Source organism: Nocardioides bruguierae, assembly GCF_023554635.1.
GTDB lineage: Bacteria > Actinomycetota > Actinomycetes > Propionibacteriales > Nocardioidaceae > Nocardioides > Nocardioides bruguierae.
Genome location: NZ_JAMJPH010000034.1, coordinates 57672 through 113617, shown reverse-complemented (window position 1 = coordinate 113617; position 55946 = coordinate 57672). Strand labels below are relative to the sequence as shown.

The 55946-nt window shown below is 72.8% G+C and carries 50 protein-coding genes and 6 tRNA genes (2 of these 56 cut by a window edge); 19 read left to right on the top strand and 37 right to left on the bottom strand.

The annotated features are described in order from the left end of the window. From M8316_RS18395 to thrS, 11 genes are all read right to left on the bottom strand, one after another. Window positions 1-584 carry the 5' portion of a SipW-dependent-type signal peptide-containing protein gene (locus M8316_RS18395; RefSeq protein WP_250057092.1) on the bottom strand. It extends 37 nt beyond the left edge of the window, so only the first 584 of its 621 coding nucleotides appear in the window; its start codon is at window positions 582-584; its stop codon lies off the left edge, out of view. Beyond that, window positions 577-1248: a signal peptidase I gene (locus M8316_RS18390; protein ID WP_250057090.1), complete on the bottom strand. Its 672-nt coding sequence runs from the start codon at window positions 1246-1248 to the stop codon at window positions 577-579. Before M8316_RS18390 ends, M8316_RS18395 begins: the two co-directional genes overlap by 8 nt. Further along, window positions 1248-1829 (bottom strand): alternate-type signal peptide domain-containing protein, encoded by a 582-nt coding sequence (locus M8316_RS18385; protein ID WP_250057088.1) that lies wholly within the window; start codon window positions 1827-1829, stop codon window positions 1248-1250. The genes M8316_RS18390 and M8316_RS18385 overlap by 1 nt, the downstream gene beginning before the upstream one ends. Before the next feature lie 131 nt (window positions 1830-1960). Continuing rightward, the gene (gene pdxS / locus M8316_RS18380; protein WP_250057086.1) at window positions 1961-2872 is read right to left on the bottom strand and encodes a pyridoxal 5'-phosphate synthase lyase subunit PdxS; all 912 of its coding nucleotides are present in this window, start codon (window positions 2870-2872) and stop codon (window positions 1961-1963) included. Window positions 2873-2929: 57 nt separating this feature from the next. After that, window positions 2930-3550 (bottom strand): phosphatidylinositol phosphate synthase, encoded by a 621-nt coding sequence (gene pgsA / locus M8316_RS18375; protein WP_250057084.1) that lies wholly within the window; start codon window positions 3548-3550, stop codon window positions 2930-2932. Between the two features lie 13 nt (window positions 3551-3563). Then, a complete protein-coding gene (locus M8316_RS18370) occupies window positions 3564-4397 on the bottom strand; it encodes an inositol monophosphatase family protein (protein WP_250057082.1) in 834 nt (277 codons plus the stop codon). Next, a complete protein-coding gene (locus M8316_RS18365; RefSeq protein WP_250057081.1) occupies window positions 4397-4951 on the bottom strand; it encodes an HIT family protein in 555 nt (184 codons plus the stop codon). Before M8316_RS18365 ends, M8316_RS18370 begins: the two co-directional genes overlap by 1 nt. Then, the gene (locus M8316_RS18360) at window positions 4948-5718 is read right to left on the bottom strand and encodes a TetR/AcrR family transcriptional regulator (RefSeq protein WP_250057079.1); all 771 of its coding nucleotides are present in this window, start codon (window positions 5716-5718) and stop codon (window positions 4948-4950) included. Before M8316_RS18360 ends, M8316_RS18365 begins: the two co-directional genes overlap by 4 nt. A 50-nt stretch (window positions 5719-5768) precedes the next feature. Next, window positions 5769-7553 carry an FAD-dependent oxidoreductase gene (locus tag M8316_RS18355; RefSeq protein ID WP_250057077.1) on the bottom strand — a complete coding sequence of 595 codons (1785 nt, stop codon included), beginning with the start codon at window positions 7551-7553 and terminating at the stop codon, window positions 5769-5771. A 38-nt stretch (window positions 7554-7591) separates the two neighbouring features. Then, complete coding sequence (locus tag M8316_RS18350; protein ID WP_250057068.1) at window positions 7592-8626, bottom strand: AurF N-oxygenase family protein; 1035 nt, start codon at window positions 8624-8626, stop codon at window positions 7592-7594. 271 nt (window positions 8627-8897) lie between these two features. Beyond that, a complete protein-coding gene (thrS, locus tag M8316_RS18345; RefSeq protein ID WP_250057066.1) occupies window positions 8898-10883 on the bottom strand; it encodes a threonine--tRNA ligase in 1986 nt (661 codons plus the stop codon). A 195-nt stretch (window positions 10884-11078) separates the two neighbouring features. Here thrS and asnB point away from each other — a divergent pair, with 195 nt between their 5' ends. Together asnB and M8316_RS18335 are read left to right on the top strand one after the other, a co-directional pair. After that, window positions 11079-12656 carry an asparagine synthase (glutamine-hydrolyzing) gene (gene asnB / locus M8316_RS18340; protein WP_250057064.1) on the top strand — a complete coding sequence of 526 codons (1578 nt, stop codon included), beginning with the start codon at window positions 11079-11081 and terminating at the stop codon, window positions 12654-12656. 83 nt (window positions 12657-12739) lie between these two features. Next, on the top strand, window positions 12740-14209 hold the full coding sequence (locus M8316_RS18335) for an amidase (protein ID WP_250057062.1): 1470 nt from the start codon (window positions 12740-12742) through the stop codon (window positions 14207-14209). A 5-nt stretch (window positions 14210-14214) separates the two neighbouring features. Here M8316_RS18335 and M8316_RS18330 read toward each other — a convergent pair whose 3' ends face one another. Continuing rightward, window positions 14215-14787: a mycothiol transferase gene (locus M8316_RS18330; RefSeq protein ID WP_250057060.1), complete on the bottom strand. Its 573-nt coding sequence runs from the start codon at window positions 14785-14787 to the stop codon at window positions 14215-14217. Window positions 14788-14857: 70 nt separating this feature from the next. Between M8316_RS18330 and M8316_RS18325 the strand changes: the two genes are divergently transcribed. Then, on the top strand, window positions 14858-15514 hold the full coding sequence (locus M8316_RS18325) for a class I SAM-dependent methyltransferase (protein ID WP_250057058.1): 657 nt from the start codon (window positions 14858-14860) through the stop codon (window positions 15512-15514). Here M8316_RS18325 and M8316_RS18320 read toward each other — a convergent pair. The 3 genes from M8316_RS18320 to M8316_RS18310 all read right to left on the bottom strand — a co-directional run bounded on the left by M8316_RS18320 (window position 15508) and on the right by M8316_RS18310 (window position 19090). Beyond that, window positions 15508-16968 (bottom strand): signal peptidase I, encoded by a 1461-nt coding sequence (locus M8316_RS18320; RefSeq protein WP_250057057.1) that lies wholly within the window; start codon window positions 16966-16968, stop codon window positions 15508-15510. The genes M8316_RS18325 and M8316_RS18320 overlap by 7 nt on opposite strands. Further along, the gene (locus M8316_RS18315) at window positions 16947-17555 is read right to left on the bottom strand and encodes a hypothetical protein (protein ID WP_250057047.1); all 609 of its coding nucleotides are present in this window, start codon (window positions 17553-17555) and stop codon (window positions 16947-16949) included. Before M8316_RS18315 ends, M8316_RS18320 begins: the two co-directional genes overlap by 22 nt. A 110-nt stretch (window positions 17556-17665) precedes the next feature. Next, window positions 17666-19090, bottom strand: a complete 1425-nt coding sequence (locus M8316_RS18310) for an FAD-binding oxidoreductase (protein ID WP_250057045.1) — start codon at window positions 19088-19090, stop codon at window positions 17666-17668. A gap of 272 nt (window positions 19091-19362) precedes the next feature. Here M8316_RS18310 and M8316_RS18305 point away from each other — a divergent pair, with 272 nt between their 5' ends. After that, window positions 19363-21033, top strand: coding sequence for a hypothetical protein (locus M8316_RS18305; protein WP_250057036.1), 1671 nt, complete (start codon window positions 19363-19365; stop codon window positions 21031-21033). 81 nt (window positions 21034-21114) lie between these two features. Here the strand turns inward: M8316_RS18305 and M8316_RS18300 are convergent. The 3 genes from M8316_RS18300 to M8316_RS18290 form a co-directional block, all read right to left on the bottom strand. Beyond that, a tRNA-Val gene (locus tag M8316_RS18300) sits at window positions 21115-21189 on the bottom strand. Between the two features lie 448 nt (window positions 21190-21637). Then, complete coding sequence (locus M8316_RS18295; protein ID WP_250057034.1) at window positions 21638-22090, bottom strand: GNAT family N-acetyltransferase; 453 nt, start codon at window positions 22088-22090, stop codon at window positions 21638-21640. Between the two features lie 987 nt (window positions 22091-23077). Further along, complete coding sequence (locus M8316_RS18290; protein WP_250057032.1) at window positions 23078-24925, bottom strand: DUF7380 domain-containing protein; 1848 nt, start codon at window positions 24923-24925, stop codon at window positions 23078-23080. Between the two features lie 125 nt (window positions 24926-25050). On the opposite strand from M8316_RS18290, the gene M8316_RS18285 reads away from it, so the two are divergent. Beyond that, entirely contained in the window at window positions 25051-28593 is a 3543-nt protein-coding gene (locus M8316_RS18285; RefSeq protein ID WP_250057030.1) for a DUF4020 domain-containing protein, read from the top strand. Window positions 28594-28725: 132 nt separating this feature from the next. Then, on the top strand, window positions 28726-29478 hold the full coding sequence (locus M8316_RS18280; RefSeq protein WP_250057028.1) for a site-specific integrase: 753 nt from the start codon (window positions 28726-28728) through the stop codon (window positions 29476-29478). A gap of 196 nt (window positions 29479-29674) precedes the next feature. On the opposite strand, the gene M8316_RS18275 is transcribed toward M8316_RS18280, so the two are convergent. Next, a tRNA-Val gene (locus tag M8316_RS18275) sits at window positions 29675-29746 on the bottom strand. Between the two features lie 362 nt (window positions 29747-30108). Between M8316_RS18275 and M8316_RS18270 the strand changes: the two genes are divergently transcribed. The 4 genes from M8316_RS18270 (at window position 30109) to M8316_RS18255 (ending at window position 30666) form a co-directional block, all read left to right on the top strand. After that, window positions 30109-30181, top strand: a tRNA-Gly gene (locus tag M8316_RS18270). Between the two features lie 31 nt (window positions 30182-30212). Continuing rightward, window positions 30213-30283 (top strand) — tRNA-Cys (locus tag M8316_RS18265). 25 nt (window positions 30284-30308) lie between these two features. Then, window positions 30309-30380 (top strand) — tRNA-Val (locus M8316_RS18260). A 213-nt stretch (window positions 30381-30593) separates the two neighbouring features. Further along, window positions 30594-30666: transfer RNA gene (locus M8316_RS18255), tRNA-Gly, on the top strand. 65 nt (window positions 30667-30731) lie between these two features. Here the strand turns inward: M8316_RS18255 and M8316_RS18250 are convergent. The 4 genes from M8316_RS18250 to M8316_RS18235 form a co-directional block, all read right to left on the bottom strand. Further along, window positions 30732-31412 (bottom strand): LuxR C-terminal-related transcriptional regulator, encoded by a 681-nt coding sequence (locus M8316_RS18250; protein ID WP_250057027.1) that lies wholly within the window; start codon window positions 31410-31412, stop codon window positions 30732-30734. A gap of 10 nt (window positions 31413-31422) precedes the next feature. Continuing rightward, entirely contained in the window at window positions 31423-31989 is a 567-nt protein-coding gene (locus M8316_RS18245; RefSeq protein WP_250057025.1) for a universal stress protein, read from the bottom strand. Window positions 31990-32257: 268 nt separating this feature from the next. Continuing rightward, a complete protein-coding gene (locus M8316_RS18240) occupies window positions 32258-32479 on the bottom strand; it encodes a hypothetical protein (RefSeq protein ID WP_250057023.1) in 222 nt (73 codons plus the stop codon). A gap of 594 nt (window positions 32480-33073) precedes the next feature. Continuing rightward, entirely contained in the window at window positions 33074-33274 is a 201-nt protein-coding gene (locus tag M8316_RS18235; protein ID WP_250057021.1) for a hypothetical protein, read from the bottom strand. 208 nt (window positions 33275-33482) lie between these two features. On the opposite strand from M8316_RS18235, the gene M8316_RS18230 reads away from it, so the two are divergent. Further along, window positions 33483-35159: an acyl-CoA dehydrogenase family protein gene (locus M8316_RS18230; protein WP_250057019.1), complete on the top strand. Its 1677-nt coding sequence runs from the start codon at window positions 33483-33485 to the stop codon at window positions 35157-35159. 89 nt (window positions 35160-35248) lie between these two features. Here the strand turns inward: M8316_RS18230 and M8316_RS18225 are convergent, their stop codons facing one another. Then, window positions 35249-36631, bottom strand: a complete 1383-nt coding sequence (locus M8316_RS18225; RefSeq protein ID WP_250057017.1) for a cation:dicarboxylate symporter family transporter — start codon at window positions 36629-36631, stop codon at window positions 35249-35251. A 176-nt stretch (window positions 36632-36807) separates the two neighbouring features. Here M8316_RS18225 and M8316_RS18220 point away from each other — a divergent pair, with 176 nt between their 5' ends. After that, window positions 36808-38448 (top strand): sensor histidine kinase, encoded by a 1641-nt coding sequence (locus M8316_RS18220; protein ID WP_250057015.1) that lies wholly within the window; start codon window positions 36808-36810, stop codon window positions 38446-38448. After that, the gene (locus tag M8316_RS18215; protein ID WP_250057013.1) at window positions 38445-39188 is read left to right on the top strand and encodes a response regulator; all 744 of its coding nucleotides are present in this window, start codon (window positions 38445-38447) and stop codon (window positions 39186-39188) included. Before M8316_RS18220 ends, M8316_RS18215 begins: the two co-directional genes overlap by 4 nt. A 67-nt stretch (window positions 39189-39255) precedes the next feature. Here M8316_RS18215 and M8316_RS18210 read toward each other — a convergent pair whose 3' ends face one another. Together M8316_RS18210 and M8316_RS18205 are read right to left on the bottom strand one after the other, a co-directional pair. Continuing rightward, complete coding sequence (locus tag M8316_RS18210; RefSeq protein WP_250057011.1) at window positions 39256-39777, bottom strand: GNAT family N-acetyltransferase; 522 nt, start codon at window positions 39775-39777, stop codon at window positions 39256-39258. A 23-nt stretch (window positions 39778-39800) separates the two neighbouring features. Then, a complete protein-coding gene (locus tag M8316_RS18205; RefSeq protein WP_250057009.1) occupies window positions 39801-41243 on the bottom strand; it encodes a glycine hydroxymethyltransferase in 1443 nt (480 codons plus the stop codon). Between the two features lie 350 nt (window positions 41244-41593). Between M8316_RS18205 and M8316_RS18200 the strand changes: the two genes are divergently transcribed. The 4 genes from M8316_RS18200 (at window position 41594) to M8316_RS18185 (ending at window position 45098) form a co-directional block, all read left to right on the top strand. Next, window positions 41594-43342 carry a nitrite/sulfite reductase gene (locus M8316_RS18200; protein ID WP_250057007.1) on the top strand — a complete coding sequence of 583 codons (1749 nt, stop codon included), beginning with the start codon at window positions 41594-41596 and terminating at the stop codon, window positions 43340-43342. After that, a complete protein-coding gene (locus M8316_RS18195) occupies window positions 43339-43524 on the top strand; it encodes a hypothetical protein (protein ID WP_250057005.1) in 186 nt (61 codons plus the stop codon). Before M8316_RS18200 ends, M8316_RS18195 begins: the two co-directional genes overlap by 4 nt. Continuing rightward, window positions 43521-44267 (top strand): phosphoadenylyl-sulfate reductase, encoded by a 747-nt coding sequence (locus M8316_RS18190; protein WP_250057003.1) that lies wholly within the window; start codon window positions 43521-43523, stop codon window positions 44265-44267. The genes M8316_RS18195 and M8316_RS18190 overlap by 4 nt, the downstream gene beginning before the upstream one ends. A 78-nt stretch (window positions 44268-44345) precedes the next feature. Then, window positions 44346-45098 (top strand): sirohydrochlorin chelatase, encoded by a 753-nt coding sequence (locus M8316_RS18185; RefSeq protein ID WP_250057001.1) that lies wholly within the window; start codon window positions 44346-44348, stop codon window positions 45096-45098. A 34-nt stretch (window positions 45099-45132) separates the two neighbouring features. On the opposite strand, the gene M8316_RS18180 is transcribed toward M8316_RS18185, so the two are convergent. Next, the gene (locus M8316_RS18180) at window positions 45133-45516 is read right to left on the bottom strand and encodes a DUF3037 domain-containing protein (protein WP_250056999.1); all 384 of its coding nucleotides are present in this window, start codon (window positions 45514-45516) and stop codon (window positions 45133-45135) included. After that, window positions 45513-46313, bottom strand: coding sequence for a HipA family kinase (locus tag M8316_RS18175; RefSeq protein ID WP_250056989.1), 801 nt, complete (start codon window positions 46311-46313; stop codon window positions 45513-45515). Before M8316_RS18175 ends, M8316_RS18180 begins: the two co-directional genes overlap by 4 nt. A gap of 109 nt (window positions 46314-46422) precedes the next feature. Between M8316_RS18175 and M8316_RS18170 the strand changes: the two genes are divergently transcribed. Then, the gene (locus M8316_RS18170; RefSeq protein WP_250056987.1) at window positions 46423-47157 is read left to right on the top strand and encodes a hypothetical protein; all 735 of its coding nucleotides are present in this window, start codon (window positions 46423-46425) and stop codon (window positions 47155-47157) included. Between the two features lie 34 nt (window positions 47158-47191). Here M8316_RS18170 and M8316_RS18165 read toward each other — a convergent pair whose 3' ends face one another. The 8 genes from M8316_RS18165 to M8316_RS18130 form a co-directional block, all read right to left on the bottom strand. Then, window positions 47192-47674 carry a phosphoribosyltransferase gene (locus M8316_RS18165; protein WP_250056985.1) on the bottom strand — a complete coding sequence of 161 codons (483 nt, stop codon included), beginning with the start codon at window positions 47672-47674 and terminating at the stop codon, window positions 47192-47194. Window positions 47675-47681: 7 nt separating this feature from the next. Next, window positions 47682-48461 carry a regulatory protein RecX gene (locus tag M8316_RS18160; RefSeq protein ID WP_250056983.1) on the bottom strand — a complete coding sequence of 260 codons (780 nt, stop codon included), beginning with the start codon at window positions 48459-48461 and terminating at the stop codon, window positions 47682-47684. Window positions 48462-48475: 14 nt separating this feature from the next. After that, window positions 48476-49537 (bottom strand): recombinase RecA, encoded by a 1062-nt coding sequence (gene recA / locus M8316_RS18155; protein ID WP_250056981.1) that lies wholly within the window; start codon window positions 49535-49537, stop codon window positions 48476-48478. Between the two features lie 238 nt (window positions 49538-49775). Then, window positions 49776-50237: a hypothetical protein gene (locus M8316_RS18150; RefSeq protein ID WP_250056979.1), complete on the bottom strand. Its 462-nt coding sequence runs from the start codon at window positions 50235-50237 to the stop codon at window positions 49776-49778. After that, window positions 50234-51448 carry a molybdopterin-dependent oxidoreductase gene (locus M8316_RS18145; protein ID WP_250056977.1) on the bottom strand — a complete coding sequence of 405 codons (1215 nt, stop codon included), beginning with the start codon at window positions 51446-51448 and terminating at the stop codon, window positions 50234-50236. The genes M8316_RS18150 and M8316_RS18145 overlap by 4 nt, the downstream gene beginning before the upstream one ends. Continuing rightward, entirely contained in the window at window positions 51445-52146 is a 702-nt protein-coding gene (locus M8316_RS18140; protein WP_250056976.1) for a class I SAM-dependent methyltransferase, read from the bottom strand. Before M8316_RS18140 ends, M8316_RS18145 begins: the two co-directional genes overlap by 4 nt. Next, window positions 52143-52820: a TIGR04282 family arsenosugar biosynthesis glycosyltransferase gene (locus tag M8316_RS18135; RefSeq protein WP_250056974.1), complete on the bottom strand. Its 678-nt coding sequence runs from the start codon at window positions 52818-52820 to the stop codon at window positions 52143-52145. Before M8316_RS18135 ends, M8316_RS18140 begins: the two co-directional genes overlap by 4 nt. After that, window positions 52817-53485, bottom strand: a complete 669-nt coding sequence (locus M8316_RS18130; RefSeq protein ID WP_250056972.1) for a glycosyltransferase family 2 protein — start codon at window positions 53483-53485, stop codon at window positions 52817-52819. The genes M8316_RS18135 and M8316_RS18130 overlap by 4 nt, the downstream gene beginning before the upstream one ends. A gap of 146 nt (window positions 53486-53631) precedes the next feature. Between M8316_RS18130 and M8316_RS18125 the strand changes: the two genes are divergently transcribed. Beyond that, a complete protein-coding gene (locus tag M8316_RS18125) occupies window positions 53632-55068 on the top strand; it encodes a hypothetical protein (RefSeq protein WP_250056970.1) in 1437 nt (478 codons plus the stop codon). A 19-nt stretch (window positions 55069-55087) separates the two neighbouring features. On the opposite strand, the gene M8316_RS18120 is transcribed toward M8316_RS18125, so the two are convergent. After that, a protein-coding gene (locus M8316_RS18120; RefSeq protein ID WP_250056968.1) for an NAD-dependent epimerase/dehydratase family protein crosses the window boundary here: on the bottom strand, window positions 55088-55946 show its 3' portion. The gene runs 185 nt beyond the window's last position; only the last 859 of its 1044 coding nucleotides appear in the window; the start codon falls outside the window, past its right edge — the gene reads right to left on this strand; it ends in the stop codon at window positions 55088-55090.

Below are 55946 nucleotides of genomic sequence, written 5' to 3'. Positions count from 1 at the left end.
ACGGAGGCCGTGGCCCCCATGAGGGTCGAGGGCGCCGCCGCGTCCAGCGTGACCTGGACGCACACGGACGTGGACCCGCCGGCGGCCAGCGGGCCCTGCGCGGTGACCAGCGAGGTGCTGGTCGTGCCCAGGGCGACGCTCGAGGCCAGGGCGGTGCCGCCACTGCACGTGGCCGCGGAGCCGCTGCCGGAGACGGTGGCGCCGGAGCGCACGGTGACCGTGAGGGCCGAGGCGGAGGCGTACGCGGAGGCGCCGGTGCCGGACAGCGACCCGGAGAACGTCCAGGTGAGCTTGGCCGTGCCGTTGTTCTGCACCGAGACCAGCTCCGCCGAGGAGCTGCCGGGCACCATGACGGGCATCGAGAGCGTGGTCGTGGCCCGGGAGTCCGCGCCGTCCAGCCGCAGGTCCAGGGTGCCTGCGGTGACGGTGGTGCCGGTCAGCTGGGCCGAGTCGGTCCAGGCCGCCCAGGTGGGGCGCACGACGAGCAGCGCGACGAGGGCCAGCCCCAGCAGCCACGCGGCCCGGCGCAGGTGCGTGCGGCCGCTGCTGCGGGCCCGGTGCGCGGGGGCGGCCCGCCTAGGCACGGTGCACCCCCGTGTGGAGGTGCAGCCTCCTCCGCGCGGCTGCACGGGCCTCCTCGCGGCAGGAGACCGACGGCGAGCGCAGCGCCCGCACCGTCGTCAGGAGGGCGTAGCCGAACAGCCACAGCGCGGCGGCCAGGGAGAGCCACCGACGCTGGTCGTGGTCGAGCAGCAGCGAGACCCGACCCAGGTGCGGGACGGAGTACCAGACCCGGCCGCGGACCTGCTCGGGCCGCACCCACTCGACGTCGGGGGTCGCGTTGGCGTCGCCCTGGGTCTGCAGCCAGGTGCGACCGTCCGGCCCCTGGGCCCGGGCCACCACGCGGTGGGTGATGACCTCCGGGCGGTCCGAGGCGACCTGGTAGGTGACGACGTCGCCGACGCGGACCTCCTCGACGGGCAGCGGCTTGACCACGACCAGGGAGCCTGGCAGGACGGTGGGGCTCATCGAGCCGGTGAGCACCGTGAACGGCTGGGCGCCGAACAGCGCGGGCACGCCGATGCCCAGCACGAGGGCGGCCGCGGCCACCAGGCTGGTCAGGAACGCCACGCCCGTGACCACCGACCGCGCGACGCGGCGCACGCCGCCGAGCACCGAGGACCCGCGGCGGTGCGGGTCGGTCGACGCGCCGCGCCGCAGCGCGGGGGTGGTGGTCACGGCGGCCATCAGTCGTGCACCTGCGTGAGGGAGACCGTGTAGCCGCCGATGTCGGCGGTGTCGAGCTGGGTGGTGTTGTCGGCGGTGCCGTTGTAGGTGATCGACAGGGTCGCGGCGATGGTCTCGCCGTCGTTGGCCTCGGTCACCTCGGTGATGCCGGCGCCACCGACGGTGAAGGCACCCCCGACCACGAGCTCGGCCGCCAGGTCGCCGGTGGTGGTGGGCGAGGTGGTGGCCAGCGTGGCCCGCAGGTGCTCGCCGGTGGCGTCCAGGGTGAACGTGCAGCTCTTGGTGAGCACGTCCCCGGGCACCAGGGCCATGGTGACGGGGTCGAAGGTGATGCCGGGCGCCGCCTCGGCGGAGTCGATCGTCCAGCCGGCGGCGGCGCAGGTGCCGGCCGTCGTGTCCGTGAGCGCCAGGCTGCCGGCTGCGAGTCCGGTGACGCCGCCGACGCCGATGCTGTCGGACCACGATGCCAGCGTGCCCCGGATCTCCAGGAGGAGCAGCACGGCCACGACGACGGCCACGGCACTGCGCACGTAGGCGTAGCGGCGGGATCGACCGCGGTGCGAGACGGACGGGGCGGGCATGGCGACTCCTGGGGAGAGGGAGGGTTCCTCTCCCCCATCGGTCCCTGCCCGGGGTTCCTGCGAGGTCGACGCAGGTTTTTACCCGACCGGCCGCACCGGGGGCAGGCGTCGCCCCTGGTGCGGCCGGTGGGTCACCAGCCGCGCTCGGCGAACTGGATGGAGCGCGCGGGCTCGTCGACGTTGAGGCCCACCATGGCCTCGCCCAGGCCGCGGGAGACCTTGGCGACCATGTCGGGGTCGTCGTGGAAGGTCGTGGCCTTCACGATCGCGGCGGCCCGCTGCTCGGGGTTGCCGGACTTGAAGATGCCCGAGCCCACGAACACGCCGTCAGCGCCGAGCTGCATCATCATCGCGGCGTCGGCGGGGGTGGCGATGCCGCCGGCGGTGAAGAGGACGACGGGGAGCGTGCCGGTCCGGGCGATCTCGGCGACCAGCGCGTAGGGCGCCTGGAGCTCCTTGGCGGCCACGTACAGCTCGTCGGCGGGCAGCGTGGTCAGGCGCTTGATCTCGGCGCGGATGGTGCGCATGTGGGTGACCGCGTTGGAGACGTCACCGGTGCCGGCCTCGCCCTTGGATCGGATCATCGCGGCGCCCTCGGTGATGCGGCGCAGCGCCTCGCCCAGGTTGGTGGCACCGCAGACGAACGGCACGGTGAACTGCCACTTGTCGATGTGGTGGGAGAAGTCCGCCGGGCTGAGCACCTCGGACTCGTCGATGTAGTCCACGCCGAGGCTCTGGAGCACCTGCGCCTCGACGAAGTGGCCGATGCGGGCCTTGGCCATCACGGGGATGGAGACGGCCTCGACGATGCCGTCGATCATGTCGGGGTCGCTCATCCGGGAGATGCCGCCCTGGGCGCGGATGTCGGCGGGCACGCGCTCGAGGGCCATGACGGCGACGGCGCCGGCGTCCTCGGCGATCTTGGCCTGCTCGGGGGTGACCACGTCCATGATCACGCCGCCCTTGAGCATCTCGGCCATGCCGCGCTTCACGCGGTCGGTGCCGGTCTCGGGGGCGGTCACGCTGTGCTGGGTCTCGCTCATGGCCGCATGCTACGGCCAGCCCCGCGCGGGCCCGCGACCAGTCCGGCCGCGTCAGGCTCAGCCCGGCAGCGGACGGCCCTTGGCCTGGCCGTAGACCTTCCGGATGCGGAAGACCACCGTGTAGGAGTTCGCGAACGCGAGGATCCACAGCGCGGCGAACATCAGCCACGGCAGCCCGAAGATCGCGCCCAGGCCGGTGGCCACCAGGATCAGCACGAGGCGGTCGGCGCGCTCGGCGAGGCCGCCCTTCGCGTCCAGGCCCAGCGACTCCGCCTTGGCCCGGGCGTAGGAGGTGACCGCCCCCATGACGAGGCAGTACAGGCTCAGGCACAGGTAGAGGTAGTTGTCGCCGGGGCCCGCGAAGTACAGCGCGAGGCCGCCGAAGACGGCGCCGTCGCCGATGCGGTCGAGCGTGGAGTCCCAGAAGGACCCGAAGAGGGACGACTTGCCGGTGCTGCGCGCCATCTGGCCGTCGATGAGGTCGGAGAAGACGAAGCAGGTGATGAACACCGTCCCGGCCAGCAGGTGGCCCGTGGGGTAGAAGATCAGCGCTCCCGCGGCCACGCCGAGGGTGCCGACCAGCGTCACGGTGTCCGGGCTGACCCCCATCCGCACCAGGAGTCGCACGAACGGCGCGAGGATGACGCCCTGCCAGAAGCCCTTGAACCTGTCCAACATCTCGAGCCAGACCCTACTGGTCCTGGGCGAGGAGCAGTGCCTCGACCTCGGCCACGGCGCGCGGGGCACCGGTGATGTTCCAGGTGCGGCCGCCGGCCTCCACCAGGGCGGCGGCTCCGCCGAGGCCCAGCACCAGCGCGGCGCCGGGCAGGCGGTCCCAGTCGGGGAGGCTGTGCTGGAACTGGCAGCCCAGGCGCCCCTCGGCCACGGCCGTGGAGTCCATCGAGGACGAGCCGAGCGCCCGGATCGTCGCCACCCCGGAGACCGCCCGCCGCCACGCGTCGCCCACGGGCCCGTGCTGGAAGGTGGGGTGCAGGTACGTGGCGACCCCGCTCGAGGCAAGGTCGACGTCGGCCAGCGGGGGCAGGGGCTCCCCGTTGACGGTCGTGGGCACGCCCGGCCCGCCGACGAAGGTGCGCCCCTGCGCCGGGTCGTGCACAGCGCCCAGCAGCACGTCGGTGGCACCGGTGGTGCCGACGGTGCGCAGCGCCAGCGCCGAGCACCACCACGGGATGCCGGCGACGAAGTTCCAGGTGCCGTCCACGGGGTCGATGACCCACTCCCGGCCGGAGGCGGAGGCACTGGTCGCGCCCTCCTCGCCGAGCACGCCGTCGTCCGGGCGCTCCTGGGCCAGCCGCTCCAGGACGTGGGCCTCGGCGGCCTTGTCGGCGGCGGTGACCACGTCGGAGACGCTGGTCTTGGTGTCGGTGGCGATGCTGCCGCCGGCCTCGGCGCGCATCCGGGCGGCCAGGCCCGCGGCCTCGCGGACGAGGTCGCCCGCGAGCCGGACGTCGTCGGGGGTGACGGTGAGGCCCGCGGCGGGGGTGTTGCTGGTCGGGGCGCCCATCAGGCGGTCCACCTCTCGGCGAGGAGCGCCCGGGTGTCGCCGAGCAGCTCGGGCAGGGTCTTGGTGCGGCCGATGATCGGCATGAAGTTCTGGTCCCCCGGCCAGCGGGGCACGACGTGCTGGTGCAGGTGCGCGGCGATCCCGGCACCGGCCACGGCGCCCTGGTTCATCCCGATGTTGAAGCCCTCGGCCCGCGAGACGGTGCCGAGCGTCCTCATCGCCTGCTTGGTCAGCACGGCCATCTCCGCCGCCTCCTCCTCCGTCGTCTCGGAGTAGAGGCTGACGTGGCGGTAGGGGCAGACCATCAGGTGCCCCGGCGCGTAGGGGTAGAGGTTGAGGATGACGAAGGCCAGCTCGCCGCGCAGCACCACGAGGCCGTCCTCGTCGGTGAGGCCGGGCGCCCGGCAGAACGGGCACTGGCCGGCGGAGGCGTCCGCGGGCTTGTTCTCGCCGCGGATGTAGGCCATCCGGTGCGGGGTCCAGAGCCGGTCCAGGTCGTCGGGCTCGCCGACGCCGTCCTGCACCAGCGGGCCCTCGGGGTGCTCGTCGCTCACGTCGTCGATCCTGCCCCATCCGCGGCCGGGGCGGTCGGCGGGGCGGGGTCCTCGAACAGGTCGGCGAGGGGCTGGTCACGGTCGAGCTCGACGCCGAGGGCCCGGGCGTGCCCGTCGAGGAGGTACCAGACGGAGTCGGTGACGGTCTCGGCCAGGAGGACGGCGTCCGGCCGTCGCTCCGGCAGCGCCAGCCAGCGTCGGACCGCGGCGACGACCGCCCCGACGAGGCCGTGGGTGAGCGGGTCGAGCACCGCGGCGTCGTCCTCGGTGATCTCCGCGCCCAGCAGCTGGAGGGCGGCGACGATGAGGGCCAGCACCTGCCCGGCGACCACCTCGGTGCCCTGGGTGACCGCTCCCCCGCCGGGCCCGAGGTCGGACTCGATCATCCGGTGCAGCGAGGGGTGGGCGGCCGACCACGCGACGTAGGTGGCGACGATCCGCTCGATGATGTCGCCGATGCTGCCCTCGAGCGTCACGGCCGGCAGCAGCTCGTCGAAGAGCTGCTGGACGATGTGCGCCTGGACGGCGGTGTCCAGGTCGGCCCGGTCGGCGAAATGGCGGTAGAGCACCGTGCGCGAGAGCCCCGCGCGGGCCGCGATCGCGCTGACCGGCACCTCGGCGCCGGCCTCGCTCTCCTCGATCACCGCGACGGCGGCCGCCAGCACGTGCTCGCGGCGCTCGGCCTTGTGGGCGTCCCAGCGGTCGCGTCGCCCGTCGCGACGCGCGGCGGGGCGACCGGGCGGCGTGCTCGCCGTCGTCCCGCTCATGCTCCGCCTCCTGCGCCTCGTCGGCGCCCGCGGCGGGACGTCCCGCCTGCTCAGCCCGTAGGGACGGACCGGCGCCGCCTGCGAGCGTACCGGCCCAGGAGTCCCTCGCGGTGGGCAGGTGCGGAGGCGGCCCGGCGGGCCAGCCGCAGCATCTCCTCGGGCTCGACCACCTTGCAGCGGGCACGGCCTGCGGCCTGCCCGCGGCGGCGCTCCTCGGCGTCGATCGCGCGCCAGCCGGCGAGGTCCACGACCTCCACGCCACGGTCGGCGAGCAGGTCGTCGAGGCCCGCGGCACCGGCACCGGCGACGCGGTGGGTGACCGCGTCCAGGCGGTCCAGCAACGAGGACACCGTCTCCTGGGCGCACGCCTTGTTCGCGCCGATGGTGCCGCGGGGGCCACGCTTGGCCCACCCCACGACGAAGTCCTGGGGGCGTGCCGCGACGCTGCCGTCCTCGTGGACGACGGCGCCGGTCTCCTCGTCGTGCGGGAGGTCCGCCACGGGGCGGCCGAACCAGCCGACGGCCCGTACCAGCAGGCGGGCGGGCAGCAGTGAGACCTCGCCGGTGGGCAGCGGACGACCGTCGGCTGCGGGCCGGGTGGTCTCGACCTCGACGGCGCGCACCCGCTCCTCGCCCAGGACGGCGACGGGCACCGCTCCGGTGCGCAGCACGACCCGGCGCCGCGGTCGGCCGTCCGGCAGCGGGCCGCGTGGCCGGGCGGCCGCCAGGCGGGCCAGGGCCCGACCGCGCGGGGTGTCGGCGGCCGGCAGCGGCCACGCACCGGTCTCGAGGAGGACGTCGATCCCGTCCTCGGGCGCGGCGAGAACCTCCAGCCCGAGGATCTCCGGAAGGGAGAAGGCGGCCTCGGCGGGTCCGCGGCGGCCCAGCACGACCACCTCGGTGACCGTGGAGGACGCGAGCTCGGCCCACGCAAGACCGGCCACGTCGGTGGCGCGCAGGCGAGCGGGGTCGGCGGTCAGCACGCGGGCCACGTCCAGGGCGACGTTGCCGGTGCCCACGACGACCGCGCGGCTGCCGCCGTCGTCCGGCTCCTCCCCCGGGCCGCCCCGCGGCGACGCCAGGTCGACGGGCAGGTCGACCAGGTCGGGGTGGCCGTTGTACCAACCGACCAGCTCCGTCGCGGAGACGCTGCCGTCGAGATCCTCGCCGGGGATGCCCAGGCGCTTGTCGGAGGCGGCCCCCACGGCCCAGACCACGGCGTCGTAGTGCTCGCGCAGCTCGGCGGCGCTCACGTCGGCGCGCTCGGCCGCCACGTCCTCGTCGGTGCCGACGCTCACCCCGAGCAGGTAGCGGAACCCCGGCTGGGACTCGATGCGCTCGAACAGCCGCTGCACCCGCTTGGTGTCGGGGTGGTCGGGCGCGACGCCCGCGCGCACCAGCCCGTGCGGGGTGGGCAGCCGGTCGAGCACGTCGACGCTGACCTCGGGGTGCCGCAGCAGGTCGTCGGCGGCGTAGAGGCCGGCGGGGCCGGCCCCCACCACGGCCACGCGGACGGGGCGGCCGCTGCGCAACCGGCGCTGCTCGGGCACCCGCGCCACCGGGGTGCGGTCGGGGTGCGGGTTGGTCTCGAAGTAGGCGGCGTTGGCCTCGAGGAACGGCATCTCGGCCAGGCTCAGCTGGGTGTGCGGCTTGATCGCGTCGACCGGGCAGGCCGTGGCGCACGCGCCGCACCCCACGCAGGCGTCGGGGTCGACGTGCAGCATCTCGGCCTCGGCGAAGCCGGGCTCGCCCGGGGCCGGGTGGAGACAGTTGACCGGGCAGGCCACGACGCAGGAGGCGTCGGCGCAGCAGGCGCGGGTGACGACGTAGGGCACGGCGGTGTACCTCGGGTCTCGGGATCTGCTCGGTCGCGTCAGGCCGCGGCCGAGGCCGGCTCGCTGCGGAACCGGGAGGGGCGGCCGTCGATGCCGAGCAGGCGCCAGATGCGGCGGGCCAGCGGGTTCATGATCCCGGTGGACTCCGCGAGCATGCGGACGTCGGCGAAGAGGTCGCGCAGGAACTTCCTCGACGCCGGCTGGCGCCAGTAGACCTGCTTCATCACGTCGGCCGGGATGCCCATGTCGCGCTGCGCCTTCTTGCTCGGCACGACGATCTCGTTGCACAGCCAGCGCATCAGCACCGGCACCAGCAGCGACATGACGAAGCGCTCGCCACGGCCCAGCTTCGCGGAGGTGTGCTCCAGGTACTGGTGGGCGAAGCCGATGTGGCGGGCCTCCTCCGCCACGTGGATCTGCATGATCCGACGCAGCAGCGGGTGGGTGTTCTCCCCGGCGCGCAGCACGGCCTTCTGCGCGTGGTCGATCGGCTCCTCGCCGGCGAGCACGCCCCAGAAGAAGATGGCGGGGTACTTGCGGGCCACCAGCGGCAGCAGCATCGCGGTGGCGCGGAAGAAGCGGGTGCCGCCGTCCACGTCCGCGCCCGTGCGGTTCACGAGCTGCTGGAACATCTGTGTGTGGTGGCACTCCTCCGTCGCCTCGTGCGTGGAGTAGCGGAACTCCGGGCTGCCGTTGGGCAGGGCGAAGGTGAAGTTCATGATGCCGCTGATGAGCAGCTGCTCGAACTGGAGGCCCACCTTGGCCACGCAGGCCTGGCGGTAGAGGCCGATGCGGATCTGCTCGGCCTCGGGCAGCGAGCGGTACCAGTCGGTGCCGCCGAGCACGTCGGCCTCGGGCAGCTTCCAGCGCGGGTCGTCGTCACGGACGGCCAGGGCCGGGTCGTCCCAGTCGATGTCGGTGAAGGCGTCGAAGTGGTGGTCGACCGAGGCCTCCGACAGCGTCATCAGGCGCTGCTCGTAGCCCAGCTTCTCCAGCGCGCGCTCGTCCAGCGCGCCGTGCTCGTCGAAGAGGGGGGTCTCGGGACCGGTCGGTCGCAGGGGGGTGGTGGTCATCGCGGGTCACCTCGGGACGTTCGGGTTGCTGAGGGAGCGGAACTGACACGACGACGTTAATGCGACACGGTGTCGCTTGTAAATGGTTGGGTGCGACAGCGTGTCGCATTCAGTCCGTATCGACCCGGCCGCTGTGCAGGTGCGGCGATCTCGAGGCTCGGCCGTGGCCGGCCTCGCACCTCGATCACCGGGGGCCGGACGCAGCAGCGCCCCGGACCGAGTGGTCCGGGGCGCTGCTGGTGGTGGCGCGGGTGTTGCGAGGTGGTGCGGGTCAGACCTGCACGCGGCCGGCGACGGCGTCGAGGACGCGCTGGATCGCCTCGTCCACCGGCACGCCGTTGTCCTGGCGGCCGTCGCGGTAGCGGAAGGAGACGGCGCCGGCCTCGATGTCGGCGTCGCCGGCGATCATCATGAACGGCACCTTCTGCAGCTGCGCGTTGCGGATCTTCTTCTGCATGCGGTCGTCGGAGTCGTCCACCTCGACGCGCAGGCCCTGCTTGGTCATGCGCGCGGCGATCTCGGTGAGGTACTCGTTGTGCCGCTCGGCGATCGGGATCGCCTCGACCTGCACCGGGGCGAGCCACGGAGGGAACGCGCCGGCGTAGTGCTCGGTGAGCACGCCGAGGAACCGCTCGATGGAGCCGAACTTGGCCGAGTGGATCATCACCGGCTGCTGACGGGTGCCGTCGGCGGCCTGGTACTCCAGCCCGAAGCGCTCGGGCTGGTTGAAGTCGTACTGGATCGTCGACATCTGCCAGGTGCGGCCGATGGCGTCGCGGGCCTGCACGGAGATCTTCGGGCCGTAGAACGCGGCGCCGCCCGGGTCGGGCACGAGCTCGAGGCCGGACTCGACCGCCACCTGCTCGAGGATCGAGGTCGCGGTCTCCCACTGCTCGTCGGAGCCGATGAACTTCGCGTTGTCCGCGTCGCGGGTGGACAGCTCGAGGTAGAAGTCGTCGAGCCCGAAGTCCTTCAGCACGCCGAGGACGAAGTCGAGCAGGTGCTTGATCTCGCCCGGGGCCTGCTCCGGGGTCACGTAGGAGTGGGAGTCGTCCTGGGTCAGGCCGCGCACGCGGGTCAGGCCGTGGACGACGCCGGACTTCTCGTACCGGTAGACGGTGCCGAACTCGAACAGCCGCAGCGGCAGCTCGCGGTAGGAGCGGCCGCGCGAGGAGAAGATCAGGTTGTGCATCGGGCAGCTCATGGCCTTGAGCTGGTACTTCGCGCCCTCGAGCTCCATCGGCGGGAACATCGTGTCGGCGTAGTACGGCAGGTGGCCGGAGGTGTGGAACAGCCCGTCCTTGGAGATGTGCGGGGTGCCCACGTAGGAGAAGCCCTCCTCCACGTGGCGCCGGCGCACGTAGTCCTCCATCTCCCGCTTCACCACGCCGCCCTTGGGGTGGAAGACGGGCAGGCCGGAGCCGAGCTCGTCGGGGAAGGAGAAGAGGTCCAGCTCGCGGCCCAGCTTGCGGTGGTCGCGGCGCTCGGCCTCCTCCAGGCGCTCGAGGTAGCCGGCCAGCTCCTCCTTGGAGGGCCATGCGGTGCCGTAGATGCGCTGGAGCTGCTTGTTCTTCTCGTCGCCGCGCCAGTAGGCGGCCGCCGAGCGCATCAGCTTGAAGGCGGGGATGCGCTTGGTGGTGGGCAGGTGCGGGCCACGGCACAGGTCGCCCCAGGCGGCCTCGCCCTTGCGGTTGATGTTGTCGTAGATCGTCAGCTCGCCGGCGCCGACCTCGACGGCCGCACCCTCGGCGGCGTCCTCCGCGTTGCCGGAGCCCTTCAGGCCGATCAGCTCGATCTTGTACGGCTCGTCCTTGAGCTCGGCGATGGCGTCGTGGTCGGAGACGGGCCGGCGCTCGAAGCGCTGGTTCTCCTTCACGATCTTGCGCATCGCCGACTCGATCTTGACCAGGTCCTCGGGCACGAACGGGGTCTCGACGTCGAAGTCGTAGTAGAAGCCGTCGGTCACCGGCGGGCCGATGCCGAGCTTGGCCTCGGGGAAGATCTGCTGCACGGCCTGGGCCATGACGTGCGCGGTGGAGTGGCGCAGGATGTCGAGGCCGTCGGGGCTGGAGATCTCCACGCCCTCGACCTCGTCGCCGTCGGCCAGCTCGTAGGAGAGGTCCTTCAGCGCACCGGCGACACGGGCGGCGATCACGTCCGGGCTCTCGGTGAAGAGCTCCCAGGCCTTCGTGCCGGTCGTGACGGTCCGTTCCTCACGCGCGTCGGCGTTCACGAGGACGATCGTCAGGTCGGACACGAGGTGCTCCTTGGTTCGGGTGCGGTGATCACGGGACGGCGGCGGCGCCGGCCCGCAGGACAGGCTATCCGGGCCCGTGGGGTGCGGCGCACGCGGATATCCGCAGGTGCGACCCGGCGGCCCGGGTGTGCCCCCGCGCCCGGCCCGGGTCTAGCGTCGACGGCCGCCACCCGTCCCCGACCGAGGAGCCCTCGCATGTGCGGCATCGCCGCTGTCCACGACCGTCGTCCGACCCCGGAGAGGCTGGAGGAGGGACGAGCGATCGGCCGGCGGATGCTGGACGCGCTCCACCACCGCGGCCCCGACGGCCGCGACGACCGGCAGGTCGGACCGACCTGGCTGGGGCACACCCGTCTCTCGATCGTCGACCTGGCCGGCGGCCGCCAGCCGCTGACCTGCGAAGCGGTCTCCGGGAGCCGCTGGGTGGCCGCCAACGGCGAGATCTACAACCACGCCGACCTGCGCGCCCGGTTCGCCGCCGAGGACGGCGTGGCCGAGGACGCCCTCTTCGCCACCCACAGCGACTCCGAGATCGTCCTGCACGTGCTCGACCGGCTCGGCACCGACGGCCTGCACCGGCTCAAGGGCATGTGGGCCGCCGCCGTCGCCGACGAGGACGGCGGCCTCGTGCTGGGTCGCGACCCGCTGGGCGTGAAGCCGCTGTACTGGGCCGAGCACGACGACCGGCTGCTGGTCGCCTCCGAGATCCAGGCCTTCCCCGCCGAGGCACGCCCCCGCGTGGAGGAGTTCCCGCCCGGTCACCACTGGAGCAGCACCGACGGGCTCGTCTCCTTCGCCGACCTGCGGCACGACCCGCTGGGCGACGGGGCCGGCATCGGCCCCTCGTTCACCACCCGCGAGGAGGCGCACGAGGCGATCAGGGAGTCCGTGGTCGAGTCCGTCCGGGCGCGGATGATGGCCGACGTCCCCGTGGGCGTGCTCCTCTCCGGCGGGCTGGACTCCAGCATCGTCGCCGCGGTGATGGTGCGACTGGCCGAGCCGGGCCAGGTGATCCGGTCGTTCGCAGCCGGGACCCCCGGCTCCCCCGACCTGGTCGCCGCCCGCGAGGTGGCCGCGTACCTGGGCACCGAGCACCACGAGCGGGTCTACGACGACGCCGACGTGCTCGAGGCGCTGCCCGAGGTCGTCCGGACGATCGAGTCCTACGAGCCGACCCTGGTGCGCAGCGCTGTGCCCAACCACCTGCTCTCCGAGCTCGCCGCGCAGCACGTGAAGGTGGTGCTCACCGGCGAGGGCGCCGACGAGCTGTTCGCCGGCTACCACCACCTGCGCGACCTGGAGCCCGAGGCGCTGGCCGACGCGCTGGTCGAGGGCATCGAGGTGCTCCACCACCTCAACCTCCAGCGCGCCGACCGCACCTCCATGGCGCACGGCCTGGAGGCGCGGGTGCCGTTCCTGTCCCGCGAGCTGCTCGAGACCGCGCAACGGGTGCCGCTGGCGTGGAAGAGCCTCGGGCAGGACCACCAGGCCCGCGCCCAGGAGAAGGCGATCCTGCGCGAGGCCTTCGAGGGCTGGCTGCCCGAGCACGTGCTGTGGCGGCGCAAGGAGCAGTTCGGGGACGGCTCCGGCACCGGCGCGGTGATGGCCCGCCAGGCGGCGGCGTTCGTGCCCGAGGAGGAGTGGGGCGACGTCCGCTTCGAGGGGCTGCCGCCGGCCCGCTCCCGCGAGGAGCTGGGCTACCAGCGGGTGTTCGCCGAGCACCCCGGCGGCACCCGGGCCGAGCAGGTGCTGGGGCGTTTCGCCACGGTCTGACCGGGCTGCACTCCGCCGGTGGCGCCACACGGGCGCAACACGGGCGGAACGCGTCTGTGCGCTGGCTGAGTCATCATCTCCGCATGACCCTGGCTCCTCCTGACGCAGGTCGGCGCGGCACCGCGGCCCCGCCGCCCCTGCGTCCGCGCCCGGACACCGTGGTCGGCCCGCACGACGGCCCGGCCGGCTGGCCCGCCGCACGCGTGGCCACCGCCGTGCGCGAGGGCGTGGTGACGGCGACCTCCGTGCTGGAGGCGCACCTGGCCCGCACGGCCGTGCACGACCCCGTGCTGCACGCGTTCGTGCACCTGGACGTCGAGCGCGCCCGGGCGCAGGCCCGGGACGTGGACGACGCGGTGGCCCGGGGCGTCGACCCGGGCCCGCTGGCGGGCGTGGTGTTCGCGGTCAAGGACAACGTGGACGTCGCCGGCGAGGTGACCGCCTGCGGCTCGCTGGCGCACACGGGCCGCCCGGCGGCCCGCGACGCCGCCGCCGTCGCCCGCCTGCGCGCCGCCGGCGCGGTGCTGCTGGGGCGGACGACGATGGACGAGCTGGCCATGGGCGCCTCCACCGTGACCGCGGCGACCGGCCCGGCGCACAACCCGTGGGACCCGCAGCGCTCCCCCGGCGGCAGCTCGGGCGGCAGCGCCGTGGCCGTGGCGGCCGGGCTGGTCTCGTTCGCCCTGGGCACCGACACCGGCGGCTCCGTGCGCGAGCCCGCCGCGCAGTGCGGGATCGTCGGCCTCGCGCCGACCCCCGGCCTGGTGAGCGCCGCCGGCGTGGTGCCCTACGCCCGTGGGTTCGACCGGGTCGGCCCGCTGACCCGGGACGCAGCCACGGCCACCCTCGTCCTCGCGGTGCTGGCCGGGCACGGCGACGACGAGCACCGCGCGGACGTCGAGCAGCGCCTCGGCCTGGGCTCGCCGGTCCTCGACGGGCTGCGCCTGGGCGTCGTCCGCGAGCTCGGCGAGCTGCCGAACTCCGCGGGGGTGCGCGAGCGCGTCGCCGCCCTGCTGGCGCGCGCCGAGGAGGCCGGCGCCGAGCTGGTGCCGGTCTCGGTGCCCCAGGCCCGCGAGGCGCTCGAGGCCTACCTGGTCGTGACGTCGGTGCTCGTGGCGCCCGTGGTGGCGCCGTGGGTGGCCACCGGACGCGCCGGCGCCCACGTGGTGCGGCGGCACCGCGACGGCCGCACGCTGGCGGCCGGCAGCCCGACGCTCGAGCGGGCCCGCCTCGTCCGACGTCGGCTGCGGCTGGCGCTCGAGCGGGCGCTGGAGGACGTCGACCTGCTCGTCTCCCCCACGATGCCCACGACCGCTCCGCTGCTCTCGGCGCTGTCCACCCCCGGCGGCGCCGAGGGGATCACCGACCCGGCCCTGGCCCCCTACACCGACTGCTGGACGGTCGTGGCGAACATGGCCGGGCTGCCCGCCCTGTCGCTGCCGGCCGGCCACAGCCACGAGGACGGTCTGCCCGTCGGCGCGATGCTCACCGGACGACGCGGTGGCGACGCCCTCCTGCTGGCCGCGGCCGAGGCGCTCGCCGAGACCGACTGACGCGCTCAGCCCTCGTCGGGGGCGTCCAGCACCAGCCGCTGGTGGCCGTCGGCGAGCTCGCGGACGGCGTCGAGGTGGCCCGCGTGGGTGGCGGTCTCCACCAGCACGTGCAGCAGCACCTCGTGCACGCTGGCGTAGGGCACGCCGGTGGGTCGCGCGGGCGGGTCGTCGAGGTCGAGGGTGCGGACGACCTCGTCGCTGTGCACGCAGGCGTGGTCGTAGGCCGCCAGCAGGGCCACGTCGTCGGCGTCCTCGGCCACCTCCCAGCCGGCGTGCCCGACCGGGAGGTCGACGTCCTCCCCGGCCAGCGCGTGCGCGAACCAGTACGTCTCCACGTCCCGCGTCAGGTGCTGGACGAGGCCCAGCGGCGTCCAGCCCGACGGCAGCCGTGCCGCACGCCGGTCGTGCGGGGTCATCTCCGCCACCTGGGCGCGCACGTGCCGTCGCTTGGAGCCCAGCCAGGCCAGCAGGAGGTCGCGCGTCGGGTCCGGTGCCGTGGCCTCCCGCTCGGGGTCGACGAGGGGGTCGACCCGGGAGCCGAGCCGGGAGTCGATGCGGGCGCCGGTGGTCTCGTCCATGCCCACCACCCTCCCGCGCGGCGCCGGCGGGCGCCAGCCGGTGGCCTCGACGGACGGGGATGATGGGGCGGTGGAACCGACCCGGCAGCGCGCCGCCGTCCGCGCGCACTACGACGCCCGCGCCGACACCTACGACGAGAGCGCCATGCACCACGACCTCGTCGCCGCGGTGGCCTCGCTGGTGCGGTCACGACGACCGGAGCCGCGGCCCGGCCGGGTCGTGCTCGACGTCGCCACCGGGACGGGCCTGGCGCTGCGGGCGCTGCAGGTGCCGGGGGCGGGGGCCGACGACCGGCTCGTGGGGGTGGACCTCTCCCCCGCCATGCTGGCCGTGGCACGGGCCCACCTGCCGACCGCCGGGCTGCTGCGCGGTGACGCCTCGCGGCTGCCCGTGGCCGGCGGCGTCGTCGACGTCCTCACGTGCGTGACCGCACCGCACCTCCTGCCGGAGCCGGAGGCGGCCGTGCGGCACTGGCGCCGCGTCCTGCGCCCCGACGGCCTGGTGGTCACGGCCACCTTCGCCGACGCCGTCGACGGGCCTCGGACGGCCCCGCGACGCGACCCGGCGCTGCCGCAGGGGTTCGAGCGTCGGCACGAGCCCTTCAGCACCCCGGCGCGGGTCGCCGACCTGCTCGCGCCGCACGGCCTGCGGCTGCGTGAGCACTCGCGGCTCGTCCTGGGCCGCGACGCCCTGCTGCTGTGCGCGGCGGAGGTCGCGGCTCAGTAGCGGGCGGCGTGGTGGCCTGCGACCTGCGTGGCGGTGAGGGCCGCGTGGTAGACGGCGACGTCGTCGACGTACCCGGCGAACTTCTCGCTGGACGGAGTGCCCGGCCAGCCGCTGAGGCCGCCGGAGCCGATCCGCCAGTACCCGGAGAAGCTCTGCGAGACGGTGTTGGTCGAGGAGCCGACCTGAGCTCCGTCGACGTAGAGCCGCATCCCGGCGGCGGACATGGTCGCGGCGACGTGGTGCCAGGCGCCGTCGTTGTAGGCGGCGCTCGAGGCGACCGTGATGCTCGGGCCGGCGCCGAAGACGAGGCGGCCGTCGTTGCGCATGTAGACCATCCGGTCGTACGACCAGCCCCAGGCGGTGGTGCCGGACTCGAACCCGATCAGCTTGCCCCCGCTGGTGGTCGTGGTGCTGAACCACAGCTCCACGGTGTAGACGGACGGGGCGGTGTAGGCGGTCTTGCTGACGACGAAGTCGTCGATCCCGTCGAGGCGCACGGACGTGCCGGTGTCGGTGCCGCAGGCGCGTGCCTGGGCGAGGGTGGGGCTGCCGTTGTAGGTGCCCGTGTTGCCGGTGCCGGAGGCGTCCGCCGCGGTGGTGCCGCCGGTCTCGTCCAGGCGCCATGCGAGGACCGGGCCGTGCGCGAGCGGCGCGCGCTGGCAGGAGTACCAGGCGGCCGTGGCCGAGCTGGGGCCGTTGCTGGTGGTCGAGCGGTAGGCCGCCGAGGCCGGCGCCAGCACGGAGCCGGGGCGCACGGCGCTCGCGCCCAGGAGCAGGGCCAGGGCCACGGGCAGCAGCACGGGCAGCAGGCTGAGCACCCCGACCGCGGGACGACGGAGCCGGTCCGGCGCGCCCGTCGGGTCGGCCGCGCCGGCGCGGTCGGCGCGGTCGTCCTGGCCGTCCTGGCCGTCCCCCTCGTCGGGGCCCTGGCGGTACCACCCCGCGAGCAGCACGACGAGCAGCAGGCCGAGCCCGGTGCCGACCGCTCCGGGGGTCAGCGCGTGGCCGTCGTGCCACCACAGGAAGGGGCGCCCCACGTAGGGCACGCGCAGCCGCGCGAGCCCGAGCACGTCCTCGCGGGCCACCGGGTCGCTGTCGGGCTCGGCGTTGGCGTCACCACGGGTGATCGCGGAGCCGTCGTCGCGGACCTCCACCACCCGGTGGACCAGCAGCGTCCCCGGCTGCGCCGGGCTGTCGACCAGCACGATCCAGCCGACCCGCAGGTCGGTGCCCGGGTCCAGGGGCGCGGAGACGACCACGTCCGAGGGCTCGATGCGCGGCAGCATCGAGCCGGAGACGGTGACGGTCGAGTGCCACCCGAGGGCGACCGGGAGCACCGACCAGACGACCAGGCCCGCCAGCACGGCCAGGACGGCGCGCGCCGCCGTGGTGACCAGCAGCGCGCACCAGCCGGTGCGGGCGGGACCCAGGGTCAGGAGGACTGGGCTTCCCACGTGAACCCCAGCCCGGCCGTGCCGCCCTGGGTGGAGTCGGGCGCGGCGGCGTCGAGGGAGTAGGCGATCCGGTAGACCCGGGTCTCGGTGGGGGTGCCGGTCAGCGACCAGGACCCGACGCCGGTGCCGAAGGAGGTCTTCGTGCTGAAGCCGGCCAGGGTGCCGGTGTAGGCGGTGCTCGAGGAGACGAAGCCGGCGCAGGACGGGAACGTGCCGCCCGTCCCCTCCTGGACCGTGAGGTCGAGGGACGCGGCGAGGTTGTTCGTCGTGCTGTAGCCGGTGGCGTAGAGCTTCACCGACCCGGCCACGGTGGAGGTCGAGGAGACCTTGATGCAGGCCTCGCCCGCGCTGCCGGGCTTCAGCCCGTTGACGGTGAACAGCGCGGTGCCGGTGTCGTCGTCGGTGATCGAGACGACCCCGGAGCTCCAGCTGTTGCCGGCGTTGGCGGTCGTGGAGGTGTAGGCCGAGCTGGAGGCCTGGTAGACGAGCAGCGAGCTCCCCACGAAGGCCGCGAGGACGCCGACGGCGCTGACCGCGACCGCGGACCGCCGACGGGGGCCACGGGAGAGTCGTCGACGTCCGGGCATGGGGTTCTCCTGGTGAGGTGAGGGTGGGACCAAAGTCCCTGTCACCGGTCCGAAACGGCAGACCCCCGGCCGGGATGAGGCGCCTTCACGCCATCCTCACAACCGTTTGCTCAGATCGTCGGCGACGCCACCTCGAAGACCTTGCCGGGGTTGAGCACGCCGGCGGGGTCGAGCGCGGCCTTCACGGCGCGGTGCATCGCCAGCACGGCGGGGCTCAGCTCCTGGTCGAGGCCGTGCCGCTTGAGCAGCCCCACCCCGTGCTCACCGGTGACGGTGCCCCCGAGCGCCAGGGCGTCGCTGATGATCTCCTCGAACGCCGCCTGGGCACGCTCCTGCGAGCCGGCGTCGTCCGGGTCGGCGACGAGCAGCGGGTGCAGGTTGCCGTCGCCGACGTGGGCGATGTTGGCGATGGTGATGTCGTGCCGGGCCGCGATCGCGTCGATCCGCCCGAGCATCTCGGGCACCGCGGCGATCGGCACGCACACGTCCTCGGTGAGCACCGGGCCCAGCCGCTCGAGCGCGGGGAACGCCAGCCGGCGGGCGCTGAACAGCATCTCCGCCTCCTCGGCGGTCTCCGAGCGCTCGGCCCACCCCGAGCCGGCGCCGCGGAAGCAGCGCAGCAGCTCCTCGGCGTGCGCCTCGGCGGCCGCCCCGCCGTCGTCGAACCGCGCCAGGAGCAGCACGTCGGCCTCGTCCGCCAGGCCCATGTTCTTCCAGGCGTCCACGGCGCGCAGGCAGTGCCGGTCGACGAGCTCGAACGCGGCCGGGCGCAGGCCGGCGGCCGTGGCGGCCCGCACCGCCTCGCCGGCCGAGACCGAGTCGTCGAAGTAGCCGGCCACGGTGACGCCCTGCGGCGGCAGCGGGCGCAGGCGGACGGTGACCTCGGTGACGATGCCGAGGGTGCCCTCCGCGCCGACCATGAGCCCCAGCAGGTCGTAGCCCGCCACGCCCTTCGCGGTGCGGCGCCCGAGGCGCACGACCTCGCCGGTGCCGGTGACGACCTCGAGGCCGATCACGTAGTCGCGGGTCACGCCGTACTTCACGCAGCACAGGCCACCGGCGTTGGTGGAGACGTTGCCGCCGATCGTCGACCAGGGCGAGCTCGCGGGGTCCGGCGGGTACCAGAGCCCGTGCTCGGCGACGTGGGCACGCAGGTCGTCGTTCACGACGCCGGGCTGGACGACGGCCAGCCGCTCCAGCGGGTCCACCTCCAGCACCTCGTCCATCGCGTCCAGGGCCAGGACGACGCAGCCGTCGAGGGCGTTGGCCCCACCCGAGAGTCCCGTCCCGGCGCCCCGCGCCACGACCGGTACCCCGTGCTCCAGGCACGCCCGCACGACCGTCTGCACCTCCGCGGTCTCCCGCGCCCGGACGACGGCCGCAGGCCGCCCCACCGGGGCCCAGACCGCCTGGTCGGCCGAGAGCCCGGCCATCACGTCGGGATCGGTCACGACCCGCCCCTCGGGCAGGCGCTCGAGCAGCGTCGCGAGGACGGGCGGCGTCGCTGCCGCCCGGGTGGAGTCGGTCAGTGTCACGGTGCGCACCTCGTCAGGAGTCGTCGGCCGGCGGTCGGACTGATGGTTGCCGGAGACACCCATCAGACCACTCGCCCTCGCACCGGCCGGGCGGGGCGTCCGCGCAGCGGGACGACGGCGCGCCGCGCCGCGGCGCGTCCCGCGAAGGACAAATCCCCGAGAAACACCCGGGCTCGCTCGACCGGACCACTCATAGTTCCAGCGTCCGGTCCGTTGGACCAGACATCGCCAGCGGCCTCACCCGACGCCGTCGCTTCCCTGGGGGGACCCTCTTGCTCCGCACCACTCGACGCCGCCGCGCCGCCACGCCCGCGTCCGCCATACCCTCGTCCGCCGCACGGTCGGTCGTCGCGCTCCTCGCGACCGCCGGCCTGCTCCTGGCCGGGCTCGGCAGTGGCGCCGTCGCCGCCGACCAGGCCTCCCCCACCCCCACTACCGGCACCAGCACCGGCACCGCGGCGAGGGCGACCTCGGGCGAGCGGGCGGCACGGCTGGACGTGTCGCCGTCGGTGTTCGTCGCGGGGCAGCTGCTCACGTTCAGCGGCCGGATGCCCACGTCGGGCGTGCAGAACATACGGCTCCAGTTCCACATGGGCCGCCCCGGGGACTCCTGGACCGACGTCGAGCGTGGCCGGGTCGGGCGCACGAGCCGGACCGGGGCCTTCTCCTTCACCTTCCCCGCCCCGGCGATGCTGAACGTCCGGTGGCGGGTGCGCTCCAGCAGCGGCACGACCCCCGGCGTCCTCATGCAGGCGCGCTGGCAGGAGATCCTCCTCGAGGTGGACGGCGGCTCGGACCGGGTCGCCACCGGGTCGACGTTCACGGTGGTGGCCGACACCGCCCCCGACATCTTCCAGGGCCCGCCGCCGATCCCGGGCCGCACCGTCGTCCTCCAGCAGCGGGTCCGTGGTGACGAGTGGCGCACCGTGGCCCGCGACCTCGTGGGCTCGGCCGGCCTGGCCAGGTTCCAGGTGACGGCACCCTCCCGCGCCCGCACCGTGGCCTACCGCGCGGTGCAGCGGGACTGGAACGAGGACGGCGACCGGATCGGCTGGTTCCCCTCCTACCCGCACCTCGTCGACGTGGTCTCCTCCGGAGCCGCCTCCCGGGACGACGCGGACCCGAGCACGGACGCCTCCTCCACCGCCTCCACCGACGCGGCCGAGCCGAGCGCGCGGGCCACCAACGCCGCGACCCCCACCGCGAGCACCCGGTACCGCTGGGCGCCGTCGCTCTTCGACTTCGCCTGGGAGTCGGGCGAGTCGCTGACCAGTCGCCCGGCCCGGGGCACGCGCCGCCAGGGCGGGTGGCTCGACACCTCCGACGGCACCGGCCGCGCCAGCAAGCACAACGGCGGCGTCGAGCTGGACACGGGCTGGGACAACCGCGGCGACGCCTACGGCTCCCACGGCACGACCACCCTGACCCTGAGCAGGAACGCCCAGACCTACGGCCGCTGGGAGTTCCGCATGCGCTCCCAGGTCGAGGAGTCCGGGCCCGGCAGCCAGCACACGATCCTGATGGAGCTCGTGCCGGCCACCGCCGGCACCGCGTGCTCGGCCACCGCCATTACCGTCGCGAAGGTGACCGCGACCGGCGGACGCCTCACCGTCGGCTCCTCCTCGGCGCGGGCCGACAAGGCCTGGACCTGGACCAAGCGCGGCGTGAGCCGAGGGACCTCGCCGCACAACTTCGCCGTCGAGGTCGGCCGCGACCACGTCACGTGGTTCTACGAGGGCTCCCCCATCGCCACCACGAAGAACCAGCGGGCCATCCCCGGCGTCCCGCTCACCCCGCGGATCAGCATGGTGGGCGTCGGTCAGCGCCGCGCGCCCCGCACCCAGGCGATCTACGACTGGGTCCGTGGCTTCCCGATCGACCACGGCAGCCAGGTGCGCCGCGGCCACGCCCTGCGCACCAGGACGCTGGGCACGCGCTGCTGAGCGGCGCTCGGCGACCCGGGCAACTCGGGCATCCCCCGGAACGACGAAACCCCAGGCCGTTACGGCCTGGGGTTTCTTCTGTGGGCGATACTGGGTTCGAACCAGTGACCTCTTCGGTGTGAACGAAGCGGTCACCGGACTCCACGCCTGACTCGCGCTCTCTCTAGGGCTGTGCTACCGCGGTTCTCAGGAGCAGACCGTGGCAATGCGATACATCTCGGTCTAGGGCTTTGTAGGGTTTCTAGGGGCTGGACACCACGACGACCGCCGGGAGGTCGTGGAGGACTCGTAGGCATGCAGGACCACGAGCTTCCGCTACTGCGAGCTGAAGCGAACCAGGTTTGATGCCGTTCCTGTTTGAGTCCATGAGGATGAGCACCATAGTCGCCCAGTACCGGCAAGTGGGCACCAGATGGTCAAGGTCGGCCGGCGAGACCCGTCCCTGCAGCATCCGGACCTGATCGTTGGCCCACCGCAGGTACTTCTCCACCACCTCCGAGGCGCCCCCTGAGATGTGCGTGCCGTCCGCAGCTGCCTTCAGCAGCGCGGCGGTCCTGGCCGGTGCCGACGACGGGCCACAGGATGTTCCGACGGTCGAGCATCGTCATGGCGTCAGGATCCGGCTCGGCATGGCGCCGAAGTTGTCGTGAGCGCGGATGGTGAACCCGAGCCGCTCGAAGAACGCTCGGCGACCGCCGGCATCGCTGGAAAGGTCGATCGACCCGCCGATGAAGGTGCACCCATGCCCCTCGGCCTGCCGCGCGTACTCCATCACCAGGGCCTTGCCGGCGCCTGCGCCTCGGGCGGACTCGTGCACGTGCACCCTGTCGAGGAACGCGTGCGGGGCTGGCGGCAGGTCGAAGGCGTCGAATGCGCCGCTTTCGAAGAAGTCGGAGTCGAACGATCCGCTCAGCACTCCGACAATCTGGCCATCTACCCGTGCACACAACCTGCGGTAGTGGCTTTCTCCCGGACCGTAGAACTTCAGAAGGTTCTGGGGGAAGTCCGTAGACGCTTCAAGCACGCGTTTGAGCGGCTCGGCATCGCCGAGCCGCATCGCAGACACCTCGACTAAAGCCACATGCGGTAGTTGAACACACGCCGCTCTGCTGAGCGAGCACGATTCATGACCGCTGAAGGCGTCGTCGATGCTTCGCTGCGGCTCCGCGTGAAAGTCGTGAGGGATGAACCATCTGAGGACCGTCTGTCCACGTCGACGCTCTTGGGTCCGCACTAGCCGACCGCGTCTGGCCGGAGGGCTATGCGTCGCTCAGCGGTCGCGTACGGGGTGGAATCACATTCGACAGGGCGTGCAGTGAATGTAAATGTTCCTTACTCGCGCCGAGAGGCCCATACAGCGACCGTCGCCGCGAGGGCGTTCAAGGAAGGTCATGGCGCGACCTGGTGGAGACCTCGAAGAGAGTGAGTAACAGGTGACCGAGGGGTCTGGTTTGGACCGCCCGCATGACACCTGGTACGCGTTCGATGAGTCTGAGGCATTGGTCGCGGCCCCAGTGCTGGATGCCGGGTTCGTTGGTGCCGGCGGCTACGCGGATGCGCACAGCGCGATTCGCGAAGGCCTTCCTGAGGTTCTTGGTCGCCTCCCGGGGTCACGCGCGAACGCTGAGCCTCCGCAAGAACGGGACTGCTGAAGGTTCGGCAGTCCCGACTCGTATGCAACGCGCAGGAGCGGCACGGCGCTCGCATAATCATCCTGAGCCAGCATCGAACCGGCAGACCCGGTCAGATGATGCGTGTGCGCGGCGAACGCTAGAACGAGCAGGAAGCGGCCAGGGTCAGGCTCGTGACCATTGTGTCGGAGCGATACGTCTGCGGCCTGAAGGTAGGTGGTGTCCCACGACGCCAACATCTCCTCGCACGCGCCCCGCAACTCGTTCTCGCTGGGAGCGACTCCGGCATCGGAGCTCTGCGGCTCGCGTTCCACATATCGAGCCTAGTCGGGAGGATGCACACCACCCGGCAAGCACGTCAGCGAGGCCCGACTGTCTTCGCCAGAAGCCCAGCAGCTTCAGCTCTCAGCCATTCATACGTCTGCATCAGTGGCACCTTCTTGCTGCCGCATCGACGCGAGTGGCAGCACTACGAGGCGCAGGCAGTGCCACCAGGCGTAGACGGCTGCCGATCCCCAAGTCTGGGCGTCGGTCAGCAGTCCGTGCGCGAGGTCGTTGCGCAGGTTGGAGCCGCGCTGCTCGACCAGCAGCGCCCGCAGCTCGAACGCCAAGTTGGCTCCGAGTAAGTCTGTCGCCTCATACATCTCGAGAAGTGCTCCGATGGACTTCTCCTTCTCGACGCCGTCGTCGGCGACGTGCCGGGTGAAGACCTGATGGGACTTGAAGTGCTGGCGGATGAGCTCCTCGAGCTGCGGGACAAGGACCGAGATGGCCGACGGGAAGTCGCCGGCCAGCCCGTGCTGGAGGCCTCGCGCCCAGAGCTGTTCATGGCCAGGCGGGACGAGTGGCGACTCGACACAGAGCATCGTCAGAAACGGCAGATCCCAGCGATGCTCGAACGCGATGGTCTGAAGCGCAGGGTAGATCTGAGCCTGCACCGTGAGGCCTATGCGTTGGGGGAAAGAGCCCACGAGCTCCGCTTCGACGACGTCGTCGGTGAGCTCGGCGCCGGACAAGCCCCCGTGGGTGGCGACCTTCCGTGCGTCGTGGCTGTAGGTGACTCCGCCGAAGAGCTGAGAGAGGCTGCCGGTGAGTCTCGTGCGCTCGTCTATGACGGCTTGGTCGAGGTCGGTGAGGCGGGCCACGGAGGTGAGACGGATGAGGGCGTCGAGGCGTGTCCTGCCAACGACAAATGCCTGGGACTGGGCAACGATGGCGGTGATGTCGATGGGGTCCGAGCTGATCACCATCATCTGTTCGAGGGACTCCTCGCGTACGTCGGCGAGCAGGGCTTGCAGGGAGCGCAGCCACGGCTCGACACCGTGCGCTGACCGGTACCTCCTCGGGAGGCCACGCAGCATCGAGATCGCCTTCTCGAGGAAGTGCCCGGCCACCATCGCGCCGGCATCACCACCGAGACGCGACTCGGCCTCGTCGAGGTACAACTCCGCGATGACCTCGGTGGCATGGTGCGCCCGGTCGGGCAGCTTCGCGGACTGGAACCACGAGCTGGCCTCCCGCGCGAGCGCCCTTGCGCGGCGTGGAGCATCGGAGCCTGATGCGAGCTCCAGGAGCCGCTCGGCAAGGGCCTCAGCCTGACCACCATCCAGACGGCGGGTGGTGGCCAAGAGCTCGGAGACCTCAACGAGCATCCACCGGTCCGGCACCTCTGGTGCAAGGACCAAGTCGAGAAGCCTGTCTGCGACACCTTGGGCCAAGGCAACGCCCGGCTTCCCGCGTCTGAGGGCGAGTTCCAGTCCACGTCGGTAGCTGTCCTTGCCGACGTCCATCCACGACTCGGGGTCCAACGGGACTGCGAAGTAGCTGTCTACCGCCAGCTGCCACATCGCCTGGTTCTGCCGATCGCCATACGCCCATGCGACGTCCGCTGCGCGTGCTCGGATGGTCGGCTCGATGACCTGAGGTGCGATGTCCGCGAGAAGACTCAGTTCCTCCTCGCTGAAGTCTTCGGGCAGGACGCTCCGGCGCCCGTCCATGCGGATCATCGGCTCGAACGGCTCATTCCAGTTGTCCGGCACGAGCATCGGCGAGCAGACCCGCGCCAGCACCTGGAGCGCCTTGCACCGAGCGCTCGCCTCCCCGGCGCTCTCGTCGGTCTCAGCCGCGAGCCGCTCCAGCCCGAAGGCGAGTCGCTCCGGCGGCAGGTACGGGCCTTCACCGATCTCATCAACTAGCTCTGCCAGGCACGCCGGGTCGAAGCCGGTCGGGCCAGGCGCGTCGTAGGTGTGGTCGGACGTCATTGCGCCCATCCTGACCGTCGTCCGACCATCAAGCACCTGAGTTCGTTCAGGACGTTGCGGCAGCTGACCTGTGGCCTGCCCGAAAGGTGCTCGCGGCAGTTGCTCGCGCACTAGGGTTGCCGCTCATGCAGATCCGGAGCATCGACCTCCCGGACGAGCTCCTCCAAGCGGCTCGTGACGGGCAACTGGTCGTCTTTGTCGGCGCCGGCGCATCGAGAGACGACCCGTCAGGCCTACCCGACTTCGCCAAGCTCGTTACACGCATCGGGCGTCGGGCGGACTCCCGACCAAAGAAGGCCGACCTCCGTCGACCGGACGTGTTCCTCGGACGCCTCGACGACGAGAAGGTCGACGTTCACCGCCTTGTCCATGAGGCGATCAATCTGCCCAAGTCAGAGCCCAACCGGCTCCACCACGCCATCATCGACGTCGCGCGTACCCATGGCCCCATCCGCGTGGTGACCACCAACTACGACCTGCACCTCACGACCGCGGCTCGGTCCCGTGGCCTGGAACCGCAGGTATTTGAGGCTCCCGCGCTCCCCGTGGGCGACGACTTCACCGGCATCGTCCACCTCCACGGCGCACTCACCCAAGACCCAGCCCGCTTGGTGGTCACCGATGTCGACTTCGGTCGCGCCTACCTGCGCGAGGCCTGGGCGGCTCGCTTCCTCGAGCGGATGTTCAGCTCCTTCACCGTGCTCTTCATCGGCTATAGCCACGGCGATGTCGTCATGCAATACCTCGCCCGCTCACTCGACCGTCACGGCCGTCGCTACGTCCTCACCCACGAAGCCAACCGCGCCGAGTGGCGCTCCCTCGGGCTGACACCGGTCACCTACGAAGCGACCGGAGGATCCCACCACGCCCTCCCTGGCGCACTCGAGCGCTGGGCCGAGCTCACGGCGATGGGCCGAACGGAACACCGGACCCTCATCACCGACATCGTGGCGGGCGATCCACCGACCATCCCCGACGAGGCCGCCTACATCGAGGAGGCATTCGGACATCCCGAGCGGGTGCGCTACTTCGCCGGGGCGGCACGAGGCGCGTCCTGGTTGACATGGGCCGCCACCCGACCCGAGTTCGGCGCGCTGTTCGACGATGGCAGCCAGGCAGATCCGGAAGTCACCCAGACCATCGCGGCCTGGGTCGTCAGTCACTACGTGCTTGACCCAGGCCACACCGCCCAGGCGCTCAGGCTCCTCGGCAACCGGATGTGGTCGCCCGCGTTGTGGGAAGCGATCACCTTCGGACTCTTCGCTCACGAAGGCCCATTGCCGACCCCCATTACGCCTTGGGTGCCGCTCGTTCTCTCGCAGGTCCCGACCGCGCGACGCGACACGCTCGACATGTTGATGTTCGAGAACGACAAGTGGGGCGAGCATCCTGACCTGCTGCTCCTCCTCTGGGAGCACCGCACCCGCCCGATCCCGCAGGCCGGACTCTCCTACGGACATGACACGAGTTTGCCGGGCTTCGACATTGACCTCGCCGGTGAGGAGTACTGGCTGAACGAGACGTGGACGAAACTGCTCAGGCCCCGCCTGAGCGAGCTAGCCGGGCCGCTCCTCGACATCACCGGCAATCAACTGGCAGCGGCCGACCGGCTCTACCGGGCGCTCAACCCGGGCGCCGCGTACGGACCTCGTGGGTTCGCCTGGCGTGCGATCGAGACCTCGGACGACTACCACTCGCAGGAGGGCTTGGATGTTCTCATCGAAGCGGCCCGCGAGTCCCTCGAGTTCCAGCTCGAACACCAGCCGAAGCGTGCGACCACCGTGCTCGACGACTGGCTGTCCTCGGATGTCGATATCCTCCGCCGCCTCGCCGTACACGGGTGGCGCCTGCGGACAGACCGTACGGCCGATCAGAAGCTGTCCGCCGCGACCGATGCAGACCGCCTCTACGACGACGCCGTGCGGCACGAGTTGCGACTACTCCTGACCGAGCATCTCCCCCAGGCGGACGAGGCCACCGTTCGACTCGTTGTGGCCCGAGCTGTTCAAGGACCCAGCTCGGCGAACGTGACCGACGACGGCGACGACATCCAACGCGCCACATCGCCGGTCCTCGCCCGCTACTACCTTCTCGATCGCCTCAGGTCTGCCTTCCCAACCGTCACCCCGCTCGCGGAGGCGTTCGCCGAACTCCAGCGCGTTCACCCAGAACTACGTGCCCGCGGTGTAGACGGCCCAGCTCTCGTGGTTGAGGCCTCATACCCCCAGCGGGAGCCACTCTCAGCTGACGAGCTTCACCAGCTCCTCAGCACAGATCCGCATGAGGCGGCGACACAGCTCACGGCTTACGCAGACCAACCCGTGTCGTTCTTCGGCGGACCCACGTGGCGAGGGACCCTGAGCGCAGTCCGCGCCTGCGTTGAGGCACACCCCGAGGACGGTCTGCGACTCTCGGCGGCGATCGCCCCCTCCCCCGACGAGGCCGGTGCGCAACTGCGGCAGACCGTCATACACGCCTGGGCCGACGCAACCATCGACGAAGAACTCGCCGGCGAGATCCTCGTCGAGCTGGCTCGCGTCGACCTTGACCACGTCCTTACCGCGGTAACCTCGATGCTTGCCGGCCCGGGCAGAGGTCGACCTGGCCCCTCGTGGGCAGGACTGCCGGCAGCACGCGGGCTCGCCACCAGACTCTGGCCTGACCGCGACGTACCCGGAAACGTCAACGCCGCCGGTGACCTCATGATCGAGGCCATCAACCACCCAGCAGGCGAGCTGGCGGAGTTCTGGACCCTCGCTGTGCAGCACGACTGGCGCGAGCAACAGGGCACGTGGGAGGGCATCAGAGGCGACACACAACTCGGCCTGGAGAAGATCGTCTCTGACCCAGGACGAGCAGGAGTTCTCGGCCGGTCGGTGCTACTGGCCCAGCTGCGCTTCTACCAGCGCGCCGACGCGGACTGGACCGCACAGAATCTGCTTCCGCTCCTGGACTGGTCCAGGAGCGTTGACGAGGCACCCGGCAACTGGCAGGTCTTTCTTGAGCACGGCCGGCCCGACGAGGAGCTGCTCGAGGCGGGCCTCCTGCCGCACTACCTCGCAACGGCGAGCCACCTGAGCGAATTCAGCAAGGATCGAATGGAGTGGAAACTCGGCGACCACCTGGCTCAGGTCGCGCTCTTCACCTCAGTTACGCCGCGGACCTGGCTGAGCCGCTTCGTCCGCGTCGCGTCCGAGGAGACGAGGTGCGCCTGGGTCCGACGGGTGTCCCACCACCTCAAAGACATGCCCCCGGAGCACGCCACCATGCAGTGGAAGCGCTGGATCCAGCGGTACTGGAACGACCGTGTCCAGTCCATCCCCCTCCCCCTCACCTCCGCCGAGGGAGCCGCCATGGCGAACTGGATCCCGCACCTGCCTGAGCAGCGCTCCGAAGCAGCAGCGCTCTTCATCCAGGGACCAGCCGCCATCGGACAACGCGACAGCCTGCTCTACGCGCTCTCGAAGGCAGACCTCGCGCCGGACGCTGAAGCGTGGCTGAACGTGGTCACGCACTTGCTTGCCGGGACAGACGAGCGCCAGTACGCGATCGGCCACTCCCTCGCGACCATCGTTCGGAAGCTGCGAGGAGCAGCCCCGGGCCTCGACCTCGGACCGCTGATCGAGCACGCCATGCGCTTGAGATGCGCAGACGCCCCGGAATGGTAGCGATGGCTAGCTGAGTTGGGCGCAGCCCATGGCAGGCCCGCCCGACGTGCGGGCCCGGCAACTGACCTGGTCGCCCTCGGCCGCACCGCCCTCATTCCGTCGCTGGTCCAGGCCTAGAAACTGGCGACCGCCATGGACGAGACGTGGCTGCTGCCCAACTGGTGCCGCGACCTGACCGGCCCCAACGGCGAGGGCTGGGGCGACATCGTCCGCCTCATGGTCGACACCGGCCTGCGCATCAGCGAGCTGTTCGGCGCTGGCCACCTGGCATACGTTCCCGAGCGGTCCGTCCTCATGGTCATCGACACCTCGACCGAGTCGGGCGGCCGCCGTGAGTACCGAGGCAACCGCGGGAAGTCGAAGGCCGCCATTCGCGAAATGATGGTGATCCCGCAGGCCGAGGCGCCACTCGAGCGCATGCTGGCAATCCGCGAGCGCGGACTGGCCCTGGAGCCGGCACGCGCAGCTAGGCGCGCAACACGCAACAGCAAGCGCACTCCGAACCGACCGCCCGAGGACCTGTGGACCCTCATCGTCAACGGCGAGTACGGCGGGTTCATGTCGTACGGCCACTGGCGCAAGAAGCTCACCGTGGCCCAGAACGCCAGCGGTGTTACCTACACCGCACACGAGCTGCGCCACGTCTTCGCGTCCTTGCTTTACGCGGCTGGCCTCAAGGAGGATGCCATCGCCTACCAGATGGGCCACAGCTCACCCGACGTTGCGCGACGCATCTACCGCCACCTCTTCAAGATCTCGAGCAGCGAGGTTGCCAAGCGCGTCGGAACCAGCGCCGAGATCATCACCGCACACGAGCGCGCCGACGCCGAGGCGGAGCTGGCGGACGAGGACGCACCGGCTTACGACCCCGAGGACGCCGAGTGACGTGGCACCGCCCCTGCCCTTCCCCTGCCGGCTCGCGCTGGGGGCGAGGTGGACAGTAGAAGCCGCTACCGAGCAGGTAGCGGCTTCCGTCTTTGCAGCCGGGAGCCCCCTGACTCTTTGTAGGGTTTGTAGGGCGCCAGTGACCACTTCACTGGGAACGCCAAAAGCCCAGGCCGTCTGACCTGGGCTTTCTCGGTGGGCGATACTGGGTTCGAACCAGTGACCTCTTCGGTGTGAACGAAGCGCGCTACCACTGCGCCAATCGCCCGTGCTGCACCTCTCGGTGCGGAACGAGACTGTAGCCGCACTGTGTCGGGCACACCAATTCCGGGTCCACCTCGCCCGCCGACAGACCCGCCGGGGGTCGCGTCGCGCCCACGACGGGCCCCGGTCGGGGCGAGGGGCCGGACCGAGCGAGAGCCGCACGGACACCGGGCCGATGCGCCGGCGGACGGCTCGCAGACGCGGGTGCGACGCCCCGGCATCCCCGCTCCCACCAGCCGCGACGCCACCCCAGGAATCACTCCCGACACTCCCCTGACACCACGAGGACACCCCCGATTTGGCGCCGTCGGGGGGCTCGGCTAATGTTCTCGACGTCGCCAAGGGGCACCGCCCCGAAGCAGACAAGCGGACGTAGCTCAGTTGGTAGAGCGCAACCTTGCCAAGGTTGAGGTCGCGAGTTCGAGCCTCGTCGTCCGCTCTGAGAGGTCGCTTGATGGCCAGGCCTCCACGGTGGGTTGGCCGAGAGGCGAGGCAACGGACTGCAAATCCGTGTACACGGGTTCAAATCCCGTACCCACCTCGTAGAGTAGACAACTCAACAACTAGGACGATTGGCGCAGCGGTAGCGCGCTTCCTTGACACGGAAGAGGTCACTGGTTCAAACCCAGTATCGTCCACAGACAGAACCCCCGGACCCTCGGTCCGGGGGTTCTTGCATTGCTCCGACCAGCACCGCCGCATGCTCTCGAGACGACTCGTCCATCCGGCCGTCGGCGCAGGTCAGAGCCGCTGCGCGAGCGGTGCGTGCCGGCAGGGGACGCGGATTGGGCACCGGTCCCCCGGTCCGCTAGTGTCCTCGTCGTCGCCAGGGCGCAAGCCCCGGAGGACGTGCGGACGTAGCTCAGTTGGTAGAGCGCAACCTTGCCAAGGTTGAGGTCGCGAGTTCGAGCCTCGTCGTCCGCTCCGCAGCAGCGAGGGCCGACCCGGAGACCGGGTCGGCCCTCGCTGCGTCTGCAGGCCTGCGCGCCTCAGGCCCGTGCCAGGGGCACGGTCAGGCTCGACCGGTGCAGCGTCGCGAAGACCGCGGCCTGGGTGCGGCTGGCCACCTGGAGCTTGCCGAGGATGTCGGAGACGTAGTTCTTCACCGTCTTCTCCGACAGCTGGGCCTCGTGCGCGATCTGGCGGTTGGTCAGCCCGTCGGCCAGCAGCAGGAGGATGCGGCGCTCACCGGGGGTGAACACGTCGACCTCCGGGTCGGACTGCTCGGCGTGCCGCACGTGGTCGAGCACGGCCCCGGTCACCTGGGGATCGAGCACGGACTGGCCGCGCGCGACCCGCCGCAGGGCGATGGCCAGCTCGTCGAGGTCCGCGTCCGCCAGGAGGTAGCCGGTCGCGCCGGCCTGGATCAGGTCGATCAGCCCGACGTCGTCCCGCTGCTCCCCGAGCACCAGGATGCCCGTCGCGGGCGAGCGCTCACGCACCTCCCGGCACGCCTCGGCCCGCGCCGTGGCGGGCAGCCCCGCGTCCAGCAGCAGCACGTCCGGTCGCAGCGCCGGGACCCGGGCCACGGCAGTCCGCACGTCCTCGGTGTCCCCCACGACCCGGGCAACGCCGCTGCCCTCGAGCAGCGACCGCAGCGCGAGGCGCAGCAGCCGGTGCTGGTGGAGCAGGTAGACCTCCGGGCGAGGGACGACGTCTGTCGCCTCCATGCTCCGGACGCTATGCCCGGGGAGGGACGCCGCCCATCGGCGCAACGGCAGGGTGAGCCAAGGTAAATGGTCCTCTCCTGCCCCGATCGGCCCGGGCCACCTCGCCCCGCACCCGGGCCGCACCCGTGGGGTCGACCTCGACCACGGCGCAGGCCACCCGCGGCAGGACGGCGGCAGCCACGCCGCGCTCGGGGGCGCCGGCCGCGCTCGCCGACCGGTGCGTGCCGAGGACCAGCACGTCGGCCCCGTCCGAGGCGTCCACCAGGACGTCGGCGACGCGGCCGTTCGCCAGGACCCGGTGCACGGGCACCGCACCGGCCCGGGCCGCGGTCGCCTCGGCCAGCGCTCGGGCCTGCGCCCGGGCGGCGTGATGGCGGGGCAGGCTGTAGTGCCCCGGAGCCTCACCGACGAGCACCTCGCCCTGGCCCGGCCACACGGTCACCACCTCCAGCTCGCGTCCGCTGACCTCGGCGGCCCGCAGCGCCCAGGCGAGGGCGTGGGCACTCCCCCGCGAGCCCGACACGGCCACCACGACACGACCGCAGGCCGCCGCGTCCTCCGACGTCCGCTGCTCCATGGTCGCCCCCTCGGCGCTCGGTTCCCGTCACGCTCCCCTCCAGCATCCCCCCGCCCCGCCGCCGACACAGGACCCCATCGGCAGGGGCGGCGGGAGCGGGAGAGCCCCTCCCGACCGGGACCTGGGGCCCTGTCCCCTGCCTCCCCGAGCCCGACCCGGCCTCCTCCGACGGGTCCGGACGCACGTCGACCCCGGGACGCGGGGGCGCACCGGGGCTGGAGCCGTACGACGACGTCGGACGACGGGGGTCGTCCGTGCCGGAGGAGGATCAGTCGATGTCGCTGGGGTCGATGTAGACGAAGAGGGACTCGAGGTGGCCGTCGTGCGGGGCGAACCGCATGCCGACGGGGCTGTCGGGGCGCACCCCGGTCTTGCGGCCCTGGTCCACGAACCAGATGAGCTCGCCCCAGGTCAGCTGCTGGTCGAGGTCGAGGCCGATGGCCGTGTTGATGGTCTTCTTCTCGAAGGTGTCGAAGTCGTCGTCGCTCATACCCCCCACAGTAAATGTGCCCGCGGAGGCGTCGGAGGCGATTTCCCTCGCCTCGCACGTCACCTCCGTTAACTCTGTGCAACGTCGGGCCGCCGCACGGCCCGACGTCCGGGGCACCCTCACGTCCCGACCTCTCCAGGTCTGGACCAGCAGGCACGTCCACCGCCCGACAGGTGTGGGTCGGCCCGCGGCGGGGCACCTTCCTCCCGAGAGTGGACGGCACCGCCGCCTCGCGCCGACGGACTCCGTCGGACCAGGGGACGCGAGGCGGGCGTGGTCACCAGTTCCGCCCCCGGTCCGTGGCTCGGACCGGGGGCGGACGCACGTCCGGACCGGACCAGCCGCCCACCACCCGGACAGTCCGTGCCGCCGGGATTGATCCGGCCGCACACTGGGTAACGAATCGGTATCGGTCCGCCGTTGATGTGGGCGTACGGGCAGCTGGCCCGCTAAGCCCGGAGGAGCGTCGACGGCATGCGAGGGCCGACGTCGGGTCGTGGTCCGTCCAGCCTCGAGACCACCCGGCTCCCCGCTCCACGCGGGGAGCCGGACGACCCTGGCGCCGACACGCTCCCGGCCGCCCTGGGTCGACCCTCAGCGCGGCGTGAGCTGCGCGGAGGCCAGCCACTCCTGGACCAGGCCCCATCGCTGCCCGCGCACCCGCGCGACGTAGACGACGAGGCCCTCCCAGCCGGCCTCGCCCCGCCGCCACTCCAGGAGCAGCCCCGGCCGCTTCACCCCGTCCGCGTCGACGGCGTCACCGACCCAGCAGTGCCGGGCGGGGCACGCGTCCACGAGCGGGGGCCGCCCGTGACCCGTCGGGTCGGGCCCGGGGAAGGACGCCGGCGGGCGCGCCCTGTCCCGCAGCGGGACCCCGCTGCCCCGTTTGCTCATACCGCCCGCCACGCGCCGATGGTCGCACAGGATCGAACACCTGTTCGAGTCCGGAGCCCGAAGTGACTCACCGGTAGCCTCGCCCGGCCCACCGACCTACGGTGGCCCCATGACGCAGGACACACCGCTGCCCGGCCGCGCGGACATCCGCCGCTCCACCAACCAGGCTCCCCCGCTCGTCGGCCACAACGCCGTCACCGGCGACGCCGCGCTGAGCGACGCCGTGCTGCGGCACGCCGACGGGTCGGTGCTGGAGGGTCTCGCCGCCCTGGGTGCGGAGGCGGGCAGCGCGGAGGTCCGCGAGCACGGGGTCCTGGCCAACACGCACACGCCCGTGCTGCGCCCCTACGACCGGTGGGGCAACCGGGTGGACGAGGTCGACTTCCACCCGTCCTGGCACCACCTGATGACGCGCGCCACCGCGCACGGCCTGGGGGCCGCCGCCTGGGCCGCCGAGGCCGTCGGGCAACCGCACGCGCACGTGCGCCGTGCCGCCGGCTTCATCGCCTGGTTCGGCCCGGAGCCGGGGCACGCCTGCCCCACCACCATGACGTACGCCGCCGTGCCGGCCCTGCGCGCGGACCCCGCGCTCGCGGAGCGTTTCGAGCCCGGCCTGACGTCGACCACCTACGACTTCGGCCTGCGCGCCCCCGGCACCAAGGCCGGCCTGCTGGCGGGCATGGGCATGACCGAGAAGCAGGGCGGGTCCGACGTCCGCACCAACCTCACGCGTGCCGTGCCCACCGGGGGCGACGGCACCTACACGCTGCACGGCCACAAGTGGTTCACCTCGGCGCCGATGAACGACCTCTTCCTCGTGCTCGCCCAGGCCCCCGGTGGCCTCACCTGCTTCGTGCTGCCGCGGGTGCTCGAGGACGGCACCCGCAACGCCCTGGACGTGGTGCGGCTCAAGGACAAGCTCGGCAACCGCTCGAACGCCTCCTCGGAGCTCGAGGTGGACGGGACCCTGGCCCACCGGCTCGGCGAGGAGGGACGCGGCGTGCGGACCATCATCGAGATGGTGGCCGCCACCCGGCTCGACTGCGTGCTCGGCTCCACCGCCACCATGCGGCGGGCCGTGGCGGAGGCCTCCTGGCACGTCGCCCACCGCGACGCGTTCGGCGGGACGCTCGCGGACAAGCCGCTCATGCAGAACGTGATCGCCGACCTCGCGATCGAGACCGAGGCCGCCACGGCGCTCGGGATGCGCCTGGCCGCCGCCGTGGACGCGCGCGACGACGCCCACGAGGCCGCCCTGCGCCGGATCGCCCTGCCGCTGGCCAAGTTCTGGGTCTGCAAGCGCACGCCGACGGTGGTGGCCGAGGCGATGGAGTGCCTGGGCGGCAACGGCTACGTGGAGGAGTCCGGCCTGCCGCTGCTGTTCCGGGAGTCCCCGCTGAACTCGATCTGGGAGGGCTCCGGCAACGTCAACGCCCTCGACGTGCTGCGGGCGCTCTCGCGCGAGCCCGGCGTCCTGGACGCCTGGATCACCGAGGTCGGCCTGGCCAGCGGTGGCGACCACCGGCTCGACCGGGCCGTCCAGGAGACCCTCGCCCTGCTCGGGCGGCTCATGGGCGAGCCCGACCAGATGGAGCGCCAGGCCCGCCGCCTGGCCTCGCGGATGGCGCTGGTCCTCCAGGGCGCCCTCCTGGTGCGGTTCGCCCCGCCCGAGGTCGCCGACCTGTTCTGCGGCTCGCGGCTCTCCCCCGGCCACGACGGTGTCTTCGGCTGCCTCGAGAGCGGCGACCCCGCCGCGGTGGTGAAGCGGACGACGCCCCAGGCCTGAGCCGACGAGGGACGAGGCTCACGCACGACGAGGCCCCCGCCGGACGGCGGGGGCCTCGAGCGCCTTGCGGGGTCCTGCGGGGTCCTGCGTCAGACGGTCTGGCGCTCGCGGACGTCGGCCGGGGCGTGCTCGCCGGCGGCCGGGGCGGGCTGGTCCTCGTGCTCGTCCAGCATCGTCGCCTCGTCGAACGGCTCCTGGCCCGAGAGCACCCGGTCCAGGCGAGCGCGGTCGAGGCTGTGGGTCCAGTGGCCGATGAGGATGGTCGCGATCGAGTTGCCGGCGAAGTTGGTCAGGGCGCGGGCCTCGGACATGAACCGGTCGATGCCGACGATGAGCCCGACGCCGTCCAGCAGCTCCGGTCGGTGCGAGGACAGGCCACCGGCCAGTGTCGCCAGGCCCGCGCCGGAGACGCCGGCTGCGCCCTTGCTGGCGATGACCATGAAGGCCAGCAGCGAGATCTGCTCGCCGATGCTCAGCGGGTCGCCGAGCGCCTCGGCGATGAACAGCGAGGCCATCGTCAGGTAGATGGCGGTGCCGTCGAGGTTGAAGGAGTAGCCGGTCGGCACGACGACGCCGACGGTCGAGCGCTCCACGCCGGCGTGCTCCATCTTCGCGATCAGGCGCGGCAGCGCCGACTCCGAGGAGGACGTGGACACGATCAGCAGGAACTCCCGGCCCAGGTAGGCGAACAGCTTGAAGACGTTGACGCCCGTCGCCACCTTGAGGATGGCGCCGAGGACGCCGACCACGAAGATCACGCAGGTCACGTAGAAGGCGATCATCAGCACCGCGAGGCTCTTCAGGGCGTCGACGCCCGTGGCGCCGACGACGGCGGCGATGGCACCGAAGGCACCCACGGGGGCCGCCCACATGATCATCGCGAGGACGCGGAAGACCACGCGCTGCAGGTGGCCGACGCCGCGGAGCACCGGCTCGCCGGCCTTGCCCATGCCCTGGAGGGCGAACCCGACGAGCAGGGCCACCAGGAGCGTCTGGAGCACCGAGCCGGACGTCAGCGACGAGACCAGCGAGGTCGGGATGATGCCCAGCAGGAAGTCGGCGGTGCTGGCGTGCGACTCACCGGCCGTCGCGGCGCCCACGCCGGCGACCTCGTCGGTCAGCCGCAGCCCGTCACCGGGGTGGATGAGGTTGCCGACGACCAGGCCGATGGCCAGCGCGACCGTCGACATCAGCAGGAAGTAGCCGAGGGCCAGGCCACCGACCTTGCCCACCCGGGCAGCGCTGGCGACCGACCCGACTCCCAGCACGATCGTGCAGAAGATCACCGGCTGGATCATCATCTTGATGAGGGCCACGAAGCCGGTGCCGAGCGGCTTGAGCGCCACCCCGACCGACGGGAACGCCAGCCCCACGACGATGCCGGCCGCGACGGCGACGATCACCGCCAGGTACAGGTAGTGGGTGCGCGAGCGCGTGGCTGTGGTGGCTGTGGTGCCGGGGCTGCTGCTCATGAGACCTCCTCGTCCGGGTGCCGGGACCGACCCGACGGACCGAGGTTCCCCGCTGCTGTGAGGTGCGTCACCGTTGTGGTCGTTGTGATCACGGACACCTGAGCGCGGGGCACTGCGGCACCCCGCCGACGCCGCCGGTGGGCGGGGTGAGCGTGTCCTGGGGCACAATCCGTGCCGTGCTCCCCCGCCGTGCGCGCGGTCGCGACGTCCCGGTGTCGCGGCAGGTGCTGCTCCTCCAGGTCGGTCTCGTCGGCATCCTCGTCGTCGTGGCGCTGGCGCTGTCCGTCGCCGATGCCCGCTCCGACGCGCGCGGCCGGGCCACCGACCGGGCGCTGGCCGTGGCCGGCACGCTGGCGGACTCCCCCACCGTGGGCGAGGCCCTGGCCTCCGAGGACCCGTCCGCCGTGCTCCAGCCCTACGCGGAGGCGGTGCGGGCCGACACGGGGGTCGACTTCATCACGATCATGACGCCGGCCCGGCTCCGGCTGACCCACCCCGACCCCGCGATGATCGGCCTCCCGTTCCAGGGCGACGTGGGCACGGCGCCGAGCGGCGTCCCCTTCACCCAGGAGTACGCCGGCACGCTGGGGCCGTCCATGCGGGCCGTCGTCCCCGTGCTCGGCGACGACGGCACCTTGGTCGCCATGGTCTCGGTCGGCATCACGCTGGACCGGATCGAGGCGGGCGTGTGGCACGACGTGCTGCGCATCGCCGTGGTCGCGGCCCTCGTGCTCGCGCTCGGGGTGGCGGGCGCCTGGTGGGTGGGGCGTCGGCTCCGACGCCAGACCCACGGCCTGGGGGCGGACGAGATCACCCGCATGTACGAGTACTACTCCGCCGTCCTGCACGCGGTGCGGGAGGGCTTGCTGCTGCTCGACAGCGAGGGCCGGGTCCGGCTCGCCAACGACGAGGCGCGCCGACTCCTGGACCTCCCGACGGACGTGGCGGGGCGACGTCTCGTCGACTGCGGGCTGGCCCCGGGCCTGGTGGCCGCCGCCCTGGGCGACGCGGTGGACACCGACGACCTGTACCTGGCGGGCGACCGCCTGCTGGTGGTCTCCTCGGCGCCCGCCCGCTGGCAGGGACGCGGCGTGGGCGCGGTGGTGACGCTGCGCGACCGCACCGAGCTCCAGCAGGTCACCGGCGAGCGCGACGCCGTCCGCGGCCTCGTCGACTCGCTGAGGGCGCAGAACCACGAGGCCGCCAACCGGCTGCACACCGTCGTCTCCCTGGTGGAGACCGGCCACGCGGACGAGGCGGTCGACCTCGCCACCGAGGAGCTCGCAGTCGCCCAGCTGCTGGCCGACCGGGTCAGCGCGGCGGTCGGTGACCCGGTGGCCGCAGCGCTGCTGCTCGGCAAGACGGCGGAGGCCGCCGAGCGGGGCGTGGAGCTGACGGTGGTCGGCACGCTCGAGGCCGTGGCGCTGCCGGCACGCGACCTCGTGACGGTGCTCGGCAACCTCGTCGACAACGCCTTCGAGGCCCTGGGCGGCACCGACCGCGCCGAGGCTGCCGACCATCCCCGCCGGGTCGAGGTCGAGCTCGGGCAGGCGGACGACGGCGCCGTCCGCGTCCGGGTCGCCGACTCCGGCCCCGGGCTGGCCGAGGGCGACGCCGAGCGCGTGCTCGAGCGCGGCTGGACGACGAAGGCCGAGCCGGGCACGGGCCGCGGGCTGGGACTGACGCTGGTAGCCCAGGTCGTGCGACGTCACCGCGGCAGCATCGACATCGGCCCGGGCCCGCTCGGCGGCGCGCAGGTCACCGTCGTGCTGCACCCGCGGGCGACGACAGTCCCCGAGACCGAGGAGGACGCGTGAGCGAGCACGAGACGACGGGCCGGACCGGCCCCGGCTCGGACGACGACCTGCGCGTCCTGGTCGTCGAGGACGAGGCCCGGGCCGCCGAGGCCCACGCCGAGTACGTGCGCCGCGTCCCCGGCTACACGGTGGCGGGCACCGTCCGCTCGGCCCAGGAGGCCTCCCGCTTCCTCGAGGCCATGCGCACCCAGGGTCGTCCGGTGGACCTGGTGCTGCTGGACATGCACCTGCCGGACGGGCACGGCCTCGGCCTGCTGCGTCGGATGCGGGCGGCGGGGCACCTGTGCGACGTGATCGCCGTGACGGCGGCCCGGGACGCGGACGTGGTCCGCGCCGCCGTCGCCCAGGGCGTGGTGCTCTACCTGGTCAAGCCGTTCACGTTCGCCGGCTTCCGGGCGAAGCTGGAGCAGCACGCGGCCTTCCGGGCGCAGGCGGAGGCGAACCGGCTGCGCGGGGAGGACCTCGGCCAGGACGAGGTGGACGCGCTCATGGGCTCGTTGCGCCGCGCCCCGGGCGCGGCGGTGCCCAAGGGCATGAGCCCGGAGACCCTGCGCGAGGTCACGGCGGCGCTGCGCCAGGCGGACCGTGGCCTGTCGGCCTCCGAGGTCGCGGACCTGGTCGGCGCCTCCCGGGTCACCGTGCGCCGCTACCTCGAGCACCTCGCCGACACCGGCACCGCCGAGCGGCACCCGCGCTACGGCGGTGGCGGGCGACCGGAGGTCGAGTACCGCTGGGTGTGAGCCGGCTCAGGCGGGGACGACGGGGCGGGGACGACGGGGGCGGTGCCGCTCCCGGAGCCGGCCGAGGTCACCGAGCCGGGGCCGGCACTCCTGGCCGCGACGTCCGGAGCCTGAGCATCTCGTGCACCACCAGCGCCGAGCCCTCCCGTAGCGGCTCGACCACCCCGGTCGTCTCGAACCCGAGGCGCTCGTAGAGCCGACGAGCGACGTCGTTGCCCTCGGTGACGTGCAGGACGACGTCCCGCTCCGCGGGCGCGAGCGCCAGCAGCCGACGAGTGAGGGTCTCGGCCAGGCCGCGTCCGCGGACCTCGGGAGCCACCCACACGCCCCAGACGAAGCACTGCTCCTGCTCGGGCGGCACGAAGAGCCCGGCCATGCCGACAGGCGGATCCATCCGCGAGGCCCGGGCCAGCAGCAGCGGCCCGGGGCCGCGCACGCGCTCGCGCCAGACCTGCTCGGGGTTCGCCTCGGCCTTGGCCAGCGTGGTCCCGAACGCGTGCGGTGCGTCCCGCAACGCACGCAGGCGGACGTCACGGAACGCCGACCAGTCGTCGGCGCCCGCGACGTCCGCCTGCACGTCGTCGAGCACGTCCCCTCCTGGGGAGGTGGGCCTCAGGCCAGGTCGAGGCCCGGGTAGAGCGGGTGCTTGTCGAGCATCTCGGCCGAGGCGGCCTTGACCTTGTCGGCCACGCCGTCACCCAGCACGTAGGACGCCTTGGACGGCGTGCCGGCCTTGGTCGTGCCGGGCTGGGTGTTGCTGAGCACCTGGGTGATGAGGTCCGCGACGTTGTCGAACTCGTCGTGGCCGAAGCCGCGGGTGGTCAGCGCCGGGGTGCCGATGCGGACGCCGGAGGTGTACCAGGCGCCGTTGGGGTCGGCGGGCACCGAGTTGCGGTTGGTGACCACGCCGGCCTCGAGCAGGGCGGACTCGGCCTGGCGGCCGGTGAGGCCGTAGCCGGAGACGTCGAGCAGCACGATGTGGTTGTCGGTGCCGTCCGTGACCAGCTTCGTGCCGCGCTTCATCAGGCCGTCGGCCAGCGACTTCGCGTTGTCGGCGACGTTCTGGGCGTAGGTGCGGAACGAGTCCTGGCGGGCCTCGGCGAACGCCACGGCCTTGGCGGCCATGACGTGGCTGAGCGGGCCGCCGAGGACCATCGGGCAGCCGCGGTCGACGCTGGGGGCGTACTCCTCGGTCGCCAGCACCATGCCGCCGCGCGGGCCGCGCAGGGACTTGTGCGTGGTGGTGGTGACGAGGTGGGCGTGGGGCACCGGGTCCTCGTCGCCGGTGAAGACCTTGCCGGCCACCAGGCCCGCGAAGTGGGCCATGTCGACCATGAGCGTGGCGCCCACCGAGTCGGCGATCTCGCGCATCTTGGCGAAGTTCACCCGGCGCGGGTAGGCCGAGTAGCCGGCGACCAGCACGAGCGGCTTGAACTCCTTGACCTTGGCGGCCACGGCGTCGTAGTCGAGCAGGCCCGTCTCGGGGTCGGTGCCGTACTGGTTCTGGTGGAACATCTTGCCGGAGATGTTCGGGCGGAAGCCGTGGGTGAGGTGGCCGCCGGCGTCCAGGCTCATGCCCAGGAGGCGCTGGTTGCCGAGCTCGCGACGCAGGGACTCCCAGTCCTCCTCGGTGAGCTCGTTGACGTTCTTCTTCTCGGCCTTCTGCAGCCACGGGCCCTCGACGCGGTGGGCGAGGATCGACCAGAAGGCGACGAGGTTGGCGTCGATGCCGGAGTGCGGCTGCACGTAGGCGTACTCGGCGCCGAACAGCGCCCGGGCGTGCTCGGCGGCGAGCGACTCGACGGTGTCGACGTTCTGGCAACCCGCGTAGAAGCGGTGGCCGACGGTGCCCTCGGCGTACTTGTCGCTGAACCAGGTGCCCATGGTCATGAGCACGGCGGGCGAGGCGTAGTTCTCGCTGGCGATGAGCTTGAGGGAGGCACGCTGGTCGGCGAGCTCGGCGCGGGTCGCGTCCGCGATCCGGGGCTCGACGGAGGCGATGACCTCCAGAGCCTGCTGGTAGGCGCTGCTGGTGAGGCCGGAGACGTCGGTCATGAGCGGCAGCGTAGTCGCCCCCGGCGCACGGTCGCGCATCGGTGGAGGGCGCCGTCAGGTGTTGCGCAGGCGTGACGAGACAGACACGGGACGGTCTCCGCACGGTCACCACCCCGCCTGCATCCCACATGTTGGACGGGCGTCTCACATGATGGGTTCCGCATTTGGAGATGTCGGTCCCGAGGACTGAGACTGCTTGACGTGAGCCTCCTCGACACCCATGTGCACCTCGTGGTCCGCCGCCACGTGGACCTCGGGCGTACGCGCAGCGCCATGTGTCCCGTCCGCTGAACCTCTCCTCTCTCCGCGGTGTTCCCCCACCGCTCCCCGTTCAGCCAAGGAGCCCCCGCATGTCCGACCTGCGTTACGCCGCCGCGCCCGCCCGCACCACCGAGATCCCGCGTCCCCGCCGTGGCGAGGGCCAGTGGGCGCTCGGCTACACCGAGCCGCTCAACAAGAACGAGCAGTCCAAGAAGGACGACGACCCGCTGAACGTGCGGGACCGCATCCTCTACACCTACTCCAAGCGCGGCTTCGACTCGATCGACCCCGCGGACCTGCGCGGCCGTCTGCGCTGGATGGGCCTCTACACCCAGCGCAAGCCCGGGATCGACGGCGGCCGCACCGGCTCGCTGCCCGAGGAGGAGCTGGACGACCACTTCTTCATGATGCGGGTCCGCAGCGACGGCCAGCTGCTCTCCTCGGCCGCCGTCCGGGCCCTCGGCGAGATCGGGCGCGACCACGCGCGCGACACCGCCGACGTCACCGACCGCGAGAACATCCAGTACCACTGGATCCGCATCGAGGACGTGCCCACGATCTGGCAGAAGCTCGAGGACGCCGGCCTCTCGACGCTGGAGGCCTGCGGCGACTCCCCGCGCCCCTTCCTCGGCTCGCCGGTCGCCGGCGTGGCCGCCGACGAGATCATCGACGGCACCTCCGCGCTGGACGAGATCAAGCGCCGCTACCTGGGCGACCCGGCCTTCTCGAACCTGCCGCGCAAGTTCAAGACGGCGCTGACCGGACACCCCAGCCACGACGTCTCCCCCGAGACCAACGACGTCGCCTTCGTCGGCTCGCTGCACCCCGAGCACGGCCCCGGCTTCGACGTCTGGGTCGGCGGCGGCCTGTCCACCAACCCGATGCTGGCGCAGAAGCTCGGCGTCTGGGTGCCCCTGGACAAGGTCGCGGACGTCTGGTCCGGCGTCGCCGGCATCTTCCGCGACTACGGCTACCGGCGCCTGCGCTCGCGCGCCCGGCTGAAGTTCCTCGTCGCCGACTGGGGCGTGGAGAAGTTCCGCGAGGTCCTGGAGAACGAGTACCTCGGCGAGAAGCTGGTCTCGCTGGAGTCGCCGGAGTCCCCCGTGGGGCACCGCGACCACGTCGGCGTCCACGACCAGCAGGACGGCCGCAAGTACGTCGGCGTCGCCCCCGTGGTGGGTCGCGTCTCCGGCTCCCTGCTCCTCGCGCTGGCCGACGTCATCGACGAGTTCGACCTCGACGGAGCCCGGCTCACGCCCTACCAGAAGATCGTGCTGCTCGGCGCCGACCCGGCCCGCGTGGAGGCGCTGGTCGAGCGGCTCGACGAGATCGGCCTCTCGGCCCGTCCCTCGGTCTTCCGCCGCAGCTCCATGGCCTGCACCGGCATCGAGTTCTGCAAGCTGGCGATCGTCGACACCAAGAACCGCACCCGTGACCTGATCGCCGAGCTGGAGCGTCGGTTCCCCGACCTCACCACCGAGCAGATGGGCGGCGGCTTCTCGATCAACGTCAACGGCTGCCCCAACGCCTGCGCCCGCACCCAGGTCGCCTCCATCGGCCTCAAGGGCCAGCTGGTCATGCACGAGGGCCGGCAGGTCGAGGGCTTCCAGGTGCACCTCGGCGGCGCCACCGGCCTCCAGGCCAACTTCGGCCGCAAGCTGCGCGGCCACAAGGTCACCAGCGAGGGCCTGGACGACTACGTCGCCGCCGTCGTCAGCAACTTCCTCGCCGACCGCTCCGCCGAGGAGACCTTCACCGACTGGGTGGCCCGCGCCGACGAGTGGCAGCTCGACGGTTCGGCCGTCATCCCCGGCACCGAGGAAGGAGCACGGTCATGAGCGAGCGCGCCGTTCCCTTCCACTGCCCCTACTGCGGGGACGAGGACCTCTGGCCGCACGAGGTCACCGCCGAGGACGGCACCACGAGCTCCCCGCACGGCTCCTGGGAGTGCCGGTCCTGCCTGCGCGCGTTCTCGCTGAGGATGCTCGGGCAGGTCGCTCCCGCCAGGGGTCCGCGATGACCGCCGCCGCCACCGCCCAGGCCGCGGTCACCCGCGGCGTCGACGCAGCCGGCCGCAGCCCGGAGGAGCTCCAGGAGATCGTCCGGCACTGGGGTGCCGAGCTCGAGCTCGCGCCCGCCGAGACCATCATCGAGTGGGCCGCAGCGACCTTCGGCGAGCGGTTCTGCGTGACGTCCTCGATGGGCGACGCCGTGCTGGCGCACGTGGCCTCGAAGGTCGTGCCCGGCATCGACGTCGTCTTCCTCGACACCGGCTACCACTTCATCGAGACCATCGGCACCCGTGACGCCGTCGAGGCCACGATGCCCGTGAACCTGCGGAACATCACGCCCGAGCAGACCGTCGCCGAGCAGGACGCGACCGAGGGCCCCGAGCTGTGGCGTCGCGACCCCGACCGCTGCTGCGCCCTGCGCAAGCTCGCCCCGCTCCAGCGGACCCTGGCCGACTACGACGCCTGGGCCACCGGCCTGCGACGCGCCGAGACCCACCACCGCGTCATCGCCCCCGTCATCGGCTGGGACGTGAAGAAGCAGAAGGTCAAGGTCTCGCCCCTGGCGCGCTGGAGCGACGAGCAGGTCGAGGCCTACGTCGCGGAGAACGGCGTCCTGGTCAACCCGCTCGCCTACGACGGCTACCCCTCCATCGGGTGCGCACCCTGCACCCGTCGCGTCGCCCCCGGCGAGGACCCGCGCAGCGGACGCTGGGCGGGCACCAGCAAGACCGAGTGCGGCATCCACGCCTGACCCGCACCACCAGCACCACCCGCACCCCCTGGAAACGAGCACCACCGCACCACCGCAACTGCAAGGAGAGAAGCACCCATGGCCGCTCCCGCCCTGGTCGCACTGGCATCCGGCTTCGACGACCCCCGCGCGACGTCCACCGTGTCCGCCATCGTCGAGGAGGTCCGCGCCGTACGCCCCGACCTGCGGGTCGAGTCGGCCTACGTGGACGCGCCGCTGAAGCGTCGCGGCTCCGTCGCCTCGGTCTGTGACGCGCTGGCGAAGTCCGGCCACGACGAGATCGTGCTGGTGCCGCTGCTGCTCACGGAGTCGCCGGAGGCCGCGGCGACCGTGGCCGGGGCGGTCTCGACCATGCAGGAGCGACACGACTCGCTCCGTGTGCAGGCCACCCCCGCCCTCGGGCTCGAGGCCTGCTTCCTGCAGGTCCTCGACAGCCGCCTGCGCGAGGCCCTGCGCACCGCTCGGGTCCGCGAGCTCGACGCGCTCGTCCTCGCGGCCGTCGGCTCCACCGACGCGATCTCCAACCAGGCCGTGGCCCGCCTGGCCCGGGTGTGGGGCGCCCACCACAAGCTCCCCGTCACCACCGCCTACGCCCAGGCCGCCCCGCCGGCCGCCGGCGAGGCCGTGCGCGCCTTCCGGGCCGAGGGACGCCGGCACATCGCCGTGGCGTCGTTCTTCCTCACCCCCGGTCCGCTCGCCGACCGAGCGGCCGAGCTCGCGCTCGAGGCCGGGGCGGCCGCGGTCGCCGAGCCGCTCGGTGCGCACCCGGAGGTCGCCCGCACGGTGCTGGCGCGCTACGCCGTCGGCGCCGTCGAGCTCGTCCCGGTCTGAGCCGGTCTGAGCCGTCCTGAGCCGGGCCGCCGGCTCAGTCCACGTAGGCGTCCAGCAGCCGACCCAGTGCTGCGGCGGGGTCCTCGCAGACCCCGCCGTGCACCGGGCCAGGCTGCAGCACGGTGCTGCGCGGAGCCTTGAGGAACCCGAAGCGCTGGCTGGTGCGCTCACCCGAGGCGGCCCCGGCCGCCGGCGAGCCCGAGGCGACCGCCTCGGCGTAGGCGAGCCCGCGGTGCACGTGCGCCAGGTCGAGCCCCGGGGCCAGGGCGGAGAGCCGGGCCTCGTCGACCCGGTGCGCGACCCCGAGGAAGTCGGTGGCGTGGCAGTACAGGACGACCCCCACGTTGCAGAACTCCTCGCGCTCGGGGCGAGGCACGCAGCGCAGCACCACGTACTGGTAGGACACACGCTGCGTCACGACGCGCCCCCCGGCCCCGACAGGTCCGCCAGGTCCGGCAGCCACTGCCGCGTGCCCAGTCGGGCCAGCAGGAACCGCACGTAGGCCCCCCGGACCTCCTCGGCCGTGTCGGCCCCGGGCACGGGCTGGAGCCAGCCGTCGGGGACCTCGGCGAGGACCTCGGTCAGCAGCGCCTCGTCGATGCGGGAGCCGATCTCGTCGTCGACGGCCGCCAGCACGTCCGCACCGCCTTCGAGCAGCGGCAGCAGCACGTGGTCGGAGGCGTCCCAGCGCTGGGCCGCGAACCGCTGGGGGTCCGTGATCCCCCCGGCCCAGGCGTGGTGGAAGTACAGGCTGGCGCCGTGGTCGATGACCCACAGGTCGCCGTTCCACACCAGCAGGTTGGGGTTCCTCCAGGAACGGTCGACGTTGGCGCAGAACGCATCGAGCCACAGCACCCGCGCCGCCTCCTCGGCGCCCACGGACGTGGAGCCGTCGAAGCCGAACGAGCCGGGGAGGAAGTCGATGCCCAGGTTCGAGCCCACCGAGGCGTTGATGAGGTCCTGGACCTCCTCGTCGGCCTCGTAGCGGGCCAGCTCTGCGTCGAGGTCGAGCTCGACGAGCACCGGCGTGCGCAGGCCCAACCTGCGGGCCAGCTCGCCCACCACGACCTCGGCCACGAGCACCTTCAGGCCCTGGCCCGCGCCACGGAACTTGCAGACGTAGGTGCCGAGGTCGTCGGCCTCCACGACTCCCGGGAGGCTGCCGCCCTCCCGCAACGGGGTGACGTACCGCGTCACCGCGACGTGCTCGATCACAGGAGCACCCTAGTGGCCAGTGGTCTAGGACAGGGTTTTACTGACGCCTCTCTGGGTAGTCCCTGTGCGCGCCGACCGGCGCACCTCTCTCCCAGAACGGACCCCCCACGTGTCCTCACGTCTCCCCCGATCCGTCCGCCTGCTCTCCGCGAGTCTCTCGACCGTCCTGCTGGCGAGCGGCCTCTCGCTGTTCCTCGCCCCCGCCGCGAGCGCCGACACGACGACCACCATCGTCGGCGGCAGCACCAACCGCTGGCTCACCGCGAGCAGCTACCGCACCCAGCCGGGCGTGCCCAAGCACGGCGACGCCCTGAGCCTCTCCATCAACGTCGAGACCGCCGACGGCGACCAGGTCTACTACGGCGGCCTCACCGTGAAGCGCCGCATGGCCGGCACCAAGAAGTGGACGACCATCGCCACCTCCGAGGACGACGCGGCCTACCTGTACGACTCCACCAAGGCCGTCGGCAACGCCACCTACCGGGTCATCTACGCCGGCGGCACCCACCCGAGCACCGGCGAGGTCTACGCGCCCTCCAAGAGCACCATCACCGCCAAGGTGCAGCGCAACCTGAACACCTCGACCTTCAACACCACCCGCGGCATCGGCCTCAAGGGCAAGGTCGTGGCCGGCTACAAGCGCAAGCTCATCGCCGTGGAGCGCAAGCAGGGCAAGAAGTGGGTCCTCTACACCCGCACCCGGACGAACGCGAAGGCTCGCTACCGCGTCAACGTCGCGGCCCCCAAGAAGAGCGGTGCGAAGATCAAGTACCGCCTGCGCATCCCGGCCTCGACCGCCTACGCCGAGACCAAGAGCGTCGTCTACACCGCGACGCGGTACTGACCGTCCGCGAGCGCGTGCGTCGCGCGGCGCCTGCTCAGGCGTCGCGCGGCGTGACGACCGGCAGGCTCGACCACGGGAAGTCGATCCAGCGGTCGGTGTGGCGCCACACGTAGTCGGGGCGCACCACGGTCCACGGCTTCTCGTAGACGACGGCCGAGCGCGCCTCGGCCACGTGGTCGCCACAGAAGTCCAGGACGGTCTGCAACGTCTTGCCGGTGTCGGCGACGTCGTCGGTGATGAGCACCTTCATGCCCGAGAGGTCCACGGCGTCCGGCGTCGGCGGGAGCATGATCGGCACGTCGAGGCGCTCCTCGATCCCGGTGTAGAACTCCACGTTGACGGCGGAGAGGTTCTTCACGCCCAGCGCGTAGCCCAGGCCCATGCCGAGCCCGAGACCACCGCGAGCGATGGAGAGCACCAGGTCGGGCTCGTAGCCCGAGTCGGCGACGGACTGCGCGATCTCGCGCACCGCGGTGCCGAACAGCTCGTAGGTCAGGATCTCGCGCTCGTCTGCCACGGCGACATCATGGCAGGTCCCACGGGGTGTCCTCACCGGCCGCCCCGTCGTCCCCCTCGCGGTCGGCCCGGACCTCCTCGCGGACGACCCGGTAGGCCATCTCGCCGCCGAACCCCTTGCGTCCGAGGGCACCGAGCAGCCGTCGCATGGCGACCGTGTCGTCGAGGGACCGCATCGAGCGCAGCTTCTTGCGGACGAGGTCTCGCGCAGCCGCCTCCTCGTCGGCCGGGTCGACCTCGTCGAGCGCCACCTTCGCGACGTCGTCGTCGACGCCCTTGCGGCGCAGCTCCTGCGCCAGCGCGCGGCGGGCCAGCTTCTTCGTGGGCTGGCGGGAGGAGACCCAGGCCCGGGCGAAGGCCTCGTCGTCGACCAGACCGACCTCCTCGAACCGGTCCAGCAGCTGCTCGGCCACGTCGTCGGGCACCAGCTTGGCGGCCAGCTTCTCGGCCAGCTCCGCGCGGGAGCGCGCACGACCCGTCAGCTGCTCGAGCAGGATCGCCCGGGCGACCTCCTCCGGGTTCTCCGGTGGGCCCGGCGCGTCCCGGGGCACGTCGTCCCCGTGCCGGCGTGAGCGCTGACCGCCGCCCGGACCCGAGGACCGGCGCCCGCGGCCACGTCCCTGGCCGCGCCCGCCGCGGGTCGAGCCTCGCTCCTCCGCGGCGTCGTCGGCGCCGGCCACTTCCTGGGCAGGTGCCGCCTCCGGGGCGCGACGCGTCCACGCGTCGACGCCCAGGGAGACGTCACCGGCCCAGGAGGGAGCGGGACGGTCCTCGTGCAGGTGACCCATGAGAGAAGGGCGACTCAGAAGTCGTCGATGCCGACCGGCTCGTCGGCCGGGGCGTCGACGGTCGGGCCGACGCCGAGCTTCTCGAGGATCTTCTTCTCCAGCTCGTTGGCGAGGTCGGGGTTGTCGCGCAGGAACGTGCGCGCGTTCTCCTTGCCCTGGCCGAGCTGGTCGCCCTCGTAGGTGTACCAGGCACCGGCCTTGCGGACGAGACCCGCCTCCACGCCGACGTCGATGAGGCCGCCCTCGCGGGAGATGCCCTTGCCGTACATGATGTCGAACTCGGCCTGCTTGAACGGCGGGGCGACCTTGTTCTTCACGACCTTGACGCGGGTGCGGTTGCCGACCATGTCGGTGCCGTCCTTCAGCGTCTCGATGCGGCGCACGTCGAGGCGGACCGAGGAGTAGAACTTCAGCGCACGACCACCGGTGGTGGTCTCGGGCGAGCCGAACATGACGCCGATCTTCTCGCGCAGCTGGTTGATGAAGATCGCGGTGGTGCCGGCGCCGTTGAGGGCGCTGGTCATCTTGCGCAGCGCCTGGCTCATGAGGCGCGCCTGGAGACCGACGTGGCTGTCGCCCATCTCGCCCTCGATCTCGGCACGGGGCACCAGGGCGGCCACGGAGTCGATGACGATGAGGTCGAGCGCCCCGGAGCGGATCAGCATGTCCGCGATCTCCAGGGCCTGCTCACCGGAGTCGGGCTGGGAGACCAGCAGCGCGTCGGTGTCGACGCCCAGGTTCTTGGCGTACTCGGGGTCGAGCGCGTGCTCCGCGTCGATGAAGGCCACGATGCCGCCGGCGGCCTGGGCGTTGGCCACCGCGTGCAGCGCGACGGTCGTCTTACCGGAGGACTCCGGGCCGTAGATCTCGACGACGCGGCCGCGGGGCAGGCCGCCGAGGCCGAGCGCGACGTCGAGGGCGATCGAGCCGGTGGGGATGATCTCCAGCGGGGCACGGGTCTCGTCGCCGAGCCGCATGATCGAGCCCTTGCCGTACTGGCGCTCGATGTTGCCGAGGGCGGCGTCGAGCGCCTTGTTCTTGTCCCCGGACTTGTCCGTGGTGGTCTTCGCAGCCATCTTCTGTCTCCGTCTCCCCCGGGCCTGACCCGGCTGGCCTTGTTCTCTCATGTCGTGGGCGACGCTAGGAGAAGGCACCGACAGTCACCCTCGACCCGCGGCGGGGCTGTGGACGACCGCGCTCCGCGACACGCTTGTGGACACAATCTAGCCCGAACAAGTGTTCGATCAACAACGCGGCGGACGGCGTGTCGCGCCCTCTCCCGACGCGACGGCGGACCGCCTGCGTCGCGGCGGCTCAGCGGCGCGGCCGGTACCGCGCGAGCAGCACGCCCAGCGCCGTGAGCGCCACCAGCAGCAGCCACCCCGCGAGGTAGTCGTGGTCGAGCAGCGTGGGGTTGTCCGGCGCGTTGGCGCGGCCGAACCCGCCGAGGAAGGGCACGGCGAGGAGCGTGAGCGACCCGAGCACCACCAGTCCTCCGGCCAGCGGCCCGCGCCACCTGCCGGGCAGCCACCGGGCTGCCGCGGCGCCCAGCGCGATCAGCACCCCCGAGAGCAGGACGTCGTGCACGAGCACCCCACCGGCCAGCCAGACGCCGGCGTCGACGAGGTCGCCGAACGACCGGCGGGAGACAAGCAGGAACAGCCCGTAGCCCAGGACGAGGACCCCGAGCGCGCCCAGCACCACCCGCCCGACCTGCCCCGCCTGACGGGGCCCGCCCGGCCCGTCGGCCACGTCCGTCCCCTCCCCCGCGCTCATGCCTGCGCCTCGAGCCGGTGGACCCACTTGGTCTGGAGGACCCCGGGCCGGTTGGGCGCGATGATCCGCGCCGGGTAGCCGTGGTCGAGGCTCAGCGGCTCGCCGGAGAGGCCCAGCGCGAGCAGGGTGCGCGGGTCGTCCGCGAAGTTGCCCGGCAGCCGCGTGGAGGAGAAGGCGCCCCGTTGCTGGAGGGAGTCGACGACGACGGCCGCGCCCGCCGGGGCGCCGACGAGGTCGAGCAGGTCGCGGACCCGCACGCCCGACCACGTGCCCTGGGCGCTCCACCCCTCCACGCACGCGATCGGCAGGGCCTCGGTGCGCTGCTCCATGGCCTCCAGGTCCGCCCGGCTCAGGGTGACGCTCTGCTCGCCGCGCACCACCTCGAGGCGGTAGTCCTCGCCGACGTCCGCCGGGTCCACCTCCGCGGCGGAGGCGGTGCGGTTGATCGGCACGCCCTGGGGGCCGTCGCCGGAGCGCACGCCCAGGACGGAGACGCGCCGCAGCCACGGCACGGTGGCGCCGGCGGTGGCGAGGACCGCCAGGCCCGCCGCCGTCCACGTGGCCGTGAGCAGTCCGCGCCGCGAGAGGCCCTCCTGGTCCTCGCTCCGGGCCGGGGATGCGGGCACCCGGTCCTGGGAGGTGTCCTCCAGGTCGGCGCCCAGGGCCGTGCGGATCACCGGCAGCTTCACCGCCACGTGCAGCACGACCGCGCCCACCGCCACCCAGGCGACGGCGTAGTGGGTGCTGCGGAAGGAGAACGCCCACGGGTACCACTGCGTGGAGTTCATCAGCCCCGTGACGAGCATGAAGATCGCCGAGGCGACGAGCAGCGCCACGCTGACGCGCTCGGCGGTGGCGACGGCGAGCCGGCCGACGCCGCGGGGCATCGCCTGGAACAGCCGCGGCAGCACCGTCCACAGCTTGACCAGGAGCAGCGGGATGGCGGCGATGCCGGTGGCCACGTGCAGGCCCTGCGTCACCCGGTAGCCCCAGGACGGGGACGTCGGCACGGGCACCGGCGGGTCGGGCAGCTGCGAGTAGTGGCTGACCAGGCCGGTCAGGAACGCGAGGCCGAAGCAGACGCCCAGCGCCACGCCGACGCGCGCCGCGACCGCGGGGCTGCGCAGCCGTGGGGAGAAGTCCTCCTCGCGCGGCGGTCGCAGGCTGCCGAGGCCCCTCCGGCCACATGCGGGCCCGTCGGCGTCCGTCATCCCACCATCCTGGACCCGGCGACCCCCTCGACGCCACGGTCCAGCACCGCGACCCACCGGCGCCCGACCCGCTCGATCGAGCGCACGGCGAGACCGGCGGCGACCGCCACGGCGCAGACGTCGTCGGTGCCGAGCACGGCCCAGCGGAACGGTCGGCACGCCACCCCGTCCACCTCGAGGGTCATCCACCGCGACGTGGAGCGCACTCCGGGGCCCGCCACCTCGACGACCACGCGACCGGCGGGCCCGAGGATCGCGGCGGCCCGCTCGAGCAGCCGAACGGGGTCGCCCCCGATGCCGACGTTGCCGTCGGCGAGCAGCGCAGTGGTCCAGGAGCCCTCGCCGGGCAGGGTCTCGAACAGGGAGCCGTGCACGGCCTCCACGCCGCGGGCGCGGGTCAGCCGCACGCACTCCTCGACGACGTCGACGCCGAGGGTCCGGTGCCCACGCCGCACCAGGGCGGCGGCCATCCGCCCGGGGCCGCAGCCCAGGTCGATCGTCGCGCCCTCGCAGAGCGCCAGCAGGGCCTCGTCCTCGGTGGTGGCCTCGCCCGACCACGCGTGCACGGGCAGGAGGTCGGCGTGCGCGGCGGCCTCCGCACGCCCGAAGCCGGCCGGGGCACCCCGCAACGCGGAGGAGAAGGCGTCGGTGAAGGAGACGCGTCGGTCCTCGGCAGGGTCGGGCCGCGAGATGGTCATCGGGTGCCTCCGGTCGTCACGGGGCGGGCGGCCGCCCAGGAGGCCGCGAACATCGGGCCTGCCAGCGGGGCGACCGCGTCGGCGTCCGGCACCGTGTCGACGTCGGTGAGGACGGCGGTGGAGCCGACCGTGAGCCCGTCGGCCTCCAGGGCCGCACGGGTCAGCCGACCGGTCTCGGGCACCGACATCGGCACGTCCGCCAGGCAGGCCGCGCGGGAGGGGTCGCGCAGCGCCAGCACCCACCAGCCGCCGTCGGTGGCGTCGCCCAGCACGGCGTCGTGGTCCTCGAGGCCGGCCGCCGCGTCCAGCAGCAAGGCGGGGGTGAGCTGGGGGGTGTCCATCCCGACCTGGACGACGGCACCCGGGCCGGTCGCGGCGACGTCGGCGTGCGCGCGGGCCAGGCGGGCGGCGAACCCGTCGCCGACCTGCGGGTGGACGTGCCAGCCGGCCGTGGCCGCGAGCAGCTCCTCGCCGCGCACCGCCTCGTCCAGGTCGCCCGCCAGGCTCAGGTGGCAGTGCGCGGCACCCACGGCGGCCGCGGCCGCGGTGAGGGTGTCGAGCAGGGACGCGGCGGCGACGTGGGCCGCGGTGTGCATGCCGACGTCCGCGCCGAGGCGGGTCTTGACCCTCCCGGCCACGGGGGCCTTGGCGACGACGAGGACGCGGGTGGTCATGCGAGCACCTTCCAGAAGTCACGGGCGGCGCGGGCGGTGCCGCGCACCGAGCCCGACACCTTCGAGCGGGTGCCGGCCGCCCGGGGGTGGTAGTCGATGTCGTGCTCGACGACGCGCCAGCCGGCCAGCGTCATCTTCTGCAGCAGCTCGACGGGGTAGCCGAAGCGGCGGTCGCGCACGTCCAGCGCGAGCAGCGCGTCCCGTCGGCTCACCCGCACCGGCGCGATGTCGTGCACGTTCGTGCCGATGCGGCGCCGCAGCCACGCCAGGATCAGGACGTTGCCCAGGCGTGCGTGCCAGGGCCACACGCCCCGTCGCACGGGACGCCGGCGGCCGACCGCCATGTCGGCACGACCGGCCACGACGTCGTCCAGCAGCGCCAGCACCTGCCGGGGGTCCATCGACCCGTCGCCGTCCATGAACGCGACGTGCTCGGCGGTCGCGGCCAGCAGCCCCGCGTGCACCGCGGCCCCGTACCCGGGCTGCGTCTCGTGCACGACCGTGGCCCCGAGCGAGGCGGCCACGGCGGCGGTGTCGTCGGTGGACCCGTTGTCGACCACGATCACCCGCAGAGCGGCCGGCACCTGCGGCAGCAGCGACCGCAGCGCCGGGCCCTCGTCGCGGCAGGGCAGCACGAGGTCTGCCAGCGTGTCGGCGGGAGGCATGGGGTGACGCTAGACCGACTCCCGGCCCCCGTGTGGGTGAGGAAGCAGTCACCAGGCGTTGGTCGGGGCGACTTCTCGGCGACCTCTCAGGTTCACCTCCCCCGGACGGGTGCCGACTCGTGCACCGTGCTGCCTAGGGTCTGCCCATGACCAGGACGAGCGACCGGGAGCCCCGGGCCACGCGCCCGGTCGGCTCGCACGACCGCGACGGCCGGGTGGCCGCCTGGGGCGTGGGCGTCGCGCTGGTGCTGGTCGCGCTCGCGTTCGCGCTGCCGCACCTGCTGGGCTGGGACGTCCACACCCGGGCCTCCCGGTCCTCCGTGGACGCACCCCTCATCCCTCCCCTGCACGGCTGGCTCGAGCCGAAGCTGCTCGGGCCAGGCACGCTGCCGGCGCTCGCCCTGGCCGTGCTCGGGTGGACGTGGTTCGGCCGGTGGGCCCGCACGGCGCGCTGGGGCCGCCTGCTGCTGGTCGGCTACCTGCTCTGCCTGGGCTGGTGCCTGGCACTGGCACTGGTCGACGGGCCCAGCGGCCTCTCCCGCGTCCTCGGCAGCGACGTGGAGTACCTGCCCACCGCGCGGTCGGTGACGGACGTCGGCACGCTGCTCGGCGAGTACGTCTCCCGCATCCCCTACGCGGCCGCGCCCGACAACTGGCCCACCCACGTGGCCGGGCACCCGCCGCTGATGCTGCTGTTCTTCGTCGGGCTCGTGCACCTGGGCCTCGGCGGCGACCTTGCCGCCGGCGTCGTCGTCACCGTCGTCGGGGCGACCCTGCCCCTGGCCGTGCTCGTCGCGGCCCGGGCCCTCGGCGCGGAGCGGCACGCCCGGGCCGCGGCCCCCTTCCTCGTCCTCTCCCCCGTCGCCGTGTTCGTGGCGGTCTCCGCCGACGCCGTGATCGGCGCGACCATGGCCTGGGGCCTGGCCGCGCTCGCCGTGGCCGCAACGACCCGCGGACGTGGTTGGCTGCCGTGGTCCGTCGTCGCCGGCCTCCTGCTCGGGGCCGGCGTGATGATGTCCTACGGGATGCCGCTCATGGGGCTGGTCGCCCTCGCCGTGCTCGCGGCCGCACGCTCGTGGCGCCCGCTCGTCCCGGCGGCCCTGGCGGCCCTGGCCGTGGTGCTCGGCTTCGCCCTCGCCGGCTTCGCCTGGTGGGAGGCCTACCCGGTGCTGCACGACCGGTACTGGGACGGGATCGCCGCCGACCGCCCGGCCGCCTACTGGCTGTGGGGCAACCTGGCGGCGCTCGTCGTCATCACCGGCCCCCTCGTCCCGGGGGCGCTGGCGGTCGCCGGGGAGCGCCTGCGTGCGGCCTCCCCGTTGCGCGGCCCGGCGCGGGACGCGGTGCGCACCGTCGTCCTGCTCTCGCTCGCGACGGCCCTGGTCGTGCTCCTGGCGGACGCCTCGCGCATGAGCAAGGCCGAGACCGAGCGGATCTGGGTGCCCTTCGTGCCGTGGCTGACGCTGGCCGTGGCACTGCTCCCGGGCGTGCTCGAGGGTCGCGGGCGGTGGCTGCGCGTCGGGCTCGCCGTGCAGCTGGCCGCCACGATCCTGGTGCAGCAGCTCTTCTACACGTCCTGGTGAGGCCGGCCCGCTCGAGCGCTCAGGCGCGCAGCGGCGCGGTGGCGAAGGCGGGGAGCCCCTGCTCCGGCAGGATCTCCGCGCTGAACCCCAGCTCGCGCCGGGCCCGCTCCGGGCTGGCGACGATGTGCCGCACGTCCCCGAGGCGGTAGCCGCCGGTGACCTCCGGCTGGAGGTCGGAGCCGGTGCCGCGCGCGACGAGGGTGGCGACGTCCCTGATCCCGATCGGGTGGCCCGAGGCGACGTTGTAGGCCGCCACGTGCCCCGCCGGCGCCGCGACCACGGCGTCGAGGGCCGCGAGGTTGGCGCGAGCCACGTCGTGCACGTGCACGAAGTCGCGCATCTGCCCGCCGTCCTCGTAGACCTGCGGGGCCTGCCCACGCTCCAGGCTGGAGCGGAACATCGCGGCCACCCCCGAGTACGGGGTGTCGCGGGGCATCCGGGGGCCGTAGACGTTGTGGTAGCGCAGCGAGATCGACGCGGCGTCGGCCTGTCGCACCCAGGCAGACGCGTAGCCCTCCTGCGCCAGCTTGCTGACGGCGTAGGTGGAGCGCGGGTCGAGCCGGGCGTCCTCGTCGACCAGGCCCCAGCCCAGCGGGCGGTCGCACACGGGGCAGTGGTTCTCGACGTCGCCGGCCTCCAGCGCGGCCCGGCTGCGCGGGCCGGGCACCTGGTCGCCGTGCTCGGGGCAGGTGTAGCGGCCCTCCCCGTAGACGACCATGGAGGACGCCTGCACCAGCCGGTCGACGCCCGCCTCGTGCATGGCGGCCAGCAGCGCGGCCGTGCCCAGGTCGTTGACGCCGGCGTAGGCGGGCAGGTCCGCCACGGTGACGCCGGCGCCGACGACCGCGGCCTGGTGGCACACCACGTCGACACCGGCC

Excerpts from the sequence above, each read along its gene's own strand:
- M8316_RS18160 (WP_250056983.1), bottom strand. The coding sequence starts at position 48,461 with ATGGGTCACCTGCACGAGGACCGTCCCGCTCCCTCCTGGGCCGGTGAC.
- M8316_RS18295 (WP_250057034.1), bottom strand. The coding sequence starts at position 22,090 with ATGCGGCTCGGCGATGCCGAGCCGCTCAAACGCGTGCTTGAAGCGTCT.
- M8316_RS18200 (WP_250057007.1), top strand. The coding sequence starts at position 41,594 with ATGTCCGACCTGCGTTACGCCGCCGCGCCCGCCCGCACCACCGAGATC.
- M8316_RS18145 (WP_250056977.1), bottom strand. The coding sequence starts at position 51,448 with ATGACGGACGCCGACGGGCCCGCATGTGGCCGGAGGGGCCTCGGCAGC.
- M8316_RS18205 (WP_250057009.1), bottom strand. The coding sequence starts at position 41,243 with ATGACCGACGTCTCCGGCCTCACCAGCAGCGCCTACCAGCAGGCTCTG.
- M8316_RS18350 (WP_250057068.1), bottom strand. The coding sequence starts at position 8,626 with ATGACCACCACCCCCCTGCGACCGACCGGTCCCGAGACCCCCCTCTTC.
- M8316_RS18130 (WP_250056972.1), bottom strand. The coding sequence starts at position 53,485 with ATGCCTCCCGCCGACACGCTGGCAGACCTCGTGCTGCCCTGCCGCGAC.
- M8316_RS18330 (WP_250057060.1), bottom strand. The coding sequence starts at position 14,787 with ATGGACGAGACCACCGGCGCCCGCATCGACTCCCGGCTCGGCTCCCGG.
- M8316_RS18150 (WP_250056979.1), bottom strand. The coding sequence starts at position 50,237 with ATGAGCGCGGGGGAGGGGACGGACGTGGCCGACGGGCCGGGCGGGCCC.
- M8316_RS18280 (WP_250057028.1), top strand. The coding sequence starts at position 28,726 with ATGGACGAGACGTGGCTGCTGCCCAACTGGTGCCGCGACCTGACCGGC.
- M8316_RS18315 (WP_250057047.1), bottom strand. The coding sequence starts at position 17,555 with ATGCCCGGACGTCGACGACTCTCCCGTGGCCCCCGTCGGCGGTCCGCG.
- M8316_RS18225 (WP_250057017.1), bottom strand. The coding sequence starts at position 36,631 with ATGAGCAGCAGCCCCGGCACCACAGCCACCACAGCCACGCGCTCGCGC.
- M8316_RS18135 (WP_250056974.1), bottom strand. The coding sequence starts at position 52,820 with ATGACCACCCGCGTCCTCGTCGTCGCCAAGGCCCCCGTGGCCGGGAGG.
- recA (WP_250056981.1), bottom strand. The coding sequence starts at position 49,537 with ATGGCTGCGAAGACCACCACGGACAAGTCCGGGGACAAGAACAAGGCG.
- M8316_RS18240 (WP_250057023.1), bottom strand. The coding sequence starts at position 32,479 with ATGAGCGACGACGACTTCGACACCTTCGAGAAGAAGACCATCAACACG.
- M8316_RS18370 (WP_250057082.1), bottom strand. The coding sequence starts at position 4,397 with ATGGGCGCCCCGACCAGCAACACCCCCGCCGCGGGCCTCACCGTCACC.
- M8316_RS18385 (WP_250057088.1), bottom strand. The coding sequence starts at position 1,829 with ATGCCCGCCCCGTCCGTCTCGCACCGCGGTCGATCCCGCCGCTACGCC.
- M8316_RS18190 (WP_250057003.1), top strand. The coding sequence starts at position 43,521 with ATGACCGCCGCCGCCACCGCCCAGGCCGCGGTCACCCGCGGCGTCGAC.
- M8316_RS18285 (WP_250057030.1), top strand. The coding sequence starts at position 25,051 with ATGCAGATCCGGAGCATCGACCTCCCGGACGAGCTCCTCCAAGCGGCT.
- pdxS (WP_250057086.1), bottom strand. The coding sequence starts at position 2,872 with ATGAGCGAGACCCAGCACAGCGTGACCGCCCCCGAGACCGGCACCGAC.
- M8316_RS18335 (WP_250057062.1), top strand. The coding sequence starts at position 12,740 with ATGACCCTGGCTCCTCCTGACGCAGGTCGGCGCGGCACCGCGGCCCCG.
- M8316_RS18140 (WP_250056976.1), bottom strand. The coding sequence starts at position 52,146 with ATGACCATCTCGCGGCCCGACCCTGCCGAGGACCGACGCGTCTCCTTC.
- M8316_RS18290 (WP_250057032.1), bottom strand. The coding sequence starts at position 24,925 with ATGACGTCCGACCACACCTACGACGCGCCTGGCCCGACCGGCTTCGAC.
- pgsA (WP_250057084.1), bottom strand. The coding sequence starts at position 3,550 with ATGTTGGACAGGTTCAAGGGCTTCTGGCAGGGCGTCATCCTCGCGCCG.
- M8316_RS18195 (WP_250057005.1), top strand. The coding sequence starts at position 43,339 with ATGAGCGAGCGCGCCGTTCCCTTCCACTGCCCCTACTGCGGGGACGAG.
- M8316_RS18250 (WP_250057027.1), bottom strand. The coding sequence starts at position 31,412 with ATGGAGGCGACAGACGTCGTCCCTCGCCCGGAGGTCTACCTGCTCCAC.
- M8316_RS18185 (WP_250057001.1), top strand. The coding sequence starts at position 44,346 with ATGGCCGCTCCCGCCCTGGTCGCACTGGCATCCGGCTTCGACGACCCC.
- asnB (WP_250057064.1), top strand. The coding sequence starts at position 11,079 with ATGTGCGGCATCGCCGCTGTCCACGACCGTCGTCCGACCCCGGAGAGG.
- M8316_RS18360 (WP_250057079.1), bottom strand. The coding sequence starts at position 5,718 with ATGAGCGGGACGACGGCGAGCACGCCGCCCGGTCGCCCCGCCGCGCGT.
- M8316_RS18390 (WP_250057090.1), bottom strand. The coding sequence starts at position 1,248 with ATGGCCGCCGTGACCACCACCCCCGCGCTGCGGCGCGGCGCGTCGACC.
- M8316_RS18245 (WP_250057025.1), bottom strand. The coding sequence starts at position 31,989 with ATGGAGCAGCGGACGTCGGAGGACGCGGCGGCCTGCGGTCGTGTCGTG.
- M8316_RS18125 (WP_250056970.1), top strand. The coding sequence starts at position 53,632 with ATGACCAGGACGAGCGACCGGGAGCCCCGGGCCACGCGCCCGGTCGGC.
- M8316_RS18230 (WP_250057019.1), top strand. The coding sequence starts at position 33,483 with ATGACGCAGGACACACCGCTGCCCGGCCGCGCGGACATCCGCCGCTCC.